This window comes from Histidinibacterium aquaticum (assembly GCF_008710275.1).
Lineage (GTDB): Bacteria > Pseudomonadota > Alphaproteobacteria > Rhodobacterales > Rhodobacteraceae > Oceanicola > Oceanicola aquaticus.
In genome coordinates, this window is the sequence record NZ_VYQE01000003.1 from 56,370 (window position 1) to 112,928 (window position 56,559).

47 protein-coding genes (1 of these 47 cut by a window edge) are annotated in these 56,559 nt (G+C 70.3%); 10 read left to right on the forward strand and 37 right to left on the reverse strand.

Annotation, left to right across the window (positions count from 1 at the left end; genetic code table 11):
• From F3S47_RS09865 to F3S47_RS09885, 5 genes are all read right to left on the reverse strand, one after another.
• On the reverse strand, nt 1-643 hold the 5' portion of the coding sequence (locus F3S47_RS09865; protein ID WP_150445105.1) for a redoxin domain-containing protein. It extends 86 nt beyond the left edge of the window; only the first 643 of its 729 coding nucleotides appear in the window; the start codon lies at nt 641-643; its stop codon lies beyond the left edge, outside the window.
• 293 nt (nt 644-936) lie between these two features.
• Nucleotides 937-1,698: an ATP-binding cassette domain-containing protein gene (locus F3S47_RS09870; protein WP_150445106.1), complete on the reverse strand. Its 762-nt coding sequence runs from the start codon at nt 1,696-1,698 to the stop codon at nt 937-939.
• A complete protein-coding gene (locus F3S47_RS09875) occupies nt 1,695-2,639 on the reverse strand; it encodes an iron chelate uptake ABC transporter family permease subunit (RefSeq protein WP_150445107.1) in 945 nt (314 codons plus the stop codon). Before F3S47_RS09875 ends, F3S47_RS09870 begins: the two co-directional genes overlap by 4 nt.
• Nucleotides 2,632-3,579 carry an iron chelate uptake ABC transporter family permease subunit gene (locus tag F3S47_RS09880; RefSeq protein ID WP_150445108.1) on the reverse strand — a complete coding sequence of 316 codons (948 nt, stop codon included), beginning with the start codon at nt 3,577-3,579 and terminating at the stop codon, nt 2,632-2,634. The genes F3S47_RS09875 and F3S47_RS09880 overlap by 8 nt, the downstream gene beginning before the upstream one ends.
• Before the next feature lie 4 nt (nt 3,580-3,583).
• Entirely contained in the window at nt 3,584-4,492 is a 909-nt protein-coding gene (locus tag F3S47_RS09885) for a siderophore ABC transporter substrate-binding protein (protein ID WP_150445109.1), read from the reverse strand.
• 100 nt (nt 4,493-4,592) lie between these two features.
• Here F3S47_RS09885 and F3S47_RS09890 point away from each other — a divergent pair, with 100 nt between their 5' ends.
• Entirely contained in the window at nt 4,593-4,898 is a 306-nt protein-coding gene (locus F3S47_RS09890; protein ID WP_150445110.1) for a DUF2218 domain-containing protein, read from the forward strand.
• A gap of 3 nt (nt 4,899-4,901) precedes the next feature.
• On the opposite strand, the gene F3S47_RS09895 is transcribed toward F3S47_RS09890, so the two are convergent.
• Nucleotides 4,902-6,839: a polysaccharide biosynthesis tyrosine autokinase gene (locus F3S47_RS09895; RefSeq protein ID WP_191090147.1), complete on the reverse strand. Its 1,938-nt coding sequence runs from the start codon at nt 6,837-6,839 to the stop codon at nt 4,902-4,904.
• A gap of 200 nt (nt 6,840-7,039) precedes the next feature.
• Between F3S47_RS09895 and F3S47_RS09900 the strand changes: the two genes are divergently transcribed.
• On the forward strand, nt 7,040-8,149 hold the full coding sequence (locus F3S47_RS09900) for a glycosyltransferase family 4 protein (protein ID WP_150445112.1): 1,110 nt from the start codon (nt 7,040-7,042) through the stop codon (nt 8,147-8,149).
• On the opposite strand, the gene F3S47_RS09905 is transcribed toward F3S47_RS09900, so the two are convergent.
• The 23 genes from F3S47_RS09905 to F3S47_RS10015 all read right to left on the reverse strand — a co-directional run bounded on the left by F3S47_RS09905 (nt 8,053) and on the right by F3S47_RS10015 (nt 39,985).
• A complete protein-coding gene (locus F3S47_RS09905) occupies nt 8,053-8,913 on the reverse strand; it encodes a sulfotransferase (RefSeq protein WP_150445113.1) in 861 nt (286 codons plus the stop codon). The two genes, F3S47_RS09900 and F3S47_RS09905, sit on opposite strands and share 97 nt — an antisense overlap.
• Entirely contained in the window at nt 8,910-9,917 is a 1,008-nt protein-coding gene (locus tag F3S47_RS09910) for a hypothetical protein (RefSeq protein WP_150445114.1), read from the reverse strand. Before F3S47_RS09910 ends, F3S47_RS09905 begins: the two co-directional genes overlap by 4 nt.
• A gap of 88 nt (nt 9,918-10,005) precedes the next feature.
• Nucleotides 10,006-11,118: a glycosyltransferase gene (locus F3S47_RS09915; protein ID WP_150445115.1), complete on the reverse strand. Its 1,113-nt coding sequence runs from the start codon at nt 11,116-11,118 to the stop codon at nt 10,006-10,008.
• Complete coding sequence (locus tag F3S47_RS09920; protein ID WP_150445116.1) at nt 11,115-12,035, reverse strand: sulfotransferase family protein; 921 nt, start codon at nt 12,033-12,035, stop codon at nt 11,115-11,117. The genes F3S47_RS09915 and F3S47_RS09920 overlap by 4 nt, the downstream gene beginning before the upstream one ends.
• Nucleotides 12,025-13,341 carry a lipopolysaccharide biosynthesis protein gene (locus F3S47_RS09925; RefSeq protein WP_150445117.1) on the reverse strand — a complete coding sequence of 439 codons (1,317 nt, stop codon included), beginning with the start codon at nt 13,339-13,341 and terminating at the stop codon, nt 12,025-12,027. The genes F3S47_RS09920 and F3S47_RS09925 overlap by 11 nt, the downstream gene beginning before the upstream one ends.
• 42 nt (nt 13,342-13,383) lie before the next feature.
• Complete coding sequence (locus F3S47_RS09930; RefSeq protein ID WP_150445118.1) at nt 13,384-15,795, reverse strand: right-handed parallel beta-helix repeat-containing protein; 2,412 nt, start codon at nt 15,793-15,795, stop codon at nt 13,384-13,386.
• Between the two features lie 176 nt (nt 15,796-15,971).
• Complete coding sequence (gene treY / locus F3S47_RS09935; RefSeq protein ID WP_150445119.1) at nt 15,972-18,296, reverse strand: malto-oligosyltrehalose synthase; 2,325 nt, start codon at nt 18,294-18,296, stop codon at nt 15,972-15,974.
• 4 nt (nt 18,297-18,300) lie between these two features.
• The gene (gene treZ / locus F3S47_RS09940) at nt 18,301-20,019 is read right to left on the reverse strand and encodes a malto-oligosyltrehalose trehalohydrolase (RefSeq protein WP_150445120.1); all 1,719 of its coding nucleotides are present in this window, start codon (nt 20,017-20,019) and stop codon (nt 18,301-18,303) included.
• A complete protein-coding gene (gene glgX, locus F3S47_RS09945; RefSeq protein ID WP_150445121.1) occupies nt 20,012-22,126 on the reverse strand; it encodes a glycogen debranching protein GlgX in 2,115 nt (704 codons plus the stop codon). The genes treZ and glgX overlap by 8 nt, the downstream gene beginning before the upstream one ends.
• Nucleotides 22,127-22,133: 7 nt before the next feature.
• Nucleotides 22,134-24,344, reverse strand: coding sequence for a 1,4-alpha-glucan branching protein GlgB (glgB, locus tag F3S47_RS09950; protein ID WP_191090148.1), 2,211 nt, complete (start codon nt 24,342-24,344; stop codon nt 22,134-22,136).
• On the reverse strand, nt 24,341-27,643 hold the full coding sequence (gene treS / locus F3S47_RS09955; RefSeq protein ID WP_150445122.1) for a maltose alpha-D-glucosyltransferase: 3,303 nt from the start codon (nt 27,641-27,643) through the stop codon (nt 24,341-24,343). The genes glgB and treS overlap by 4 nt, the downstream gene beginning before the upstream one ends.
• Nucleotides 27,640-29,607, reverse strand: a complete 1,968-nt coding sequence (locus F3S47_RS09960; RefSeq protein ID WP_150445123.1) for an alpha-1,4-glucan--maltose-1-phosphate maltosyltransferase — start codon at nt 29,605-29,607, stop codon at nt 27,640-27,642. Before F3S47_RS09960 ends, treS begins: the two co-directional genes overlap by 4 nt.
• 170 nt (nt 29,608-29,777) lie before the next feature.
• A complete protein-coding gene (gene pobA / locus F3S47_RS09965) occupies nt 29,778-30,950 on the reverse strand; it encodes a 4-hydroxybenzoate 3-monooxygenase (protein WP_150445124.1) in 1,173 nt (390 codons plus the stop codon).
• Complete coding sequence (locus tag F3S47_RS09970; protein ID WP_150445125.1) at nt 30,947-32,257, reverse strand: lyase family protein; 1,311 nt, start codon at nt 32,255-32,257, stop codon at nt 30,947-30,949. Before F3S47_RS09970 ends, pobA begins: the two co-directional genes overlap by 4 nt.
• 10 nt (nt 32,258-32,267) lie before the next feature.
• Entirely contained in the window at nt 32,268-32,873 is a 606-nt protein-coding gene (pcaG, locus tag F3S47_RS09975) for a protocatechuate 3,4-dioxygenase subunit alpha (RefSeq protein ID WP_150445126.1), read from the reverse strand.
• 1 nt (nt 32,874) lies between these two features.
• Nucleotides 32,875-33,603 (reverse strand): protocatechuate 3,4-dioxygenase subunit beta, encoded by a 729-nt coding sequence (gene pcaH, locus F3S47_RS09980; RefSeq protein WP_150445127.1) that lies wholly within the window; start codon nt 33,601-33,603, stop codon nt 32,875-32,877.
• Nucleotides 33,596-33,979, reverse strand: a complete 384-nt coding sequence (gene pcaC / locus F3S47_RS09985; protein ID WP_150445128.1) for a 4-carboxymuconolactone decarboxylase — start codon at nt 33,977-33,979, stop codon at nt 33,596-33,598. The genes pcaH and pcaC overlap by 8 nt, the downstream gene beginning before the upstream one ends.
• 21 nt (nt 33,980-34,000) lie before the next feature.
• Nucleotides 34,001-34,849 carry a formyltetrahydrofolate deformylase gene (purU, locus tag F3S47_RS09990; protein WP_150445129.1) on the reverse strand — a complete coding sequence of 283 codons (849 nt, stop codon included), beginning with the start codon at nt 34,847-34,849 and terminating at the stop codon, nt 34,001-34,003.
• A gap of 53 nt (nt 34,850-34,902) precedes the next feature.
• Complete coding sequence (locus F3S47_RS09995; protein WP_150445130.1) at nt 34,903-36,207, reverse strand: TRAP transporter large permease; 1,305 nt, start codon at nt 36,205-36,207, stop codon at nt 34,903-34,905.
• On the reverse strand, nt 36,204-36,722 hold the full coding sequence (locus F3S47_RS10000; protein WP_150445131.1) for a TRAP transporter small permease: 519 nt from the start codon (nt 36,720-36,722) through the stop codon (nt 36,204-36,206). Before F3S47_RS10000 ends, F3S47_RS09995 begins: the two co-directional genes overlap by 4 nt.
• 2 nt (nt 36,723-36,724) lie before the next feature.
• Entirely contained in the window at nt 36,725-37,720 is a 996-nt protein-coding gene (locus tag F3S47_RS10005) for a TRAP transporter substrate-binding protein (RefSeq protein ID WP_223877785.1), read from the reverse strand.
• A gap of 87 nt (nt 37,721-37,807) precedes the next feature.
• Entirely contained in the window at nt 37,808-39,220 is a 1,413-nt protein-coding gene (ligM, locus tag F3S47_RS10010; protein ID WP_150445132.1) for a vanillate/3-O-methylgallate O-demethylase, read from the reverse strand.
• Between the two features lie 36 nt (nt 39,221-39,256).
• Nucleotides 39,257-39,985 (reverse strand): GntR family transcriptional regulator, encoded by a 729-nt coding sequence (locus tag F3S47_RS10015; protein ID WP_150445133.1) that lies wholly within the window; start codon nt 39,983-39,985, stop codon nt 39,257-39,259.
• A 133-nt stretch (nt 39,986-40,118) separates the two neighbouring features.
• On the opposite strand from F3S47_RS10015, the gene F3S47_RS10020 reads away from it, so the two are divergent.
• Nucleotides 40,119-40,862 carry a sulfite exporter TauE/SafE family protein gene (locus tag F3S47_RS10020; RefSeq protein ID WP_150445134.1) on the forward strand — a complete coding sequence of 248 codons (744 nt, stop codon included), beginning with the start codon at nt 40,119-40,121 and terminating at the stop codon, nt 40,860-40,862.
• Here F3S47_RS10020 and F3S47_RS10025 read toward each other — a convergent pair.
• The 3 genes from F3S47_RS10025 to F3S47_RS10035 are packed head-to-tail and all read right to left on the reverse strand — an operon-like array spanning nt 40,859 to nt 45,074.
• A complete protein-coding gene (locus F3S47_RS10025; RefSeq protein WP_150445135.1) occupies nt 40,859-42,475 on the reverse strand; it encodes an acyl-CoA dehydrogenase family protein in 1,617 nt (538 codons plus the stop codon). The genes F3S47_RS10020 and F3S47_RS10025 overlap by 4 nt on opposite strands.
• Nucleotides 42,472-43,230 carry an SDR family NAD(P)-dependent oxidoreductase gene (locus tag F3S47_RS10030; RefSeq protein WP_150445136.1) on the reverse strand — a complete coding sequence of 253 codons (759 nt, stop codon included), beginning with the start codon at nt 43,228-43,230 and terminating at the stop codon, nt 42,472-42,474. The genes F3S47_RS10025 and F3S47_RS10030 overlap by 4 nt, the downstream gene beginning before the upstream one ends.
• Nucleotides 43,230-45,074, reverse strand: coding sequence for a feruloyl-CoA synthase (locus F3S47_RS10035; RefSeq protein ID WP_150445137.1), 1,845 nt, complete (start codon nt 45,072-45,074; stop codon nt 43,230-43,232). The genes F3S47_RS10030 and F3S47_RS10035 overlap by 1 nt, the downstream gene beginning before the upstream one ends.
• Before the next feature lie 115 nt (nt 45,075-45,189).
• Here F3S47_RS10035 and F3S47_RS10040 point away from each other — a divergent pair, with 115 nt between their 5' ends.
• From F3S47_RS10040 to F3S47_RS10065, 6 genes are all read left to right on the forward strand, one after another.
• Nucleotides 45,190-45,984 (forward strand): crotonase/enoyl-CoA hydratase family protein, encoded by a 795-nt coding sequence (locus F3S47_RS10040; protein ID WP_150445138.1) that lies wholly within the window; start codon nt 45,190-45,192, stop codon nt 45,982-45,984.
• Complete coding sequence (locus F3S47_RS10045; RefSeq protein ID WP_150445139.1) at nt 45,977-46,456, forward strand: MarR family winged helix-turn-helix transcriptional regulator; 480 nt, start codon at nt 45,977-45,979, stop codon at nt 46,454-46,456. The genes F3S47_RS10040 and F3S47_RS10045 overlap by 8 nt, the downstream gene beginning before the upstream one ends.
• Entirely contained in the window at nt 46,453-47,328 is an 876-nt protein-coding gene (locus F3S47_RS10050) for an amidohydrolase family protein (protein ID WP_150445140.1), read from the forward strand. Before F3S47_RS10045 ends, F3S47_RS10050 begins: the two co-directional genes overlap by 4 nt.
• A gap of 32 nt (nt 47,329-47,360) precedes the next feature.
• Nucleotides 47,361-48,479, forward strand: a complete 1,119-nt coding sequence (gene dctP, locus F3S47_RS10055) for a TRAP transporter substrate-binding protein DctP (RefSeq protein ID WP_150445141.1) — start codon at nt 47,361-47,363, stop codon at nt 48,477-48,479.
• A gap of 74 nt (nt 48,480-48,553) precedes the next feature.
• A complete protein-coding gene (locus F3S47_RS10060; protein ID WP_150445142.1) occupies nt 48,554-49,045 on the forward strand; it encodes a TRAP transporter small permease in 492 nt (163 codons plus the stop codon).
• On the forward strand, nt 49,042-50,346 hold the full coding sequence (locus F3S47_RS10065) for a TRAP transporter large permease (protein WP_150445143.1): 1,305 nt from the start codon (nt 49,042-49,044) through the stop codon (nt 50,344-50,346). The genes F3S47_RS10060 and F3S47_RS10065 overlap by 4 nt, the downstream gene beginning before the upstream one ends.
• Here F3S47_RS10065 and F3S47_RS10070 read toward each other — a convergent pair.
• The 5 genes from F3S47_RS10070 to F3S47_RS10090 all read right to left on the reverse strand — a co-directional run bounded on the left by F3S47_RS10070 (nt 50,343) and on the right by F3S47_RS10090 (nt 54,971).
• On the reverse strand, nt 50,343-51,410 hold the full coding sequence (locus F3S47_RS10070) for a 4-oxalomesaconate tautomerase (protein WP_150445144.1): 1,068 nt from the start codon (nt 51,408-51,410) through the stop codon (nt 50,343-50,345). The two genes, F3S47_RS10065 and F3S47_RS10070, sit on opposite strands and share 4 nt — an antisense overlap.
• Nucleotides 51,403-52,074 carry a 4-carboxy-4-hydroxy-2-oxoadipate aldolase/oxaloacetate decarboxylase gene (locus F3S47_RS10075; protein WP_150445145.1) on the reverse strand — a complete coding sequence of 224 codons (672 nt, stop codon included), beginning with the start codon at nt 52,072-52,074 and terminating at the stop codon, nt 51,403-51,405. Before F3S47_RS10075 ends, F3S47_RS10070 begins: the two co-directional genes overlap by 8 nt.
• An 87-nt stretch (nt 52,075-52,161) precedes the next feature.
• Nucleotides 52,162-53,127: a VOC family protein gene (locus tag F3S47_RS10080; protein ID WP_150445146.1), complete on the reverse strand. Its 966-nt coding sequence runs from the start codon at nt 53,125-53,127 to the stop codon at nt 52,162-52,164.
• Between the two features lie 109 nt (nt 53,128-53,236).
• Complete coding sequence (locus tag F3S47_RS10085; protein WP_150445147.1) at nt 53,237-53,971, reverse strand: PIG-L deacetylase family protein; 735 nt, start codon at nt 53,969-53,971, stop codon at nt 53,237-53,239.
• Nucleotides 53,972-54,053: 82 nt separating this feature from the next.
• Nucleotides 54,054-54,971 carry a helix-turn-helix transcriptional regulator gene (locus F3S47_RS10090; protein WP_150445148.1) on the reverse strand — a complete coding sequence of 306 codons (918 nt, stop codon included), beginning with the start codon at nt 54,969-54,971 and terminating at the stop codon, nt 54,054-54,056.
• Nucleotides 54,972-55,090: 119 nt separating this feature from the next.
• Between F3S47_RS10090 and F3S47_RS10095 the strand changes: the two genes are divergently transcribed.
• Nucleotides 55,091-56,542, forward strand: a complete 1,452-nt coding sequence (locus F3S47_RS10095; RefSeq protein WP_150445149.1) for an aldehyde dehydrogenase family protein — start codon at nt 55,091-55,093, stop codon at nt 56,540-56,542.
• Nucleotides 56,543-56,559 lie beyond the last annotated feature (17 nt).

A 56,559-nucleotide genomic window follows, 5' to 3' on the forward strand; every position in this document is an offset into this window, starting at 1 on the left:
ACAGCGCCTGCATGGAGCCCGGAAGCGCCAGGCACTGGCTCCCCTTCTGCCAGTCACCCCCGACACCGACCGAGAACTCGTCCTGCACCTGCAGGGCATCGATCACCCTCAGGATTTCGTCGGTGCCGCGCCCGACGAACAACGGATACTCCATGATCATCCGCACCTTCAGGGCGGGATCGATGATGAAGGTCTTGCGGATGGAATGCTGGTCGTTCTCGTGGGGATGGATCATCCCGAAGGTCTTTGAGAAGTGGCCGGTCTCGTCCTCCAGCATCGGAAAGCCGACCTGGATGCCGAAAAGGCTCTCGATGTCCTTGAGCCAGTGCTTCTGCACATGGAGAGCGCTGCGCGACATCGAAATCAGCTTTGTATTGCGCTGCTGGAAGTCGGGCTCGGCGAGCGCGAAGCCGGCGATCTCGGTCGTGCAGACCGGAGTGAACGCGGCCGGATGGGAGAACAGGACGACCCAGCTCCCCTCCGCCCACTCGTGGAAGTCGATCTTCCCCTTCGTGGACCTCGTCGTGAAGTCGGGAAAGATGTCACCGATCTGGGGCAGCCATTTCGCTGTCCTACGGTAGCTCATGGGCAGCTTGATCCGCCCACCATGGCGGCTGCTGCCGGAGAAAAACTGTACTGACATTCTGTCATCCCCTGGGCGTGCAGGGCGACACAAGCACCAGATGTCGGCGCGTCTTGGATCAAGTCTTACGGAAAATGTACAAGAACCGCGGTTTCCGGTGGAGCCGACGTCCGGATGGAAGACAGCCGCGAAAGCGAGGTCGACCGGATCCTGCTGGCACCATCGCTCCGATTGGGCCGAGACGTGGTTTGGGCGCTGCAAATGGTAGCGCCCCCTCCTCCGTCTTCCGCCGGGCGCGCGGTCCCCATGGGACGGCGGGCGGGGCGTCTTCGCAGAAGAGCGCCGTCCCGCCGTCAGACCGGGACGACCACGTCGCGCCCGCGCACGCGCTCCACCGCGAGCCCGGTGTCGAAGAGCCCGCTCAGGACCCCGGCCGTCATCACTTCGGCCCGCGGTCCCGCGCGCACCAGCCGCCCGTCCTTCAGCGCCACCACGTGATCTGCGAAACGAGCGGCCATGCCCAGATCATGCAGCACGATCACCACGCCGCGCTGGTCCGGTCCCGGCCGCGTCAGCGCGTGCAGCCGCTCCATGATGTCGCGGGCGTAGCGCGGGTCGAGCGCGGCCAGCGGCTCGTCGAGCAGCATCCAGGGCGTCGACTGCGCCTGCGCCATGGCCACATGCGCCCGCTGTCTCTGCCCGCCCGAGAGACTCTCCAGGGGACGGTCCGCCAGCCCGCCGAGGTCGAAATGCGCCAGCGCCTCGGCCACCGCCCGCCGGTCCTCCGCGCCGGGCCGCCCGCGGTGATGCGGCCAGCGGCCGAAGGCCACGAGATCGCCTACCGTGAGCCGCGTGGTCACCGCCTGGTCCTGCGTCAGCAGCGCCAGCCGCAATGCCCGCTCGCGGGCCGGGATCCGCGCGAGCGACGTCCCCTCCAGCCGGATCTCGCCAGCGCTCGGCGGCAGCAACCCGGCGAGGGCATGCAGCAGGCTCGACTTGCCCGCCCCGTTGGGCCCGATGAGCGCGGTGATCCCGCCCCCCGGCAGTTGCAGGCTCACATCCCGCAGCACCGGCGCGCCATCCCGCTCCAGACTAAGGCCGAGGGTCTCGATCATGGCCGGGGCCTCCGCAGGACGAGGAAGAGAAAGAGCAGCCCGCCCGCGAACTCCACGATCACCGCGAGCGTGGACTGGTAGTCCAGCAGCCGCTCGAAGACGAATTGCCCGGCCACCAGGATCAGCGCGCCGATCGCCGAAGCCGCCGGGATCAGCAGCGCATGGCGAGGCGTGCCGAGCCATCCGTAGGCAAGGCTCGCCGCCAGCAGCCCGAGAAAGGTCACCGGCCCCACCAGCGCCGTGGAGACGGCGATCATGGCCGCCACCAGCGAAAGCGTCACGAGCACCAGCCGGTCGTAGTCGAGCCCCAGCGTCCGCGCCTTGGTCCGCCCCAGCGCCGCCACGTCGAGCGAGGGCGCGAGCCGCATGGCCCCCGCGAGCGCGGCCAGCAGCAGAACCCCGGCGACTGCCAGCTCCTGCCGGGCCACCGCGCCGAAGCTGGCGAAACTCGACTGCTGGACGATGGCGAACTCGGAGGGCTCCAGGATCCGCTGCGCGAAGCCCGCGAGCCCGCGCAGCAGCACCCCCAGCACCACGCCCGTCAGGATCATCCGGATGACGTCGCCCGCCCCCTTGCGCAGCAGGACCCCGAAGAGGGCCACGGCCGAAATGACGAGGCAGGCTGCCTCCAGCAGGAACTTCTCCATCCCCGGAAGCGAAGCGTAGCCCAGCCCGCCCAGGGCCAGCACCAGCATGGTCTGCAGAAAGACGAAGAGCGCGTCGAACCCCACGATCCCCGGCGTGATCAGCCGGTTGCCCGCGACCGTCTGGAAGAGCACCGTCGCCGCCCCGGTCGCCGCCCCAACCACCACGAGCGCCGCGAGCTTTGTGACCCGCAACCCCAGGATGAACTCCACCGGCGCGCGCAGATTCCACGCGAGAAACAGCGCCGCCGCGCCGAGGAGCGCGGTCCCGAGGATCCAGAGCCTCCGCTCAGCCATGCCCCGCCTCCCCTCGTCGCGGCGCGCTGTTCAGCAGCCAGAGGAAGAGCCCCGCTCCGAATACGGCGAAGATCGTGCCCGCCGGGATCTCGTATGGCCAGCGCACCACGCGGCCCAGCACGTCGGCCGCCAGCACCAGCGTGCCGCCGAGCAGGGCGATCACCGGCAGGTTCCGCCGCAGGTTGTCGCCGCGCCAGCGCGAGACGATGTTGGGCACCACCAGGCCCACGAAGGGCAGCGACCCCACCGTCACCACCACGGCCGAGACCGTCACCGAGACGATCACCAGCCCCAGCGCCAGCGTCTGCCGGTAGTCGAGCCCGAGGCTCCGCGCGTAGTCCTCGCCGAGCCCCAGGATCGTGATCCGGTCTGCCGCGAGGTAGAGCGCCGCGCCCAGGGCCGCGATGATCCAGAGCAGTTCGTAGCGCCCGCGCAGCACGCCCGAGAATTCGCCCGACTGCCAGACGCCCAGGTACTGCACGAGGTCCGTGACCCAGGCCGCCCAGAGCACCACCGCGCCCAGTATTCCGCCGTAGATGATGCCCACCAGCGGCAGCAGGATCGGGTCGCGCCGCGGGACGTGCCGCGAGAGCCAGAGGAAGCCCGCCGTCCCCATCAACGCCGTCACCGCCGCGACGGACATCTTGATCAGGATCGCTGCGCCGGGCGCGATCAGCGTGACTCCCAGAAGCCCGAGCATCGCCGCCTCCGGCGTCCCCGTGAGGCCGGGCTCCACCAGCCGGTTCTGCACCGTCAGCTGAACCACCACGCCCGCCAGCGCCAGACCCGCCCCGGCGAGGAGCGCGGCGGCGGTTCGCGGCAGGCGGCTCACGGCCACGAGGAAGCCGGTGCCGAGGTCGCCCGACCAGAGGTCGGCGGCACCGATAAGAAGGCTCGCCCCCACGAGGAGGACGAGCCCGGTCGCGATGAGACCTCTCAAGCCGTCAGCTGCCACTGGCCTCGCCGAAGGCCGCCGCGAGTTCGTCCAGCGTGTGACTCAGCGACTGGATGCCGCCGCCCGCGAGGTAGAGAGGCGCGGGATCGAGGTAGACGATCTGCCCCTCTTCGGCCGCCGTCGTCCCGGCGATGAGCGGGTTGTCGAGCGTGGCTTGAGCCGCCTCGCCCTCCTGGCCGATGGCCGCGCCGCGGTCGATGACGAGGATCCAGTCGGGGTTCACCTCCGCCACGAACTCGAAGGAGACCGCCTCGCCGTGGGTCTCGGCCTCGAGGTTCTCGTGCGCCTGCGGCAGGCCCACCACCTGGTGGAGCCAGCCGAACCGCGAGTCCGCGCCGTAGGCCGAGATCTTGCCGCCGTTGGCGAGCAGGATCAGCGCCTTGCCCTGCCCCTCGACGAGCCCCGAGACTTCGGCGATCTTCTCGTCGAGCGCGGTGTTCAGCGCCTCGGCCTCGCCGGACAGCCCGAAGATCTCGCCGTAGGCCGTGACGCGGGCCTGCGCCTGCTCCACGAGGTCGGCGCCCCAGATCGTCATGTCGATGGTGGGCGCCACCTGCGACAACGGCTCGACCTGGGTCTGCGAGCGCCCGCCCGCGACGATGAGGTCGGGCGCCATGACGGCCAGCGCCTCGAAATCGGGCTCGAAGAGAGTGCCCACGATCTCCGCGCCGGACATGGCCTCTTCCAGGTAGGCCGGCGGCGTGATGTCAGGCACCCCGTCCACCTCCACGCCCAGCGCGTCGAGCGCGTCGATCGCGGCGAGGTCGAAGACCGCCACGGTTTCGGGCGCCTGCGGAACGCTCGCGGGCCCGGCAGCGGTCTCGATCTCGACCTCCTGGGCCATCAGCCCGGTCGGTAGGGCGGCGCAAAGCGCCACTGCGGCAACGGCATGTCTCATCACTGTCTCCTTGCTTGGCCGGCCCGCTCCGGGACCGCTGGACAAACCCGACTCAATTCGTCAGATTCTTTCCTGACTTAGAAGCTCAGGAATAAGACCGATGCAAGGCACTTTCTCCGACCGCGGCACATTCACCACCCAGAATGCCAGCAAGTACCTCCAGCAACTGTGCAAGCACTTCGCGCACAAGGTCGATGTCGATTACGACGCCGACCATGGCCGCGCCGCCTTCCCCACCGGCCCCGCCCGTCTCACGGCGACCGGCGACGCGCTGATCGCCGAGGTTGAGGCCGGAAGCGCCGAGGAGCTGCAGCGCGCGCGGGCCATCGTCGACAACCACCTCGCCCGCTTCGCCTTCCGCGAGGAGTTCGAGCGCATGGACTGGGAAGCGGAGTCCGCCGCCTGAGCCTCAGGCCGAGTAGTACCGCGCCGCCTGCGACCCGTAGGCCTCCGCGCCGTATCGCCGGGCGCCGCGCGGGTTCATCCGGCTGAGCACCAGCCCCGCGACCCGCACCTCGCTCCCGCGAAGCAGGCGCAGGGCATGGTCGAGCTGCGCCGCCTGCGTCCGCTCCCACCGGACCGAGACCAGAACCGCGTCCGCCTGCCGCGCCATGAGCCGCGCGTCGGGCACCGCGAGGACCGGCGGCGTGTCGATCAGCACGAGGTCATATCGCGCCCGAAGTTCGCGGAGCAGCGCCCTGAACCGCTCCGAGTGGAAGGCGTCCCCGGGCGCCGGCAGCGTTCCGCCCGCCGACAACAGGTCCGCCCCAAAGCCGGGTGCGCCCTGGATGACGCCGTCGATCCCCGCCTCGTCCCTCAGGTACTGCGCGAGCCCAGCCTCCGGCAGCCCGTCGAAGTACGACCCGAAGGTCCGCAGCCGCAGGTCGCCCTCGACCACGACGACCCGCTTGCCGAGCCCCGCGAGCTGGTGGGCCAGCGCGAGCGTCATGGTCGTCTTGCCCTCGCCCGGGACCGCCGAAGTCGCCACCAGCACCTGCGCCGCGCCCTCCGGATCGGCCAGCGCGAGCGAGGTCCGCAGAGAGCGCACCGCCTCCCCTGCGGCGGAGGTCGGATGGTCCACGAGGTAGCGCAGCAGCGCCCGCCGCCCGCGCACCCGGACCTGCGGGATCTCGCCCAGCACCGGCAGGCCCGCATGGTCCTCGAGCGCCGCACCGCTCGGGAAACCGTCCCGCCGCAGGTCGCGCCGCACCGCCAGCACGACGCCGAGCGCGAGCCCCAGTAGCCCGGCCAGCGCAAGAATCTTCGGCCGGTCCGGCGCCGACGGCCCCCGCGGCACCGCTGCCGTCGAGAGGATCCGGCTGTCGGGTTGCTGCATCCCCCTCTGCGCCGAGGTCTCGTTCAGCCGCGCCAGGAAGTACTCGTAGAGCGTGCGGATCGCCTCGGACTCCCGGTCCAGCTGGCGCAGCGCGATCAGGTCCTCGCTCTGCCGGTCGATCCGGTCCTTGAGCTCCGCCTCGGAGGCCCGCAGCGCGTCGAGCTGCTGCACCGTCCGGGCTCGCAGGGCCTCCGAACCGACGTCCCGCGCCGCCTCGGTCTCGTCGATCCGGTCCCGCAGCGATTTCAGGCGACGCTCCAGCCCGGCCAGCGCCTCTGCCGAGACGAGGTCCGTGGCCGTCCCCGACCGCGCCCGCTCCGCCTCGGCCTCCTCCAGGCGCGACCGCAGTTCCGCCACGCGCGCCCGAAGCCAGTCCTCCGCCTGGGTCAGCGCCGCCAGCTTCACCTCGAGCTGTCCCTCGACGTAGCGCGCGACCACCGCGTCCGCGATCCGCGCGGACTTCACCGGGTCACGCGTCTCGGCCGACACGCGAAAGACATGCGTCTGCGGCAGGTTGCGGACCGAGAGCGCCCGGCCCAGCCGCTCCACCGCCTCGGCGCGGACCGCCTCCGGGCCCGCGGGAGCCGCACGGTCCCACCGCGCCAGAAGGCGCGGGACAGGGCCCGCTGGTTCGAGCGCCGGGTTGAACTCCGGGTCCTCCGTCAGGGCGAGCCGGTCCACCACCTCGCCCAGCAGACCCCGCGCGCGGAGCACTTCGACCTCGGAGTTGATCTCGGCGGACTCGCCCGTCAGCCCCTGCGCGATACCCGGCAGGTCCACGATCTGAGGCTGCGCGGTCTCCAGCATCACGACCGCCGTCGCCCTGTAGACCGGCACCGCGAGGACGAAGGCCTGCAGCGCGCCGAGGGCCAGCGCGGCCAGAGTGACCGAGACCACCAGCCAGGGCGCCCGCCGCACGGCGCCGAGCGCCTGCTCCACCGTGAGCGTGACCTCCGGCCGGGATGAGAGCACCGGCGTGATTCGGCGGGGGGAGAGCGGACGGTCGGTCATGGCCGCAGGTCCAAAAACCGACGGCTGGACGAAGAGACGCCCCCATCCCGAGCATCTGCGGGCCGAAGGCGGGCCGTGACGGCGACGGGTCCGGATGCGGAGCCCTGTCCGATCCGGGAATCCTGTCCGGCCGGGCCCTCCCGGGTTTGCCCGACGACCGGCCGCCCCGCACTCCGCTGGCATCCCCAACGGAGGCTCCGATGCCGCATACAGTCCTTCACGTCGCCGAAACCGTCCAGGGCGGTATCGCCGGTTACCTCCGCATGTGCCTGGACCTGCCCCGCGACGCTTTCGACCAGAAGGCCCTCGTCCCGTCCTGCCAGCGGGCGCACCTGCCTGAGGATCCCCGCATCCTGACCTACCCGGAAACCGCCCGCGGCCCCCGCGCGGTGCTCGCCCTCGCCCGGCATCTGCGACGCGCGGTCCGCGAGTGCGCGCCCGATCTTCTCTACCTGCATTCGACCCTCTCCCTCCTGGCCCTCGCCCTCGTCCGGCCCGATGTGCCGGTCCTCTACTGTCCGCACGGTTGGGCCGCGCACCGGTTCTCCGGGACGGGCCCGCGCGACCGGGCCATCCGGTCGCTGGAATCGCGCCTCGCCGGCCTCGCCGACCGCACCGTGAACGTCTCCCGGAACGACGCCGCGCTCGCCCGGCATCTCGGCTACGGCGGCCGGCAGGTGGTGGTGGAGAACGCCGTTCCGCCCCCCGTGCCCGACGCGCGCAGCGATCTCTTCGGCGACGGGCTGAACCTGCTCTTCGTCGGCCGCTTCGACCGGCAGAAGGGGCTCGACCTGCTGCTCGAGGCCTTCGCCCGCGCCCGCCGGGACCGGCCCGACCTGCGTCTCCACCTCGCCGGGGCCGTCGTGCGCGGCGGCATCCCCACCGATCTGCCGGAGGGCGCGGAGCCGCTCGGATGGGTCGACCCGGGCCGGATCGACGACCTCTACCGCTCCGTCGATGCCGTGGTCCTGCCCTCGCGCTGGGAAGGCCTGCCGCTGGTGCTGCCCGAGGCCCTGCGCAACGGCACGCCGGTGATCTGCTCGGACCGCGCGGGCCTGCCAGATCTGGTCGAGGAAGGCGTGACCGGCCACGTCCTTCCGCTCTGCGTCGAGAGCTGGGGGCGCCGCCTCGCCACGCTCGACGCCGCCCGACTGCGCGCCATGCGACCGGCCTGCCGGGCGGCCTGGGCCGCGCGGTTCGACGTGGCGCGCTTTCACCGGGAAATCTCCGCGCAGATGGTCGAGGCCGCCCGGCCCTCACCCACCGGCGCCGGGATCAGCCCCGCTCTTTCCGCCAGGAAGTCCGGGTAGGAGAAGCCCAGCAACTCCTCGATGCGGGAGAGGTCCCCGGGCCGTGGCGCCTCGCCCGGACCCTCCCGCTCCAGCAGCCGCCGCAGCCCCAGGCGGCGCGCGCCCCGCGTGACGCAGTGCAGCCCGGCGGCCTTGAGGGTATCACCACCCCGCGTCGCCAGCCGCGAAAGCGCAGGCCAGCGCGGCACCCGCGCCGCGTTTCGCCGGGCCGCGACCAACTCCGCGGAGGGCGCCCGCTCCGGCAGGCCCAGCACAGCGGCGATCCGGCGGCAGAAAAGCTCGGGCGCCTCGACCAGCTCCTCCATCTCCAGCAGGTGGACCCGCTCCGCCCCGAAGAGCGCGAGCGCCCGCTCCACCACCTCGGGGTACCGGCTGAGGGCGATGACCGGGTCCCCGAGCGCGAGATGCGCCGCGAGCGGGGCGTCGTAGTAGCCGTAGCGCACCTCATGCCGGTACTGCGACAGCGTCCGTCGGACCGGGTCGCGCAGGGTCAGCACGACGTGAACCCCGGGCAGCGCCTCCGCCAGGCGCGCCAGCGCGGCGCCCCCAACATAGCTCGGCGCGACCTCCACGCAGGGGCCCGCCCCCCCGGGAAACATCGCCCGGTAGACCCCCAGCCCCCGGCCCGCATGGCGGTCGAAATGGAAGGTCTCCTTGCAGCCGCGCGGCAGCCGCACGTCACCCCGCTCCTCGAGGTAGGCCTGGATCCAGCTGGTCCCGGTCTTGAGCGGACCGGCGAAGACGACGTCCGGCAGCGCGCTCATGGCAGCACCGGGAGGATCTGCATCGCGCTTCCCCCAGCCCGGCTCTCCCCCGCCCGCCCCAGCGCCAGCGCCGCCCAGAGGAAGGTCGCCGCTGCCGCGACATGCCGCAGGCTGGTCCCGAGGTCCGGGCTGAAGAAGGGCACCGTCAGCGCCATGAAGACCCCGAAGCCGGCGAAGAGCGGGTCCCCCCGCCGCACCGCGCCCCGCGCCAGCGCGACGAAGGCCAGCGCGAAGACCTGCGCGTAGAGGTCCTTGACCGTGGCCGTCCAGGTCACCGGCAGGAGCGAGCCCCGGAGCACGGCAAGGTAGTTCTGCACCGCCCGCAGGGCCGGGCCCGTCTCGGGGTCGAGCGACACCCCGGGGTAGATCGTTCGGGTGCCGAAGCGGGTCTGGCTGGCGACGTACATCGCCTCCCGGGCCGCTTCGAGCTGCGCGAGCGGCCAGGGGAACGCGAGCGCCATCGCCGCGAGCCCCGCGCCCACTGCGAGGCTCCCGCGCCACCAGCCCAGAGCCGCGACGGCCAGGGCGGCGGCCAGCGGCAGGGCGTAGTAGGGCCGGATGAACAGGGCGAAGGCCGCGAGGCCCGCGACGAGCACGGCATGCCCCGCTCGCCGCCCGACGCCCCGCGCGGTAGCCACGGCGCAGAGAAGCAGGAAGACCAGGATGGCCTCCTTCGAGATGTAATCGAGGTGGATAATCACCGGCAGGGTCAGCACCAGCGCGAGCGCGTACCCCCCGAGGCTCCGCAGCGCCGCGGCGAGGCAGAGCAGGTAGGCCGCGAGCACCCCGTTGGTGAAGACCCGCCAGGGCATCGCCCGCTCCACCGCGTCGAAGAAGACCCCGACGTAGAGCTTGGCCGAGAGGCCGGAGAGGTCACGCAGCCCCCCGGCCTCCTGCACGAAGTCGATATAGCCCGCGTGGTCCGCCGGAGCGATCAGCCCCCGAAGCGGCCAGAGCGGCAGCGCGAGCAGGACCGCCACGGAGACGCGACCGGGCCGGATCACGCCCGCCCGGCCCGGCGATCTGGTCCCGGCGCATGACGCCGACACCCGTCGGTCGCAACACCCAGGAGCCTGAAGGCCGGACCCGACCTCATGCCGCGAGCCCCGCCAGGTGCGTATCGAGCGCCCGGCCGAACGCTCCCTGCCCGAACCGCTCCACGACGCGCGCTCTCAGCCGCTCCTCTGGCAGCTTGAGGCCCGGCCAATCGCCCCGCGCCGCCGCCTCGACCGTGGCGATGAAGGCGCCAGCGTCTCCGACCGGCACCGGCGGGAGGTCGGGCAGCAGGACGTCGCCGACCGAGCCGAGATCGGTGGCGATGACAGGGCGACCGGTGGCCAGCGCCTCCAGCACGACGAGCGGCTGCGCCTCGCCATAGCCCGAGGCCAGGAGCAGCACGTCCGCCGCCCGGTGGAGCCGCGCCATGTCGGAGCGGACGCCGAGCGCCAGGACCCTGTCTTCCAGGCCCCGCGCCCGGATCAGCGCCTCGAACTCCGGTGTCTCGCGCGAGACACCGCGCCCGGCGGCCAGCAGACGCACCGGGGCCACATCAGCCGCGCACGCCACGGCGTCGAGCACCAGCGGCCAGTTCTTCTGCGGGTCGAACCGGCCGAAGCAGCCAAAGACACGTTCCTCCGGCGTGAGCCCCAGCTCGGTCCGGATCGCCGCGCGGTCGGCGGCGTCCGGCGCGAAGAGCTCTGTCGGGATCCCGTTGGGGATCGCCGCCGAACGCCCTGCCGGGTATCCCAGCCCTTCGTGCAGCGCCTGCGACTCCGCGCCGCTATAGAGCAGGTGCCGCCCGGCCCCCTTCGCAATCCGCCCCAAGGCCCGCTGCGCCGCGCGCTCCAGCCGCTTCGACCCGGGCTTGAGGTCGGTGTTGTGCAGGTAGGCCAGCACCGGCACGCCCCGCGGCGCCAGCCAGGGCGCCATGACGCCCGCGTGGTACATCCAGGCGACCACCACGTCGGGCGAGAGCATCGCCAGCCGCCGCCGGACCCATGGCATGTCCCGCAGCACATCGGCGTAGCCCCTGCAGCGCCGCGCCTCGAGCCTGTCGCCAAGCTGCTCCGCCATCCTGGCATCGTTGTCTTGAAAAAGCGTTACGCAGCGATGGGAATGGATCGTCTGGCCGCTCAGGTAGCGCACCAGCAGCGTCTCCGCCCCGCCCTGAACGAGCCGCGGGATGAGGTGCAGCACCCGGCTCACGCGGCACCCCAGTGCATCGGGCGGAAGCCGAAACCGCCCTCCAGCTCCGCCGCCACGCCCGATAGCTCTGCCTCGAGGATCGCCCGGGCCCTCGGCCCCGGGGGCGGCACCGGAGGCGCGCCCCGCGCAACCATGTCCTGAACGCCTGTCTTGAGCCCTTTCCTGAGCCCCACCGGCAGCAGCGGCTTCAGCACCCGCTTGACCGGGGAGCGTCCGTAGAGCCCCCGCATCGCCGCCCCGCGCCAGCCGTCGACCTCGGCGACCGTCGCGTTCGCGCTTGGCGCACAGGGCAGCGCGTCGGGCTCCGGCACGCCAAGAAACGCGCAGACCTCCCGCAGCGCGGCGAGCGGCTCCCGCGTGAAGCGCTCGAATTCCAGCAGGTGCAGGTGGCCGGGACGAAGCTGCGCCTGCCAGCGGGCCAGATGCCTGGAATAACGGGAGTAGTCGAGGTGCCTGAGCGTCGGCCAGTACCCGTCCCGTCCCCCCGCCATCTCGTCCTCGAGGGCCGCCTCCAGCGTCGGCGCGCTCTCCCGCAGGGTGCCGCGCGAGAAGTGATAGGCCGACCGGACCCGGGCCGCGGGCGCGCGGAGCAGGACGACAGCCTTCACCTCCGGATTGCGGGCGGCGAGCATCCGGGGGCTCTGCGCGTCGCTGAAATAGGCCGTGCTCGCCTCGCCCCAGAGCGTATCGTCCCCGGCGCGGCCGAAGGCACGGGCATAGGTCTCCTCCAGCCGCTCGGGCGGGGGGAAGACATGGGCCGGGTTCTGGGCGGCATAGCCGGCGCCCATCATCAGCGTGGGCTCCTTGGGGCGGGCGAAGGTCACGTCCGGCAGCGCCGCGAGAAGCCGGGCGAGCGAGGTCGTCCCGGACTTCATCGCGCCCGGGATCACGAAGTCGGGGAAGGGCCTAGTGCGCATGGTGTCTCCGGGGACCGAGGATGGAGAGGACCGTGGGGTCGATCTCCAGCTTGCGGCGGGCCCAGACGGCCGCCGCGAGATTCCAGCCTGCGAGCCCCGCCGCCGTGCCGGCCGCCGCCCCGGGAAGACCCCAGGTGGCCCCGGCAAGCGCGACGCAGGCGAGAGCCGCGCCCTGTGTCACGAGGTGGAGTCCGACCGTGGCCTTCTCGTGACCCGTCATCAGCATGACGTACCCCGTCGGTCCGCAGAGCGCGCTGGCCAGCGGCCCCAGGGCCAGCAGCGCGAGGATCGGCCCCCGGTCCGCGTAGGCCGGATCGAAGATCCCCAGGATCGCGCCCCCGGAATGCAGGATGAGGGCGAGGCCGGCGAGGACGAGCAGGCTCGAACCCGTGGCAACAGTGGCGCATATCGTCCTGATTTCGCTTACCTCCCCTCGACCCCAAGCTTCCGAGATCAGGGGAGCGGCGCGCATGTTCGCCGCGACGAGGGGCAACTGCAGGAGCGCCGCGGTGCGCTGTGCAGCGAAGAAGAGCCCGGCCTCGGCGAAGGACAGGACGGCGCCCACGACAACGACGGAGAGATGCGGCAATAGGCTCGCGGAGAGGGAGGCGGCCGCGATCCAGCGCGACTCTGATATTACTTTCAACGAGTTGCAGGAACCCCCTGATGCATCACCTGAACTCCGGATCTTGACCCTTTGAAAACCAAGGGCGGCGAGCAGAAGCGCGGCAGCCAAGGCAACGGCTCCGGCCGCAGACCCCTCTATCCCGAGAGCGAGGCAGGCGAGCACGGCCAGGCAAAGCCCAACGCGCCACAACAGGTCGCGCGGCGCGAGGGCGCGCAGGATCTCTCCCCGTGCGCGTAGAACGTGGCTCAGGACCTCCGCCATCCCCAGGGGGACCGCCAGAACCAGACCGAGCGCAAGGATCGCCGCGAAGGGGCTGCCCGATAACGCGAGGACGCCGGACAGGGGCAAGACCAGCAGCGCGACCGCGAGCGACGCCAGGGCGAAGCCCGCGAAGAGCGCGCGCAGGAAGACCGGCGCCTCCCCCGTGACGAGCAGCGCCGGCAGGCGGCGCAGCGCGAGGACGGGCAGTCCGGCCGACGCCAGGACCGCGAGGACCATCCCGAGGGACTGGGCGGCGGCGTAGCGGCCGTAGGCCTCGGGCCCGAGCCAGCGGGCGAGGCAGACGAGGGAGAGAAAGGTCAGCCCCGCCGACCCCAGCTTGATCGCGAGCGCCGTCGCCCCGTCCCGCGCGAGGCGGGCCGGGTGGACGGGTTTCGGGAATCCAGCGGCGCGGGTCATGTCCCCGGGGTACCGCTCGCTTGGTTACCAACGGGTTAACGGTCAGGCCCAGCCCGGCCGGGCGACCTCCGCCCGCCAGCGCAGAGGCACGTCCTCCGCGGGCGGCGCGGCGGCCCGCAGGGTGACCGACGAGGTGCCGGGCGCATCGGCCCAGACGGCCCCGGCATCGCCTCCGGGCGTCACGAGAACGACCTCCGGCGTTCCCATCAGGCCGTGTGTCACGCTGACCGACTGCTGCCCGGTCCCCAGCACGGCCTCGCCCTGCGCTGTGAGCTTCAGCCCCGGGCAGGCCTCGTAGAGCACGTCTCCGAGCCGCGGGTTCAGGATGTCCGCACCGTTGCCGTGGAAGGCGCAGCCCTCGAGGCTCACATGCATCGCCCCGAAGTCGAGGCCCCCGAACTTCACAGCCCGGGACAGGCGTTCGAAGCTGCAACCGCGGATGCGCAGCCGCTCCGGGAGGTTATCGAAGGAAAAGACGAAGACCCCCTCCTCCGTCCCGTCCTGCGCATCGCGGAAGGTCACGCCCTCGATCAGGATGTCCCGGGGGCCGCCGGCGCCGTTGGGGTTCATGTCCTGGATCTGGACGCCCCGGATGGCGAAGCCCTCCATCACCCCGCCGCGCAGGGTCAGGCCACTGGCGTAGCGGGCCTGGACGCAGGTCGCGCAGGCACCGCGTTCGAAGCGGTTGTCCTCGAGGGTGAGACCGATGCCGCGGCACTCGATGCCGCGGTCCATCCGCGCGTCGGGCGCGTCGTCGCGGGCGGTGACCGTGGCGGTCCAGTCGCTGCCCTCCTGCGTCAGGACCTCCCCCGGCTCGAACCAGCCGGAGCCCTGCCCCAGCAGGATCGTCCCGGGCGCGGGCCGCTCCGGAACGGCCTCGAAGCGGTCGCCCCCGGCGCCCTGGATCGCGCCGGTGCCGAGCGTGCCGCTTTCGGCGCTCACCGCGTAGACGGCGCGCACGCCACCGTCGCGGGTGAAGATGTTGCCCGAGACCCGGGAGTGGCCCACGCCCCGGCCGAGGAACAGGCCGTGATGACCGTCGCGCAGCCCGGAGACGTTGCGCCAGGGGCGGATCACGTTGCCGGTGAGACTGAGTGCCTTGCCGGACTGGACGCGTATTCCGTAGGCGTCGTTGCTGTCGCGGTATCCGCCCGCGTCCACCACGTTGTCGGCCACGGTGATCTCGGCCCCCGCGACGACCATGCCGTCACGCCCGGAGCGGCGGCAGGTGTTGCCGGTGACAGTCCCCCCGGCGAGTCCCTCGACGTAGAGATTGTGGCGGAACGGACCGGTGACGCAGTTCCCCGAGACGACGCCCAGGCTGTCGTCGAGCGCGGGCGTACCGGGGCGGCGGGCGCTCAGGGCCTCGACCTTGATTCCGTGCAGAAGCCGCAGTCCGGGGCCGTGGGCCTCGTCGGCCGTAACCCGGTTGCCGGTGATCCTGTTGTCCGAGCCGAAGGAGCGGATGCCGCACCCCTCCGACGTCTGGTCGTCGTGATGCGGACGGCAGGTGACGCGGCAGCCGGTGATGCGGGCGCCGGAGAGCTCGGTCCCCGACCAGTTCTCCGCCCCCGCGACGAAGCCGGTGTCGGACCAGGCGACCTCGATCCCGTTCACCCAGTCGACGCAGGTCACGCCCTCGACAGTGACGTCCGACGCGCAGACCGCCAGCGCCCGGCCATAGCCATTCGTCGCGCCGTCGATCCCGTCCTCGTCCGTGAGGGTCAGGCCGGAGAGATGCTGGCCCGCGCCCGCGAGCGTGACGAGCGCGGCGGAAGAGAAGCCGTCGGTCTCGCTGAGGCTGCCCGTGGCAATGGGGCCGCCCTTGATCAAACGCCCGGCCCCGGTGATCCGCAGGCCGGGGGCGGTGAACTGCAGGGTCTTCGTGAGCCGGTGCGTGCCGTCGATCCGGACGAGATCAAGCCGGTCGGCGAAGGTATCCGCGAAGGCGGCGAGGGCCACGAGCGCGGAGGTATCCTCCGCCCCCTGCCCGCGGGCGCCGAACATCTCGGGCGTGATCGCCTGCCCCGCAACGGGCCGGAGCCGCGCCCCGCCCGCCGTTGCGAGTTGCGGACCGGTCTCTGTCGGCGAGAGCACCTCCATCCGGGCCCCCTCGGCCGTCGTCAGGACGGCGCCCTCGGGGAAGAGTTCGGCAGGTCTCGGATCGTCGGGGAGCGCGGCGAGATGCGGCATCTGGCTCGTGGGCAGCCGCACCGCCTGGGCAGTGCCCGAGGCCAGGGCGATCACGAGAGAGCCGTCCGCCGCCAGGTCGGTGCCCGCGACGACCTGGTAGGTCCCCACCGGCGCGCGGCAGAGATCGCCGGGCACGAGCCCCTCCGCCGCGGCGATCCCGGCGCGGGTGTCGAAGGAGAGGATCTGCCGCGCGCGCAGACCGTCGAGCGTGGACTTGAGATCGCTTCCCGTCATGGGAAGCTCGGGAACCTGGATCGTCATGAAATCAGCCCTTGCCGGAAAAACGGCGGGCATCATGGCTCAACGCGGTTAACGACAGGTGAACGGAGCGAGCGTCGGGTTAACGGTTTCTTAACCTTTCACGGGGTCATGGCCGGCAGCACACCGGGGCCGATCCGGACGGTCGGTCCTGAGAGTCATCCCCGGCCGCAGTCGCCTCAGGTCCCCGTGGCGTCAGCCAGTCCGATGCGGACGAAGGCCTCGTCTGAGAGCTCCTCCGGCGGCCAGAGGCAGTCCTCCGGGGCGAGCACCTCGTCGAGGGCCTCGACCGCGCCCGAGATGGCCATCGCCGCGGTCATCCGGCGGCCGCCCCCTGCCCGCTCGAAGGCGCAGACACCGGGCGGCGCGGGGAGCCGGCGGTAGCTGCCGGATAGGAAGAGCTCGGGGTTGTCGCGCCTCAGCTGCAGCAGGCGGCGGGTCAGAGAGAGCTTCTGCCGGTCGAGCGACGAGGTCAGGTGCTCGGGGTTCTCGAAGGCCGCCCGGCGCAGGTCGAAATCCACCTCCCGGCGGTTGTCGGGGTCGGTCAGGGCGTAGTTGCCGAGCTCGCAGCCCTGGTAGATGTCGGGGATCCCCGGGATCGTGAGCTTGAGCGCGGCCTGCACCAGCGAGAGCCGCTCGGCGCTGGCGACGATGGGATCGACCTCGCGCGCGTGGCGCGGGAAATGCGCGGCGAGGCGGCGGACGTAGGTCTGGGCCGCCTCTTCCAGTTCGAGGTCGGGGGCGGTCCAGAAGCTCTCGCTCTTGGCCTCGCGCAGGGCTTTCACGACGTGGTCGGCCAGCCGCTGCGCGGTGTCGCCGTCGCCGGGCTCCATGGCGAGGAAGGTCTGGGCGACGTACCAGACGAGGTTGGTGTCCAGCCGCTCGGGCGCGAAGCCGCGGCAGATGCGGAACCAGGCCTCGAAGCTCTCGGCCTCCCGGGTGATGGCGGCGATGCGCATCCGGGCGTCCTCGGAGCGCTTGGTGTCATGCGAGGAGGTGAGCGAAAGGCCGTGGGGCATCCGCTCGGCCCGCCGCTCCATGGCGCGATGGAAGCCCTCGACGCCCAAGGGGTCGTCGTCGGGCTCGCCGCCGACCTCGTTGGCCGAGAGCAGCCGCACCTCGCGGTAGAAGGAGGTATCCTCCTGGCTCTTGGCGACGGCGGCGCCGGTCACCTGCTGCAGGCGCAGGCGGAGGGGCGCGGTCTCGGGGCCCGGCCGGGTCAGGACGTCCGCGAGGAAGGGCACGGCGCCGGGCTGGGTCAGGTGTTGCTCGGCGCGGGCCGCGGTATCGCGGACGAGCTTCGCGTCGGCCTCCGAGATCCTGTCGGCGGTCATGTAGGTGCGGTAGCGCGGGAAGGCCGCGATGAACTCCAGGAGGGCGTCACGCAGGGTCTCGGGGCCGAACTCGGATCCCAGCGGATCCTGCGCGGCGATCTCGGCGAACATGCGGTGCAGCGTCCAGAGCTCGGCGGCGAGGTCCTCGGTCATGACCTGGTGGCGGGCGCGGCGGATGACCTCCTCGACGGAGTCGGTGCGGCCGGTCGCGGCGCGGTAGGTCTCGGAAATGCGCTCCAGCCCGTCCCGGTCGGTCAGCAGGCGCGAGAGGGCGCGGGAGACGACGTAGCCGGTGGTGCCCTGCACTGGCCAGTCGGGCGGCAGCCGCTCGGGGCCGGAGAGGATCTTCTCCACCCAGACCGGTGTCTCGAGGACCCTGGCGCGCAGGCGGTCGAGGTAGTCCTTCGGGTCGGCGAGCCCGTCGATGTGGTCGATGCGGATGCCGTCGACGGTGCCCTCATCCACCAGCTCCAGCAGCAGGCGGTGGGTGTCGTCGAAAACCGCCTCGTCCTCGACCCGCACGCCGATCAGGCCGGTGACGGAGAAGAACCGGCGGTGCGACAGCGCGTCGTGCTCGGTGCGCCAGTGGACAAGCCTCCAGGGCTGCTCGGCGTGAAGCGCGCGGATCGCCTCCGGGTCGCCCCCGCGGGCGGCTTCGAGAGAGCCGGTCTCGGCGAGCGCGACGCGCAGGCCGCCGGTGACGAGGACGGGCCCGTCGGGGTCGTCCTCCACGGAGAAGCCCTCGCCCTTCACCACCTCCTCGAAGGGGGCGGTGAGCCAGGGCAGACGGATGCGCTCGGCGGCGGGGTCGATGTCGAAGTGGCGGACGTAGCGGCTGGCCGTGCCGCGGCGCAGGATGTCGCGCAGCCAGGGCGTCTCGGGCGAGAAGGCCATGTGGTTCGGCACGATGTCGAGGATCAGGCCCAGCCCGTGCTCCTTGAGCGTCCCGGAGAGCCGCGCCAGCCCCTCGCGGCCGCCGAGTGCGGGGTCGATCTCGCCCGGGTCGATCACATCGTAGCCGTGGGTCGAGCCGGTCTGCGCCGTGAAGAGCGGCGAGGCGTAGAGGTGGCTGATCCCGAGGTCCGCGAGATAGGGGACGAGCTCCGCCGCGCGGTCGAAGTCCATGCCCTGTCTGAACTGGAGGCGGTAGCAGGCGGTGGGCAGCTTCATGCCGTTATCCCGTCGTGATCGAGTGGATGGCGCGGGCGGTGGACCCGCCGGTGTCGTGGATCGTCTCGCCGGGCGCCTCCGGCGGGGTCGCCCCGCCGAAGCCCGCGCGCAGGTGGAGCGTGACGCCGTCGAGCGTCCAGTCGACGGCGAGCCGGCCCTCGGCGGCCTCGATAAGGCGGCCCGAGTGGCCGCCGGTGCCGGCCAGGCGCGGAACGATGTGCTCGCGTCGCAGGGCCAGAAGGTGGCGGAGGCGGTCCGTCATCGCCCTGCCCTTGTCGCTGTCGCGGCGCGCGGGGTCGAGCCTGGAGCCCTCGAAGGTCTCCAGCGCGATCGGGTCCGGCACGTCCTCGGCCTCGAAGCCGGAGAACCCCGCGAACTCCTCGCGCCGGCCGGTGCGGACGGTGTCGTCGAGCGCGCCGCCGAAGTGGGCGAAGAAGGTGAAGGGCCGCGTCTCGCCGTATTCCTCGCCCATGAAGAGCAACGGGATATGTGGCGAGAGGATCAGGGTGGCGGTCAGCGCCCGCAGCGTCTCGGCATCGGTGAGCGAGATCAGCCGCTCGCCCAGCGCGCGGTTGCCGGTCTGGTCGTGGTTCTGCAGAAAGTCCACGAAGGCGGCGGGCGGCAGGTGCCCGGAGGGCGCGCCGCGGCCCTGCTCGCCCTGGAAGGAGAAGCCCTCTGCCAGGGCGCGGCCCATGAGACCCAGCGGATCCACGGCAAAGTCGCCGTAATAGCCCTCGGTCTCGCCGGTGGCGAGGACATGGGCGGCGTTGTGCAGGTCGTCGTTCCATTCTGCGGTGTGCAGGGAGACCTCGCCGTCCGGCCCGCGCTCGTGCAGGTGGGTGACGTTGCGGTTGTCCTCGGTCGTCAGGTGCACCGGGCGGTCGCCCAGTGTCTCGCGGACCTCGACGGCCAGCTCGGCCAGCAGCTCGTACTCCGAGGGGTCGGCGATCTGGTCGACGGCATCGAGCCGCAGACCGTCGAAGCCGAACTCGGTCAGCCAGTAGAGCGCGTTCTCGATGAAGAAGCGGCGGACGGCGGGCTTGCGGTAGTCGATCCCCGCGCCCCAGGGTGTGGTCCGGGCCGGGTCGAAGAAGTCGGGCGCATAGGCGTTGAGGTAATTCCCGTCCGGGCCGAAGTGATTGTAGACCACGTCGAGCAGCACCATCAGCCCGCGCTCGTGCGCCGCCTCGACCAGCGCCGCGAGGTCGTCGGGCGTGCCGTAGACGTTGTGGGGGCAGTAGGGCAGCACACCGTCGTAGCCCCAGCCCCGGTCGCCGCCGAACTGGGCGACGGGCATGATCTCGATCGCGGTGATGCCGATCTCCGCCAGCCGGTCGAGCTCTCCGATGGCGGCGCGGAACGTGCCCTCTTCGGTGAAGGTGCCGACGTGCAGCTCGTAGATCACCGCCTCTTCCCACGGGCGGCCCGCCCACGCGGGCGGGATGCGCGGCGCCGTGAGGAGCGAGGGGCCATGCACGTCGCCCTTCTGGCGGCGGGCCGCGGGATCGGGAACGCGGGTGTCGTCGGGCAGGACGAACTCGTAGGCGTCGCCCTCCTGCGCCTCGGCTTCCAGCTCGAACCAGCCACGGCCATCGGGGTGCATCCGGTACTCGCGGCCGGCGAGGTGGAGGTTCAGCTCTTCGCAGCCGGGAGCCCAGAGGGCGAAGCGCCAACGGCCGTCGCCGGCGGGCTGGGCGCCCCAGGTGTAACGGGGGTCACTCATCACGTCCGTTCTCCAGATCGCGTCCGGTTTCAAGCAGCAGCAGCGAGCGGGACGAGAGCGTCAGCGCGCCGCCCTGCACGCTCGTCTCGCCCTCGGGGTCGGCGAGGCCCTCGACCGTATCGACGAGGACCTGCCATGTGCGGCCCGCGTCGCCGGGGAGCGTGCACTCGATGTCCACGTCCGAGGCGTTCATCAGCATCAGCAGGTAGGTCGTGGCCTCGTGCAGCAGCAGGCCCACGGCGCGACTTCCGTCGTTCTCCCAGTCCTCCGAGGTCATCTCCTCGCCGTCGGGCCGGACCCAGCGAGCGAAGCGGTTGGCGCGGGCGTCGGGCCCCGAGTGCAGGTAGCGTTCGGCCAGAAAGAGGCCGCGGCTGGCGCGAACCTGCAGCAGTCGGCGGGTGAAGGCCTCGAACTCCAGGTTGCGTTCCGAGGGAGCCCAGTCGAGCCAGTTGATCGGGCCCGGCTGGCAGTAGGCGTTGTTGTTGCCGTTCTGGGTGCGGCCGCGCTCGTCTCCCATCAGGATCATCGGCGTGCCCTGGCTCAGGAGCTGGGTCGCCATGAGGTTGCGGCGCTGGCGATCGCGCAGCTCGATGATCTCCGGGTCGTCGGTCTCGCCCTCTTCGCCGCAGTTCCAGCTGAGGTTGTGGGAGTGGCCGTCGTGGTTGTTCTCGCCGTTCTCCTCGTTGTGCTTCTCGTTGTAGGAGACGAGGTCCATCAGCGTGAAGCCGTCGTGTGCGGTGACGAAGTTGACGCTCGCCCAGGGACGGCGGCCGGCGTGGGCGAAGGTCTCGGCCGAGCCGAGGATATTGCCCGAGACCTGGCGCAGGAGGCCCGCGTCGCCGCGCCAGTAGGCGCGGGTGTTGTCGCGGTAGCGGTCGTTCCACTCCGCCCAGCCGGGGGGGAAGTTGCCCACCTGGTAGCCGTTGGGACCGGTGTCCCAGGGCTCGGCGATGAGCTTGACCCCGGCAAGCACCGGGTCCTGGCGCACGGCCTCGAGGAAGATCGCGTGCTCGGAATACTGGTCCCGGTCGCGACCGAGCGTGGTGGCGAGGTCGAAGCGGAAGCCGTCGACGTGGCAGTCCTCGACCCAGTAGCGCAGGCTGTCCATGACCATCTGCAGCACGCGGGAATTGCGCAGATTCAGCGAGTTACCGCAGCCTGTGGTGTCGAAGTAGTAGCGCGGGTCGTCGGCCAGCGTGTAGTAGCTGGCGTTGTCGATACCGCGGAAGGACAGCGTCGGGCCCATCTGGTTGCCCTCGGCGGTGTGGTTGTAGACCACGTCCATGATGACCTCGATGCCCGCCTCGTGCAGGCGGCGGACCATGAGCTTGAACTCGTGCAGCCCGCCGTCCTGCGTGAGGTACCGCGGCGCGGGAGCGAAGAAGCCGAGGGTCGAGTAGCCCCACCAGTTCACGAGACCTTTCTCGGTCAGCAGGCCCTCGTCGTAGAAGGCCTGGACCGGCAGCAGCTCGATCGAGGTGACGCCGAGGGTGACGAGGTGATCGATCACATGCGGATCGGCGAGCCCCTCGAAGGTGCCGCGCAGGGGCTGCTCGATCCCCTCGTGGCCCATTGTCATGCCGCCGACATGGGCCTCGTAGACCACCGAGCGGCCCCAGGGCACGTCCGGGCGTCGGTCGCCGCCCCAGGTGTGCGCCGGGTCGACGACGACGCTCTTGGGCATGGCCGAGGCGCTGTCGCGGCGGCTGAAGGAGAGGTCCTCCTGCGGGTTGCCGATCTTGTAGCCGAAGAGCGACTCGTGCCAGCGCAGGTTCCCGCGGTGCTGGAGCGCGTAGGGGTCCAGCAGCAGCTTGTGCGGGTTGAAGCGGTGCCCGGCCTCGGGCGCGTAGGGGCCGTGGACGCGGTAGCCGTAGAGCTGGCCGGGCCGCACGTCCGGCAGGTAGCCGTGCCAGACCTGGTGTGTGAACTCCGGCAGCTCGATCCGCTCGATCTCGCGCTTGCCGCGGTTGTCGAACAGGCAGAGCTCGACCTTCTCGGCATGCGCCGAGAAGAGAGCGAAGTTCGTGCCAGAACCGTCCCAGGTGGCACCAAGAGGCACGTCCGAGCCCGGGTGAATTCGGCGCTCGGCAATCGCTGGGGCGTCCATGGCGGTGTTACTCCGGGGTGAGGAAAATCGTGGCGAGTGGCGGCAGGGTCAGCGACAGCGCGGCCGGCTGACCATGAAGCCCCTCCTCCAATGCACGAAGCGTGCCTCCGTTCCCGGTTCCTGAACCGCCGTACGCCGCGGCATCCGTGTTGAGCCTCTCGCGCCAGGTGCCGCCCTGCGGAACGCCGATGCGGTAGCCCTCGCGCACGACGGGGGCCATGTTCGAGACGACGACCACCGGCGTATCCCCCTCCTCTCCCTTACGGAGGAAGGAGAAGACGTTGTTCTCGGTGTCGCCGCCCTCGATCCAGTCGAAGCCTTCCGGCGCGCAATCGAGGCGGTGCAGTCCCGGCTCGGCCCGGTAGAAGCCGTTGAGATCGCGCACGAGCTTGCGCAGGCCGTCGTGGTGCGGATCGTCCAGCAGGTGCCAGTCGAGCGACTGGTCGTGGTTCCATTCCCGCTCCTGGCCGAACTCGCCGCCCATGAAGAGCAGCTTCTTGCCCGGGTGGCCCCACATGAAGCCGTAGTAGGCGCGCAGGTTCGCGAACTTCTGCCAGCGGTCGCCGGGCATCTTGTTCAGCATCGAGCCCTTGCCGTGCACCACCTCGTCGTGGCTGAGCGGCAGCACGAAGTTCTCGGAGAAGGCGTAGACCAGCCCGAAGGTCATGTGGTGATGGTGGTAGCGCCGGTGGATCGGGTCCTGCGCCATGTAGCTGAGCGTGTCGTGCATCCAGCCCATGTTCCACTTGAAGTCGAAGCCCAGGCCGTCCTCGGAGACCGGCCGGCTCACGCCGGGCCAGGCGGTGCTTTCCTCGGCGATGGTCTGCGCGCCCTGCGCGTAGTCGTGCGAGGCCTGGTTCACCCCCTTGAGGAAGTCGATGGCATCGAGGTTCTCTCGTCCGCCGTAGCGGTTGGGCACCCACTCGCCGTCATTGCGCGAGTAGTCGAGGTAGAGCATCGAGGCCACGGCATCGACCCGCAGGGCGTCGATGTGCAGCTCCTTGAGCCAGTAGATCGCCGAGCTGCGCAGGAAGTTCGCGACCTCCTGCCGCCCGAAATTGTAGATCAGCGTGTTCCAGTCCTTGTGGAAGCCCTGCCGCGGGTCGGCGTGCTCGTAGAGCGCGGTGCCGTCGAACTGGCCGAGGCCGTGGGCGTCGGTCGGGAAGTGCGCCGGCACCCAGTCCACGATGACGCCGATCCCGGCGTTGTGCAGCTTGTCGACCATCCGGGCGAAATCCTCGGGGTCGCCGAAGCGCGAGGTGGGCGCGAAAAGACCCACCGGCTGATAGCCCCAGGAGCCGGAGAAGGGATGCTCGGAGACCGGCAGGAACTCGACGTGGGTGAAGCCCATCTCGCCGACGTAGTCGATCAGTTGGTCCGCGAGATCCGCGTAGTTCAGCATCTCGTTCTCGAGGGTCCGGCGCCAGCTTCCGAGGTGGACCTCGTAGATCGAGATCGGCTCCTTGCGCTGGTCGGTCGCGCGGGCCTCGATCCAGCCGTCGTCGGTCCACTCATGGCGCGGCATGCCGTGCACGATGGAGGCCGTCTCCGGCGGGTTCTGGGCGTAGAAGCCGACCGGGTCGGCCTTGAGCGGCTGCAGGTGCCCGTAGGCGCCGACGATCTCGTACTTGTAGGTCTCGCCCGGGCCGATCCCGGGCAGGAAGATCTCCCAGACACCGGTCGCGCCGCGGCGGCGCATTGGATGGCGGCGACCGTCCCAGGCGTTGAAGTGGCCGACGACCGAGACCCGCCGGGCATTGGGCGCCCAGACGGCGAAGCTCGTGCCCTCGACGCCCTCGTGGGTGACGGGATGCGCGCCGAGGCGGCGGTAGAGCTCCTCGTGCCGCCCCTCGCCCAGCAGGTATTCGTCGAGTTCGCCCATCACCGGGCCGAAGGCATAGGGGTCGCGCAGTTCCCACTCGTGCCCGGCCGCGTTGCGCAGCTTGAGCCGGTAGTCGAAACGCTTGCGCTTGCGGGCCATTGTGCCGTGGAAGAAGCCCTCCGGGTCGATCCGCTCCAGCGGTGCCACGCTCTTGCCCTTGGCGTCGAGCACCTCGACCTCGGTGGCGTCCGGCGCGAAGACGTTGACGGTGACGGGTCCCTTCCCCTCGGGCTGGTGCATGCCGAGATGGCGGAACGGGTCGCCGGTCTGGCCGCGCAGGATCGCCTCGATCTCGGCGGCCGGCGGTGCGGTCTCGGGATAGGTCGTGGCCGTCACTGGGTATCTCCCGTGTCTTCGATGAGTGCCAAGAGGCCGCGCAGCGGGATGTCGATCCAGTCGGGACGCATCGCCATCTCGTAGCCGATCTCGTAGGCGGCCTTCTGGATGAGGAAGAGGTCGAGCAGAGCCTGCTCGAACTCCGCGTCGGAGGGATGGACCTCGGCGCCCGCCATGGTCTCGCGGTAGGCATCGAGGAAGGCGCCCTGGGTGACCTGTCGCCAGCCCTCGACGCCGGCGAAGGTGCGTTCGGCGTCGGCGCCGAGCTCCAGCCGGCGGCGGACGGTGGACCAGAGCGCGTAGTCGAAGCTGCGCAGCATCCCCGCCACGTCGCGGAGCGGCGAGGTCTTGGCCTGGCGTTCGGCGAGGGAGCGGGTGGGCTCTCCCTCGAAGTCGATGATCATCACGTCTGTCTGCACCACGAGGACCTGGCCCAGGTGGTAGTCGCCGTGGATCCGGCTCTGCCCGCCGGAGGGCGACAGCCGCGTCACGCGGTCGATCCGCTCGGTCAGGTCCGCGCGCCGGTCCAGCAGCGCCTCGGCGAGCGCCCTGGGCCCGTCCTCCAGCGCGCTCACGCGGGAGGAGAGACGGTCGAGAACCGAGGAGACCTCGGATTTCACCTCTTCGGCCAGCGTCGCGAGGTCGTCCTCGTTCAGCGGTTCGAGCCCGAAGGCGCCGCCGCTCTCGCCGCTGGCGAGCGCGCGGTGCAACTCGGCGGTCCGGCGGCCGAGAACCGCGCCGAGGTCGAGCGGACCGCCCATGACGACCTCCTCGTCCTCGGTGTAGGTCTCCGGGTCGGTGGTCTCGGCCCGCTCCATGTCGCGGTCGAGCGCCTCGGTGACATAGGTCCAGGCGTCGCCCTGGTTGCGGACGAACTCCGACGCCGCGGCGAGCGTCGTGACCTCTCCCTCGGCATCGACCCAGTCGACCGTGCCCAGCAGCGGCGGCGTCGCCTCGAAGTCGGTCTCTTCCGTCAGGAAGCGCGCGACCTCGATATCGGGCTGAACGCCGGTCTGCAGGCGGCGGTAGAGCTTGAGGATCACCTTGTCGGAGAAGGCGATGGAGGCGTTGGACTGCTCGGCCGAGAGCAGGCGCGGGTCGCCCGCGTCCTCGGCGGCGGCGTCGAGCCGGTCGGTACGGTCGAAGACCACCCTGCCCTCGTCGCCGGCGTCCAGCGTGCGGCCCTCCTTGAGTGCCTCCAGCATCCGGTTGGCCATGTCCTCGTCGACGGCGCCGTCGACGATGGCGCCCACCTGGTTGGCGCGGCGCAGCTTGGCGAGCGTCGCGGGCAGGCGCGGACCGAGGGTGAGGTTGTCCTCGCCCCAGACGGCGGAGAGCGGCAGGAAGTAGCGCTGCTCGGTGCCGCCCACGGTCACATCGACGACAGAGAGCATGTGGCGGCCATCGATCTCGGCCAGCTGGCGCAGGGCCACGCTGTCGATCCGGCCCTCCTTGGCGGCGAACCAGCGCTGCAGCGGCAGGTAGTCGCGCAGGGTCTGGCGCCGGAAGTCGGCGGAGGTGGCATCGGTCAGCGCGCTGGAGATCGTCCCCGTGCGCGTGGTGAGGGTCACGAGATCAGGCAGCATCTGGGTATAGGGGGTATGCCATGAGGGGGCCTCGTCCTCGTCCGCCAGCAGGAACCAGTAGAAGCCGTAGGCGGGCAGCGTCAGCAGGTAGGGCAACTCGCCCACCGGCGGGAAGGGCGACTGGCCGGTGAGCTCCACCGGCACGCGTCCCTCGAAGGCGGAAAGGTCGATCTCGGCCGCCTGCGCCTGGCGCGAGAGGTTGGCCACGCAGAGTACCGCCTCGTCGCCGTGGCGGCGGATGTAGGCGAGCACCTTGCGGTTCTTCGGATAAAGCAGGTCGATCTCGCCGCGGCCGAAGAGGTCGTGCCGCTGGCGCACGGCGATCATGCGCTTCATCCAGTTCAGCAGCGAGCTCGGCGAATGCTGCTGCGCCTCGACGTTGATCGCCTCGTAGCCGTGCACGGGATCCTGCACGGTGGGCAGGTAGAGCTGCTGCGGGTTGGCGCGGGAGAAGCCCGCGTTGCGGTCGGCGGACCACTGCATCGGCGTGCGCACGCCGTCGCGGTCCCCGAGGTAGTAGTTATCGCCCATGCCGATCTCGTCGCCGTAATAGATCACCGGCGTGCCGGGCATGGAAAAGAGAAGCGAGTTCAGCAGTTCGATCTTGCGCCGGTCGTTCTGCAGCAGCGGCGCGAGGCGGCGGCGGATGCCCATGTTGATCCGGGCGCGCTTGTCCGAGGCGTAGGTCTCCCAGAGGTAGTCGCGCTCGCGGTCCGTCACCATCTCGAGCGTGAGCTCGTCGTGGTTGCGCAGGAAGATCGCCCACTGGCTGTTTTCCGGGATCGCGGGCGTCTGCCGGATGATGTCGGTGATCGGGTAGCGGTCCTCCTGCGCCACGGCCATGTACATCCGCGGCATCAGCGGGAAGTGGAAGCCCATGTGGCACTCGTCGCCCTCGCCGAAGTAGGGGCGCGTGTCCTCGGGCCACTGGTTGGCCTCCGCGAGCAGCATCTTGCCCTCGAAGTGCTGGTCGAGGTCGGCGCGGATCGCCTTGAGGACGTCGTGGGTCTCGGGAAGGTTCTCGTTGTTGGTGCCGTCGCGCTCCACCAAGTAGGGGATCGCGTCGAGCCGCAGGCCGTCCACGCCCTTCTCAAGCCAGAAGTGCATGACGTCGAGCACCTGCCGCAGGACCTCGGGGTTGTCGAAGTTGAGGTCCGGCTGGTGATCGAAGAAGCGGTGCCAGTAGAACTGCTCGGCCACCGGATCCCAGGACCAGTTGCTGTCGTGGGTGTCGTTGAAGATGACCCGCGTCTTGTCCATCCACTTGGTCGGGTCGTCGGACCAGACGTAGAAGTCCCGCTCGGGCGAGTCCTTGGGGGCGTTGCGGGCGCGCTGGAACCACTCGTGCTGGTCGCTCGTGTGATTGATGACCAGCTCGGTGATGACCTTGAGCCCGCGGCGGTGGGCCTCGTCCACGAAGCCCTGGAAATCCTCCATCGTGCCGTAGGAGGAGTTGATCTCCTTGTACTCGGCGATGTCGTAGCCGTCGTCGCGCAGGGGCGACGGATAGAACGGCAGCAGCCAGACCGCCGTCGCGCCCAGCTCCTGCACGTGATCGAGCCGCTGCATGAGGCCCGCGAAGTCGCCCACGCCGTCGCCGTTGCTGTCCTGGAAGGCCTTGACGTGGATCTGGTAGATCACCGCGTCCTTGTACCAGTCAGGCGCCTCGGCGACGGGATCGGGGCTGAGGAGGTCCTTGTCCACGATGCTCATTGCGCGCCTCCCGGCGGGTGCAGCTTCCAGATCGCGTAGGGTCGCTCCTGCGGGTCGAGCATCAGGGTATGGTCCTTGCCGTGCCAGGTGAAACGGTTGCCGTGGATCGCGTCCTCGACCTCGATGGAGCCGAGGTCGGGCAGGCCGAACTCCCAGAGCGGGACCTCGAAGCCGAACTCGGCGCCGCCGAAGGGGTCCACGAGAACGTGGAAGAGCAGGTAGTTGCGGCTCTTCTCGTCGAAGCGGCCGTAGTAGAGGACGCGGTCGTCGTGGGCGGGGAAGAACTTGAGGTTGAGGAAGTCCTTCATTGCCGGGTTCTCGGCGCGCAGGCGGTTGATCAGGCGGATGTCGTCCTTGATGTGCCCCGGCGCGTCGAAGTCGCGGTGGCGCAGCTCGTACTTCTCGGAGTCGAGATACTCCTCCTTGCCCGGCAGCGCCTCGGACTCGCAGAGCTCGAAGCCCGAATACATCCCGTAATTGCCCGAGAGCGAGGCCGCCATGAGCAGCCTCGTGCGGAAGCCTGGGCGTCCGGAATACTGCAGGAAGACCGGATTGATGTCGGGCGTGTTCACGAAGAAATTCGGCCGCATGTAGTGGCGGCACTCCTCCGTCGTCAGCTCGGTGAGATACTCCTGCAGCTCGGGGCCGGTATTGCGCCAGGTGTAGTAGGTGTAGCTCTGGTTGAAGCCCACCTTGGCGAGCCGCTTCATCACCTTGGGCCGGGTGAAGGCCTCGGACAGGAAGATCGCCTCGGGGCAGGTCCGGCGGACCTCGGCGATGATCCATTCCCAGAAGGGGAAGGGCTTGGTGTGGGGGTTGTCCACACGGAAGATCGTGACCCCGTGCCCGATCCAGAACAGGAAGAGGTCGCGGATCGCCTCCCAGAAGGGCGCGTTCGGACTGCCGTCCTCCATGTAGTAGCGGAAGTTGACGATATCCTCGTACTTCTTCGGCGGGTTCTCGGCGTACTTGATGGTGCCGTCGGGCCGCCGCTCGAACCAGTCGGGGTGCTCCTTGATCCAGGGGTGATCCGGCGAGGCGTTCAGCGCGATGTCGAGCGCGATCTCGAGGCCCTTCCTGCCCGCCGCCTCGACCAGCGCGTCGAAGTCCTCGAGCGTGCCGAGGTCGGGGTGCACGGCGTCCATGCCGCCCTCGGGGGAGCCGATGGCATAGGGGGAGCCCACGTCTCCCTGCTCGGCCGTCAGGGTGTTGTTCTTGCCCTTGCGGTTGGTCGTGCCGATCGGGTGGATCGGCGTGAAGTAGAGCACGTCGAAGCCCAGGTCGCGCACGTAGTCGAGCCGGTCGATCACGTCCCGGAAGGTGCCGTGAACGCCGGGCGCGCCCGTGGAGCGGGGAAAGAGCTCGTACCAGGCCGAGAAGGCGGCGCGCTCGCGGTCGACCCAGACCGGCTTCTCGGTCGTGCGGGTGAGATTGGCGCGGGGTCCGATCCGGCCCATGAGCTCCAAGGTTTCGCCGGAGAGCAGCGCCTCGGCGTCGCCGGACTTCGCGGCCTTGTCGAGGGCCTTCTTCACCGAGCTCTGGCCGCGCGGGGCCTTGGCCTGGGCGATGATCCCCCTGGCCTCTTCCAGTTCGACCGAGACGTCCTGGCCCGCGTCGATCTTCTTGCGGGTGTCGCGCGCCCAGGTGCCCCAGAGGTCGCGCCAGGCAGAGATCGTGAAATGCGCGGAACCGACCTGCGGAAAGGTGACCTCCGCCGACCAGATGTCGTTGAGTTCCTTGGTCATCGGGACCTCTGTCCCGTCGGGCAGCTCCACCGCGGCGGCGATGACCTCGTGCCCGTCGCCGAAAATCTCCGCGGTGATGGTCATCGGCCATCCCGCGACGGTCTTTGCAGCGAACCGGCCCCCGTCGATCTCCGGATCAACGGTCTGGATTGCGATCCTGCACGCGGCGAGTTCCCCGAGAGATGCCCCGGCTGCTGCGCGGCCCTTGTTTGCCGGCATGCCTGTCTCCGTTCCACTAATTCTCTGGCGGCGCCGGCGCGGGCGCTCACCGTCCCTTGATAACACAATGCCTAGCCCTGTCGGCGGTTCCGGCAAGGCGGCGGGTCCGGGGTGAGGTAGAGGAGTGCCTGATTTGGCGGCGGCTGCCCGATGCGCGGGCGACCCGCCGGTCAGAACGGCAGGCCGACGTAATTTTCGGCGAGGTCGCGGCGCGCCGTCTCGGAACCGGTCAGGCGGTCGAACTCGGCTTTCTGCATACGCCGTCCGAAGTCGTCGATCTCGGGGAAGACGTGGAGCATCGAGGTCATCCACCAGGAGAAACGCTCGGTCTTCCAGACGCGGGCAAGCGCCGTCCCGGAGTAGCTGTCGATGCCCTCGGAGGTGCCCTCGTTGAAGAACCGGGTCAGCGCACGGTGCAGGTAGTGCACGTCAGAGACCGCGAGGTTCAGTCCCTTGGCACCGGTGGGCGGAACGATGTGCGCCGCGTCCCCGGCGAGGAAGAGCGAGCCGTGGCGCATGGGTTCGGTCACGAAGGAGCGGAGCGGCGCGATGGACATCTCCAGCACCTCTCCTTCCGTTTGCAGGCCGGCGGCCACATCGGACGGCAGGCGGGACTTCAGTTCCTCCCAGAACCGCTCGGCCGGCCAGTCCTCGACCTTCTCGGTCATCGGCACCTGCACGTAGTAGCGGCTGACCTCCTCCGACCGCATGGAGCAGAGAGCGAGGCCCTGCTCGTGGGTCGCGTAGATCAGCTCGTGCGCGGCGGGCGGAGTGCGGGAAAGAAGGCCCAGCCAGCCGAAGGGGTAATCGCGGGTGAAGTCGCGCCTGTGGCTCTCCGGGATCGCCTTCCGGGCGGGACCGTGGAAGCCGTCGCAGCCCGCGACGAAGCGGCAGTCGAGCCGGTGTTCCTTTCCGTCCTTCTCGTAGACGACGGTGGGGGCGTCGGTGTCGATGCCCTCGATCCGCTTCACCTCCGCCTCGTCGATCACCGCCCCGCCCCGCGCCTCGCGGGCGGCATAGAGGTCGCGGGTGACCTCGGTCTGACCGTAGACGGTCACGGGTTTGCCGGTGAGGCCGGTGAGGTCGAGCCGCAGGCGCTCGTCGAACCAGCTGATCTCGAAGCCGTCGTGCGGGAGCCCCTCGCGCGCGAGCCTGTCGCCCACGCCCGCCTCGGTAAGAACGCGGACCGTGCCCGCCTCCAGCACCCCGGCGCGGATGCGGCCGAGGACGTAGTCCTTCGAGCGGCGTTCGAGCACGACGCTCTCGATGCCCTCGAGGTCGAGCAATTGCGAGAGCAGCAGTCCGGCGGGGCCTCCGCCGATGATCGCGACTTGCGTCTTCATGGGGTCTCCTGCGGATCGGCGGCGAAGGCGCGCGCCTGGGCGGGGGCCTCGCCGGCGGCGGTAAGCGGGTCCGTGACGCGGTCCCAGTCGATCTCCGGGTGCTCTGCCCGGAGATGCGCGAGGGGGTCCTCGGCGGCCAGCGCACGCTTGACCTCCTTGGTGGCGTCGGGGCGCGGCATGGTGGCCGCGAGGGCAAAGGTCGCGGCCTCGGAATAGGGGCCGAAGCCCACGGCGGCGAGGTTCGCGCGCATCTGGTCGGGGTTGGTCCTGAGGTCGGCCAGCAGGCCCGCGACATGCCCGCTCGCGGCATCCGTCGCGCCGAGTAGCGGCGCGAGGCTGAGCCATTCGAGCCCGAGCGCCGCGCCGTCGCGCTGGAGCGGATGGACGGCGGCGCGTTGCATGTCGGCGGCGAGGCTCACCGCGTGGCGCGCGAGGCTCTGGGCAGCCTCGGCACGGACGGGGTTGGCCTTGTGCGGCATGGTGGACGAACCGCCCCCAGCCACGGTGATCTCGCCCACGTCCGTCCCGGCGTGAAAGGCGATGTCGGCAACGATGTGGCCGAGGCTCGTGGCGGCGCCTGCAAGGGCCGTGGCGAAGGCGGAGAGGTCCTCTCTCCGGCTGTGCCAGGGGAGGCCGTCCGTCGCGAGTCCAAGGCGGGTTGCGAGGGCGTTCCGCAGCGCGGGTCCCTTGTCGCCGAATGCCGCGCCGGTGCCCGCCGCGCCGTGCAGCGAGAGGCGCGCCATCTGGCTCGCCTCCCGGGCCAGCCGGGCGCGGGCGCTGGCGAGCCCCCTGCCCCAGACCGCCGCCACCGCGCCGAAGGTCGTGGGCAGCGCGATCTGCGTCCGGGTGCGCGCGGGCATGACCGTCTCGGCCTCCTGGCCCGCGAGCTCGGCGAGGCGCGCCAGGATCGCGGCCAGTCCGGCGTCGAGCGTCTCCGCCGCCGCGCGGGCCTGAAGAACCGTCGCGGTGTCGAGGATGTCCTGCGACGTCGCGCCCCAGTGGAGGTACTGGCCGAGGTCGGGCCCAAGCCGCTCGCGCAGGACGCGCACCAACTCGGGCACCGGCAGACCGTCGCGGGCGGTGCCCTCGGCGAGGTCGGCGGGGTCGGGCGCGACCTCGGCGAGGGCCTTGGCGATGCCCGGACCGGCTTCGGCCGGGATCAGCCCGACCTCGGCGCAGGCCTCTGCCAGGGCAGCCTCGACCCGCACCATGGCGGCGAGCAGGGCGCTGTCCCCCATCAGCGCATCGGCTCCGGCGCTACCCAGAAGGCCGCGCCAGAGGGCGCTGTCGAGGGGAGAGAGCGCCATGCCGCCTCCCTCAGAGATCGAGGAAGACGGTTTCGCCCTCGCCCTGCAGGCGGATGTCGAAGCGGTAGGCTCCGTCCCCCGTTTTCTTGGCGAGGAGCGTCTCGACGCGCGGACGCTGCTCGATCCGCATCAGGACGGGGTCGGCCGCGTTCGCCTCTTCCTCGTCCTCGAAGTAGATGCGGGTCATCAGGCCGATGTTGATGCCGCGCGCAACGATCCAGAGCGCGATATGCGGCGCCTGCACCCGTCCGTCGGGCAGCTTCACCGTGCCCGGCTTGATCGTGGAGAGCGTCCAGAGGCCGGTCTCGGCATGGGCGCCGAAGCGGCAGAAGCCGGGGACGCCCGGGTCGGCGCCCTCCTGCCCGGCGTAGAGGCCCTCGGCATCGGCCTGCCAGCTCTCGATCATCGCGTCGCGCAGGACCCAGCCGGTGCCGTCGGAGACGGTGCCGGTGATCTCGATCCGTTCGCCCTTGGCGGCCTCGGTGATCGGGCTGGTGCCGACCTCCTTTTCCACCGAGCCGGGATTGCCGGCATAGGTCGGCATCAGGCCGATGTGGACGTAGGGACCGGCGGTCTGCGAGGGGGTTTCGCGAAGGCGGGTCAGCGGCTGTACCATGTCAGAGGCCCTCCGGCTTGTTCTCGAACATCGTCTGGCGGCGGCCGCGCAGCACGATGTCGAACTTGTAGGTCAGGTAGTCGAGCGGGCGCGACATGGTCATGTCGAGCGGCGCGACGAGGGAGTCGAGCTGGCCGCGGTCCTTCACAGTGTGGAAGATCGGACAGTAGCGCATCAGCGGGTCGCCCTCGAAGTACATCTGGCTGATCAGCCGCTGGCCGAAGCTGTGCCCGAAGATCGAGTAGTGGATATGCGCCGGCCGCCAGTCGTTGCCGCGGTTGGGCCAGGGATAGGCGCCGGGCTTGATCGTCATGAACTGGTAGTAGCCGTTCTCGTCGGTGATCGTCCGGCCGCAGCCGCCGAAGTTCGGGTCGAGCGGCGCGAAGTAGGTGTCCTTGTGGTGGCGGTAGCGCCCGCCCGCGTTGGCCTGCCAGACCTCGACAAGCGTATGCGGCACGGGCTTGCCCAGTTCGTCGAGGACATGGCCGTGCACGAGGATCCGCTCGCCGACCGCCGGGGCCTCGCCCTTGGTCCAGTTGAGGATCAGGTTGTTGTCCAGCGGCCCGAGCTGGTCGTGGCCGAAGGTCGGGCCCCACTCCTCGGTCGGGGTCGATTCCATCGACAGCAGCGCCTGGTTCGGCGAGCGCAGGACCGAGGTCTTGTAGCCAGGGTCGTAGGGGTCGGGATGCGCCGTGCGATCCCGTGGGATGAGACGTCCCGCGTCAGTCATCTTCGGTCTCCATTTCCTTCAGTGTCGCCTTGACGAGCTTGAGCGCGTGGTTCGCGCGGGGCACGCCCGCGTAGATCGCCACGTGCTGCAGCGCTTCCGCGATGTCCTGCGGGCTCGCGCCGGTGCGGCGGGTGGCCCGGACGTGCATCGGGATCTCGTCGAAATTTCCGAGCGCCGCGAGCAGCGCGAGCGTGAGCATCGACCGCTCCCGGTCGCTGATGCCGTCCGAGGACCAGACGGTGCCCCAGGCGCCCTCGGTGATGAGCTGCTGGAAGGCGAGGTCGAGCTCTTCCTTCTGCGCCTCCGCGCGGTCGACATGGGCGTCGCCGAGAATGCGGCGCCGCGTCTTCATGCCCTCGTCGTATCTCTCTGTCATGCCCCCTCCCCTCCGGCGCCGTCAGTCCTGGAAGACGACGGTCTTGTGCCGGTTGACGAAGACCCGGTCCTCGAGGAACCAGCCAACCGCCCGGGCGAGGACCCGGCGCTCGATGTCCCGGCCCTTGCGGACGAGGTCCTCGGGGCTGTCGACATGGGTCACCGGCTCCACATCCTGGGCGATGATCGGGCCCTCGTCGAGGTCGGCGGTGACGAAGTGCGCGGTCGCGCCGATCATCTTCACCCCCCGCTCGTAGGCCTGGTGGTAGGGCTTGGCGCCCTTGAAGCCCGGCAGGAAGGAGTGGTGGATGTTGATGCACCGCCCCGAGAGCCAGGCCGACATGTCGTCGGAGAGGACCTGCATGTAGCGGGCCAGCACCACGAGGTCGGCGCCGGTCTCCTCGACGATCTCCTTGATGCGGGCCTCCTGGTCGGGCTTCGTCTCGCGCGTGACCGGCAGGTGGTAGTAGGGAATGCCGCGGTCCACCGTGAGCTGCAGCACCTCCTGCGGGTGGTTGGAGACGATGGCGACGGGCTCCATCCCCAGCTCGCCGATCCGCCAGCGGTAGAGCAGGTCGCCCAGGCAGTGGTCGAACTTCGAGACCATGAGCAGCACCTTCTGCCGCTCGCTCGCCGGGCGCAGCTTCCAGTCCATGCCGCGCCGCTGGGCGACCGCGCCGAAGGCGCCGCGCAGGGTCTCGACGTCGGCCTCGGCGTCGAAGGCCACGCGCATGAAGAAGAGGTTGCTCTCGGCGTCGTCGAACTGCTGCGCCTCGGTGATGTTGCCTCCGGCCCCGGCGAGCGCCGAGGCCACGTCGGCCACGATCCCCATGGCGTCGACGCAGGACAGGCTCAGGACGTAGGAGGTCATTGCGCCGCCTCGGGGGTCTTGGGGGAGCGGATGGGCACGGGGCGTCTCCTTTGTCAGTCGAACATTGTGTTTGGCAGGATCAGTGCGATCTGCGGGAAGGCCACGAGCAGCGCGAGGCAGACGAACATGGCGAACCAGAAGGGCAGCACACCGATGAAGATGTCGCCGAGCGGGACCTTCGGGGCCACGGATTTGACGATGAAGACGTTGATCCCCACCGGCGGCGAGATCAGCCCCATCTCGAGCACCAGGACCACGAGCACGCCGAAGAGGATCGGGTCGATGCCGAGCTGCAGGATCACCGGGTAGTAAATCGGCATGGTCAGCACGAGCATGGCGAAGCCTTCGAGGAAGCAGCCGAGCACGAGGTAGCTGAGCAGGATGAGGGCCAGGACGCCGAGCGCGGGGACCTGGATGTTGGTCAGGAACTCGCCCACCGCCGTCGGCACCTGGCTGAGGGCCAGGAAGGGGTTGATGAGGTGGGCCGCGATCAGGATCAGCATGACGGTCGCCGTCGTGACGACCGAGTCCTTGCAGGCCTCCCAGAAGAGCCGGGGCGTGAGCGTCCGCTCGATGAGCGCCGCCACGATGATGAGGCCCGCGCCGACGGCGGCCGCCTCGACGGGCGAGAAGATGCCGCCGTAGATGCCGCCGATGGTCAGCAGGATCACCGCGATGATCGGGAAGGCGCCCAGCAGCGCCCGGCCCTTTTCCGAGGTCGAGGTGCTCGGGCCCGCGGGGGCGAGCGAGGGCTTGATCATGCACATGATCGTCACGGTCGCCACGAAGAGCGAGAGCAGCAGCAGGCCCGGAAGGACGCCCGCCACGAAGAGCCGTCCGATCGATTCCTGCGCGAGGATGGCGTAGATCACGAAACCCGTGGAGGGCGGGATCAGGATGCCCAGCGTGCCCCCCGCGGCGACCGAGCCGGTGGCGAGCTTGCTGTCGTATCCGAAGCGGTCCATCTCGGCGAGAGAGACCTTGCCCATGGTCAGCGCCGCCGCGACCGAGGAGCCAGAGAGCGCCGCGAAGCCGCCGCAGCCGACGATGGTGGCCGAGGCGAGACCGCCCTTCAGCTGGCCGATGATGGCGTAGGCCGCGTCGTAGAGCCTGCGGCTCATGCCGGTGGCGGCGGCCACGTTGCCCATCAGGATGAAGAGCGGGACGACGACGAGCTCCTGCCGCGAGGCGAGCGTGAAGCTCTCGGAGGCGAGCAGGGATTCCGCCGCGCTCCAGGAATTGAGGATGGCGACTCCGCCGAAGCCCACGACGAACATGGCGATCGCCACGGGGATGCGCAGGACGAGCAGGACGAAGAGGACGAGGATCCCCAGGAAACCGATCAGTTCGCTGCTCATTCGTTGGCACCCTCGGTCCGGAGGGGCTCGGCCCGCTCTCCGGTGACGATGAGTTCGACCACCCGCAGCGCCATGCCGAGCGCCGTGACCACGGAGAAGGCCACGACCGCCCACTGGAACCACCACTTGGGCAGGTCGATGATGTTGGTGCGCAAGTTGAGCATCTGGCTCAGCCCGGCGCTGTCGTAGACCGTCCAGGCGATGCCGGCGAAGACGGCGGCGCCGAAGAGCGCCGAAACGACGTCGGCGGCGTAGTTCAGCCAGTCGGGGAACTTGCGCTCGAAGACGTCGACGGAGACATGCCCGCCGACCCGGTCGCAGAGCGCCATGGCGCCGAAGACCAGGATCGCCATCGACATCGTCGAAAGATCCTGAGCGCCGGTGAGCGGGGCGCCGAAAAAGCGCCCCGTCACGTCGACAAGGATCACCCCCAGCTCGAAGATGAGAGCCACCGCCGCGACCATCGCGGCGATGCGGATCAGCCCGTCCGCGAGTTTCCTGAGGGTGACCAGCATGCTTACATGCCCTCGTCGCCGGTCATCGCGTCATAGACGTCCTGACCGTCGATCTCGGCAACGCGGTTCTCGGTCACCGGCAGGGTGATGTCGCCGAAGGCCGCGATCTCTTCCTCGGTGAGGTCGATGATCGTGTTGTCGCCGGTCTCCTCGATGGCGGTGCGAACCTCGTCGGTCTTCTGCAGCCAGCCCTCTTCGGCGGACTGCGACAGGCTGCGGCCGGAGTTCTCCTCGATGGCCGCCTGCATGTTCTCCGGCAGGCCGTCGAAGCGCTCCTGGTTCATCACGACGTAGAAGGCGATCTGACCCAGCGGCGCGCCGTAGGTGTAGGAGTTCGCCACCTCGTCGAGACGGAAGTCGCCCACGGCGGAGGTGCCGGTGACGATGCCGTCGATCAGGCCGGTCTGCAGGGCGTTGTACATCTCTCCCGCGGGCATCTGGACCGGGATCGCGCCCAGTTCCTCGATGATGTCGCCGGAGACCGAGCCGGACACGCGGATCTTCAGGCCCTCGAGATCGGCGGGGGTGCGGATCTCGTGGTCCTTCATGATGAAGATGTTGGGCTCGGAGGTCCAAAGGGCGAGCGGCTTGGTGCCGGGATACTCGTCCTGCAGCAGGCCCGCATCCCAGGCGTCCCAGATCACCTCGTAGCCGCGGCGCTCGTCGGTGACGACGCCCGGAAGCTCGGCGACCATGGTCTTCGGGAATTGCGAGGAGGTGTAGCCCTGCAGGCCCCAGACGATGTCGGCCACGCCCTGGACGACGCGGACGTACTGCTCGAGCGGGCCGGCGCCCAGCTCGCCGCCGGGGTAGACCTCGACTTCGAGTTCGCCGTCGGTCGCCTCGCCCACGCCCTCGGCGAAGGGCTCGATGGTCGACGCGGTCAGCGTGTGCTGCGGCGGCACCCAGTGGGCGAAGCTCAGCGTTTCGGCGGCGCCGATCTGCGGCGCAACCAGCGCGGCGCCCAGAAGGGTCGCCTTGAGGCTCGTCATCTTCATCTGTGTTCCTCCCTGGAAACAGGTTTCTCCTGGCAGAGGGGCCGGACCACGAGGGCCGGCCCGCTCCTTCTCTTCAGCGGCGGCGCGTTACTCCGCCTTGGTCCGCCAGCTGTCGGCGGCGTAGCTCTCGCGCGCCTCGGTCGAGTACGGCGTCGGCGAGACACGCACCCGGATCTCGGCCTGGTCGTGACGCTCGGCCGAAGTCTTCTGCGTCTCGTCGGGTTCGCCCCACTTCATGGTCAGGACATCGCCCACTTCGACGCTCTGGTCCACCACGCCGAGCGACAGCACGCAGCGCTCGTTGTAGGAATAGCCGTTGAACATGGACATGCCGACCATCTTGTCGCCGTGCATCACCATGTCCGCGGAGGACGAGGCGTAGTTCGGCTGCGGGAAGTCGATCCACTTGTAGGGACGCTCGCGGGTCGGATCGAAGGCCGAGCCGATGACCTTGAGCACGTCCTCGGCGTTCCACTCGAAGGTGACCTTCTTCCGGTTGGAGGGGGCGTCCTTCATCTTCTCGAGGGCCGCCTTGCCGACGAAGTCGTCCTTCTTCCAGCCGATGTAGAAGCCGTAGCCCAGCTCGAAGGGATTGACGTAGTAGTCCTCGATGTTGTCGCTCACGAAGCTGCCGCCGATGGTGCCGTTGGCCTCGTAGCTCTCGGCGCCGAGCCAGTCGCGGTAGTCGGCCAGCATGCCGTCACCGGTGTAGATGCCGGGCAGCGGCGAGGGGATCCAGCCGGATTCCAGCGTGTTCGTGGAATAGGCGCGCGAGCCCACCTGGTGGATCTCGACGCCCACGTCGCGGGCCGCCTGCAGGATCGTGCTCTCGATGTAGTGCTTGTCCGCGTAGGGGCCCCAGATCTCGAGGCCCGGCGCGCCGGCCATGCCGTGGCGCAGCGCCTGCACGCGGCGATTGCCCACGTTGATCCAGTCGACGTGGAAGAACTTGATGTCCGGAACCGGACCGCCGTTGATCTTCTCGAAGATCTTCGGCGCTTCGGGGCCCTGGATCTGGTAGCGGTAGTGGGTGCGCAGGACCCGCTCGCCGTCGGGGCGCGAGGGCGAGCGCGGATCGTGCAGCAGGCGGACCTTCCACTTGCCGATGGCGGCCTGGAACTTGGTCCAGTTGGCGGTGGGCGCGCGGCCCACGAGGATGAACTTGTCCTCGCGCTCGCGGAAGATGATCATGTCGCCGATGACGTGGCCGTTCGGCGTGACCGGAACGAAGTGCTTGGCACGGTTCAGGTCGAAGTTGGAAAAGCCGTTGATGCCGACATGCGCGAGGAAGGCCTCGGCGTCGGGGCCCTCGACGATGAGCTCGTCCATGTGGTGCGACTGGTCGAAGAGCACCGCGCTGTCGCGCCAGGCCTTCTGCTCGTCGCGCCAGTTGGTGAATTCCGGCGCCACGACCGGATAGACATACATGCCGATCCGGCTGTTGCGGAGCATCTCCACCGGGTTGGCATGTTTCGCGATGGCATCGCTGAGGCTGGGCATTTCTCTTCCTCCCAAGGGGTTACAGTGACGGGTGTTTCAGGGCGCGACAAGGGAGAGACCGGGCACGCGCGCGGCGAGATCCGGCTTCTTCATCATCACGTATTGGAAATTCTCGCGGGCGAGCCGGGCGTGCTCGCGGGCCAGGGCCTCGGCCCGGGCGCCCTCGCGCGCGGCGATGGCCTGGGTGAGCGCCCGGTGCTGGACCTGGGCGCGCAGCAGGCTGTCGCGGAAATCGGGGATCACCTCCTGCCCCTGCAGGAAGGCGGTGGGCGAGGCCACCGGCAGGCGGCAGGCCCGCTCCACCTCGCGCGCGACGATGGGCGAGCCGGCGAGATGAGCGAGGATGTCGTGGAATTCGGCGTTGAGCCGGACGTAGGCGCGGAAGTCGAAACGATCGGGGTCGACGGCCACTTCGAGCGCGTCGGTCACCTCTTCCATCCGGGCCGCGAGATCGGGATCCGCGCCCCGTTCGGCGGCGAGCCGGGCCGCCGTGCCCTCCATGACGCCGCGCAGCTCGATGGCGTCGAGGATATCGTCCATCCCGAAGGAGGCGACGCGGCAGCCGCCGGTCTCGATCCGCTCCAGGAGCCCCTCGTCGACAAGCCGGTCCATCGCCTGCCGGAGGGGCGTGCGCGAGAGCCCGAGACGCTCGGCGAGGCCGGTCTCGGCCAACCGGTCGCCGGCGGCGAATTCACCCTTGAGGATCAGCGAGCGCAGCTCGATGAGCGCGCGTGCGAACCGGGCATTCCGATCCTGGCTCGTCATGACTCCTCCCGGTCGTCGGCGAAGGCTCCCTTCCTTCGCTGTATACAGTATCCCGCAGGAGAGCGGGTTCAAGCAGGAAAATCGCGGCGGATCGGGAAAAACTGTATACCGAACCGCGAATCGGAGGAGTGCGATGTTCGAAGAAGGCCTCGTGATGGCGATGATCGCCTTTGCCCTGGGCGGGATCCTCAAGGGCGCGATCGGCGCGGGCACACCCGTCATCGCCATTCCCATCCTCGCGCTCTACCACGACGTGCGCTTCGCGGTGGCGGTCTTCGCCCTGCCCGCCCTGCTGTCGAACATCGTGCAGGGCTGGCAATACCGCGCGCACATCCTGCCCCGGCGCTTCATGGTGCCGCTGGTCCTCGCGACCATGTTGGGGGCCTTCGTCGGTACGGTGATGCTCGCCACCCTCCCCGAGGGACTGCTGACCGGCACGGTCGCCGTCCTCACCATCGTCTACGTCGTCTTCCGCCTGATGCGGCCCGACTGGTCGCTCGGCCTCGAGCGCGGGCAGAAGATCGTCGTCCCCGTGGGTCTCGCGGCGGGGGTCCTGCAGGGGGCGGCGGGGATATCGGCGCCGGTCTCCCTGACCTTCCTCAACGCCCTGCGTATCCCGCGCGAGGTCTTCATCGGCACCGTCTCGGTCTTCTTCATCGCCATGGCCTCCGTGCAGCTCCCGACGCTCATCGGTCTCGGGATCCTGACAGGGCCGCGGCTCGCCGTGGCGCTGGTGGCCTGCATCCCGCTCTTCGCGGGCATGCCGGTGGGCGACTGGATCGGGCGCAAGGTGGGCAAGACGACCTTCGACCGCATCATCATGGGGCTTCTGGTCATCATCGCACTGCGCCTGCTCTGGGGCGTCGTCGCGGGCTAGGCCACCGTGTCCGGCGGCAGGCTCGCCTGCGCCTCGGCCAGCGCCATGCGGGCCGGGGCGTTGTGCAGCAGGAACCGGGCCTGAGTGGCGGCATCCTCGCCGAGGCCGATCATCCGGCAGGCGAGCCAGCTCTCCACCGCGACCCAGGCCGCGCGCAGCATGCCGTCCGCGGAGAGGAGGAGCCGCTCCCCCTCCGCCTTCATCGAGTCCCGGACGAGCTTGGCAAAGCGGTCGAGAACCTCGGTGGCGGCCGAAGCGGCCCTCTCATCTCCGCAGCCGGCGATCTCGGCCCGCGCCCGGGCATCGAGCAGCGCCGCGGTCCGCCCCTCGTCCTTCCGGATGCGCCGCAGGGTCAGGTCCTGCGCCTGCATCCCGGTCGTGCCCTCGTAGATCGTCAGGATCCGCGCATCGCGCAGCAGCCGTTCCGCCGGCCATTCAGAGGTGTAACCCGCCCCGCCGAGCACCTGGATCGCGCCGTCCGCCCCCGCGCTCGCGCCCTCGCCTCCGAAGGTCTTGGCGAGAGGCAGGAGAAAGGCGGCCAGCGCGCGGTCCTCCTCCGAGCCCTCCAGCAGCACGCCCAGCTCCAGCACGAGCGCGGTCAGGACCGAGGCCCCGGCGTCGAGCGCCGTGAGCTGGCGGCGCACGTCGGGATGGCGGACGATCGGCACAGGCGGCGCGGCCGGATCACCGCCCTGCCGCCGCTCCTCGGCGTAGCCCCGGGCGAGCGTGGCGGCCCGGCGCGCGATCCCCGCGCCCTGGACGCCGACCTGCAGCCGCATCCGCTCGATCATGTGGAAGAGCAACGGCACGCCCCACCCCTCCTCGCCGATGAGCGCGGCCGGCGCGCCGGCGAAGGCCAGGGTGCAGGTGGGCGACCCATGCAGACCCAGCTTCTCCTCGATCCGCCCGACCGTGATCGGGGCGCGCGCGCCCGCCTCGTCACGGTCCGGCACGAGGAAGAGCGAGAGCCCGCGGGTCCCCTGCTCCATCGGCCCGGTCCGGGCGAGCAGCAGGTGACCGATGCGGGCCGTCATGTCCTGGTCGCCGAAGGAGATCCAGCACTTGGTCCCCTCGATCCGCCAGCCCTCCCCGTCCCGCGTCGCGCGGGTGCGGATGCGTCCGGCGTCGGAGCCGGCGTCCGGCTCGGACATGCAGATGGTGGCGGCCCAGTCGCCCGAGGCGAGCCTTGGCGCCCAGGTCCCGGCGAGGTCCGGCGCCGTCTGCGAGAGCAGGTGCGCCCCTGCCCGGCTCGCGGCCGCAGCCATGAGGAACGGGGCCGCTGCGGCTTCCAGCGGGAGCGTCATCGCCGCGTGCAGCGCGAGCGGCAGGCCGAGACCGCCCAGCTCGGGCGCGATGTCCGGCGCGATCCAGCCATCCGCGCCCAGGCGGGCGTAGGTCTCGGGGTAGCCCTCCGGCGTGCGCACCCGGCCCGCCTCGAGACGGCAGCCTTCCCGGTCGGCGCGGTCGCCCAGCGGCGTCAGGTCGGCGGCGAGCCGCTCCGCCTCCGCGAGGAACTGCGCCACGTCCGTTGCGTCGAGCCCGGCGGACCCCGCGCGCTCTGCCCAGCCGGGCGTCGCGGCCAGCAGGTCGGAGACGGCGACCGGCCCGGTCATTTCGGCGGCAGGCGGACGGCCCCGTCCAGCCGGATCACCTCGGCGTTGAGGTAGGCGTTCTCGAGGCAGAACCGCACGGTCCGCGCGAATTCCTCGGGCTCTCCCAGCCGCTGCGGGAAGGGGATCGAGGCGGCGATGCCCCTCTGCACCTCCTCCGGCAGTTCCTCCAGAAGCGGCGTCCGGAAGATGCCCGGGGCCACGGTGTTCACCCGGATGCCGAAACGGGCGAGCTCCCGCGCGGCGGGCAGCGCGAGCGAGACGATCCCGCCCTTCGAGGCGGCATAGGCCGCCTGCCCGATCTGCCCGTCCTGCGCGGCGACCGAGGCGGTGTTGACCACCGCCCCGCGCTCGCCGGTGGGCAGCGGGTCGAGCGTCGTCATCCGGTCGGCGGCGAGGCGGAGCATGTTGAAGGTGCCGACGAGGTTCACGCGGATCACCCGCTCGAAGTCCTCCAGCGGCATCGGCCCCTCCCGGCCGGCGATCCGGGCGGCGGTGCCGATGCCCGCGCAGTTCACGAGGCCGCGCAGCGGCCCCAGCGCCTCGATCGCCCCGTCGATCTGCGCGCCGATCTCCGGGTCGGTCACGTCGCCCGCGATGGCCCGCCCGCCGAGTTCCTCCGCCATCCGCTCCGCCGCCTCCGCGCTGCGGTCGAGGACGGTCACCGCGGCGCCCGCCGAGGCGAGCTCCCGCGCCGTGGCGGCGCCCAGCCCGGAGGCGGCACCGGTGACGAGGATGTGCTGTCCGGCAATCTCCATCAGCCCGCCCCCTCGGTCGCGAGCGAGATCAGGCGCGGGTCGTCGGACCAGAGCCGCTCGACGAGGTCCTGCCGGTTGCGCAGGACGGCGCGCTGGTTGATCGAGCCCTTGTCGGTCACCTCGCCCCGGTCGAAGGAGAGCGGCGCCTCGAGAAAGAGCATACGCCGCACACGGGTGGCCGAACCGGTCGCGCGGCGCGCGTGGTCGGCCAGCATCTCGGCCGCCCGTTCGCGGACCTTGGGATGCGCGAGCAGGTCCTCGCCCTCCAGGGTCTCGCCCGCGATCCCGCGCAGGGCGTCCCAGTCGGGCACCACGAGGGCGCCGAGCTCGTAGTGATCTTCACCCGCGATGACAACGTCGCTCGCCAGGCCCTTGAGATCGTTGGTGAGTTGCGCCCTGAGCGGGCCGACCGCGACCCAGGTGCCCGAGGCCAGCTTGAAATTCTCGGCGAGTCGCCCGTCGAAGGCGAAGCCCCGCTCGGGCCGGCCCTCTTCCCAGAACCGGAAGGCATCGCCGAAGCGGTAGAAGCCCTCCTCGTCGAAGGCGTCCTGCGTCAGTTCCTTGTTGCGCCAGTAGCCGGGCGTGACCGAGGGCGACTTCACGCGGCCCTCCATCTTGTCGCCCATGGGCGCGAGCTTGAAAGTCACGCCGTGGGCCGGGATGCCGACGTTGCCCGCCGTCGCCTCGCGGTCGGTGCACATGAGCGCGAAGGGCCCCGTCTCGGTCGAGCCGAAGCCCGTGCAGAGCAGCACGCCCCCCGGCACGGCCTCTTCGGCGACGCGGGTGATCCGGTCCCAGACCGGCTGGGACATGCCCGCGCCCGCGTACATCAGCATCTCGACCCGCTTGAAGAAGGTCTCGCGCAGGGCCGGGTCCGTCTCCATCGCGTCGAGCAGCATCTGATAGCCGAGCGGCACGTTGAAGTACCAGGTCGGGCTGATCTCGCGCAGGTTGCGGATGGTCTTGCCGATGAGCTTGGGCGAGGGCTTGCCCTCGTCCAGCCAGAAGGTGCCGCCGTTGTAGATGACGAGGTTGAAGACCTTGTTGCCCGAGGCGGTGTGGTTCCAGGGCGCCCAGTCGACCACGACGGGCGGAGTCTCGGCCATGAAGGCGTAGCATTGGCGGATCATCTGCTGATTGGCGCAGAGCATCCGCTGGGTCTGGATCACCGCCTTCGGGGAACCGGTGGTGCCGGAGGTGAAGAGGAACTTGGCAACGGTGTCGTGACCCACCGCGGCATGGGCGTCGCGCATGGCCTGCGTGGGCTCGGTCGCGGCGAGGTCTGCGAAGTTGAAGGTCTGCCGCCCCTCGACCGTGCCGGACACGGTGACGACGGGAACGTCGTCGCCGAAGATCTCGCGGATCGCGGGGGCGAAGGGCTCCGCCTCCTCCGCGAAGATCAGGCCGGGCGTCAGCTGCTCGGCGATGTCGCGCAACTTTAGGTAGTCACCGCCCGCGAGCGCATAGGCCGGGGCGAGCGCCGCGGAGGGCACGCCGACGTGCTGGGCCCCGAGCGCCATGAGCGCGTGGCTCACCGAGTTGGCGGAGAGAATCAGGAGCGGCCGTTCGGGCGTGAGACCCATTTCCACGAGCGCGGTGCCGATCCCCTCGATAGACCGCGCCCCCTCGGCGTAGGTGGTCTTCTGCCAGGCGTCGTCCGCGCCGCGCTCGGCCATCCACACTCGGTCCGGCTCCGTCTCGGCCCAGTGCATGAATCGTTCCGTCATGCAGCGGGGAAACGCGCCAAGGGGCTCCTCCTGCCAGACGAGGATCGAGCCGTCGTCGCGGGTTTCGCTCCGCACCGAGGGCTCCCAGAGGGTGACAGTGCTGTCTTGCCCGGTCATGTCTCCTCCTATCCATGTCCGTTGCGAGCGCCACATTGACTCGTGGCGAAAATATTGTCTACTGGGAAACAATGCAGCCCCCGCGAGCGAAGCGGGACGGCCAGGGGAGGATTGCATGGACGGAGCCGCGAGCGAAGATCTCGTCACCTACGAGCTGCGCGGATCGATCGCCGTCATCGGGCTCAACCGGCCCGAGAAGCGCAACGCGGTCAGCGACCGCGTGGTGAACGCGCTCTCGGCGGCGGCGGAACGCGCCGAGGGCGAGGCCCGCGCGGCGGTCATCCACGGCCACGGCAAGCACTTCTGCGCCGGGCTCGACCTTGCCGAACACGTCGAGAAGCCGCTGATCGACGCGGTGAAGGGCTCGCGCCAGTGGCACCGGATCTTCGACCGGTTCGAGCGCGGCTCGATTCCCTTCATCACCGCCCTGCACGGCGCCGTGGTCGGCGGCGGCTTCGAACTCGCCGCGGCGAGCCACATCCGCGTGGCCGAGGAGAGCGCCTTCTTCGGGATGCCCGAGGGCACCCGCGGCATCTTCGTGGGCGGCGGCGGCTCCGTCCGCATCGCGCGGCTCATCGGTGCGGCCCGGATGGGGGACATGATGCTCACCGGCCGGACCGTGGGCGCTCCGGAGATGGAGCGCTGGGGCGGCGTCTCCTACGTCGTGCCCGAGGGACAGGGTCTCGAAAAGGCCATGGAGATCGCGGCGAAGACCGCCGAGAATGCCGAGATGTCGAACTACGCGATCCTCAACGCCCTGCCTCGCATCCAGGACATGTCCTCGGAGGACGGGCTCTTCGTCGAGTCGATCATGTCGGCTCTCACCAGCGCCACGCCCGAGGCCGAGGAGCGTCTCCGCGCCTTCCTCGAGAAGCGCGCCGGCAAGGTGGAGGCGCCCCGGAATGGATGAGGACGTCGCCGTCCGGGACCAGGAGTCCGTCGAGATGGGCCCGCTGCTCGACAGCCTGGGCCTGCTCCTGCGGCTTTCGCAGCTTCAGTCCTTCGGCGCCTTCTTCCGCGACATGGAAGAGGTCGGCCTGCGGCCCGGCGAGATCTCGGTCCTCGTCCTCATCGGACAGAACCCCGGCATCCGCCAGGGCATCGTCGCCCGCACCCTGCGGGTCAAGCGCGCCCACATGGCCAAGATGATGGCCGGGATGGAGCGGGACGGCATCGTCTCGCGCCGCGCCCCCGAAGACGACCGCCGCGCGCTCGAGCTCCGCCTGACCGAGGCCGGCCGCGCCCGGCTCGACGCCGTGATGCCGGTCTTCCTCGAGCACGAGGCCCGCCGGCCCGCCACACTGACCCGCGCGGAGGAGGCCACGCTGAAGCGGCTCCTGCGCAAATACCTCGCGCTACCGGACCCGGAGGTGCGCCCGTGAACGTAGACGACCTGATCGCCATCGACATCCACACCCACGCCGAGGAACCCTGCAGCCATCACCGTGACGACGGCTACAACGAGTTCCAGGCGGCGATGGCCAAGTACTTCAAGAATCCCGCTGGCGCCGAGGGGATGCTGCCCACCGTCCCGCAGACCGCGGAGTACTTCCGCGAGCGCAAGATCGGCGCGGTGATCTTCCCCGTCGACAGCGAGCGCGAGACCGGTTTCCGCCGCTACTCCAACGAGGAGGTGGCGCAGATCGCCGCCGAGAACGACGACATCCTGATCCCCTTCGCCTCGATCGACCCGGCCAAGGGCAAGGCCGGCGCGCGAGAGGCCCGTCGGCTGATCAACGACTTCGGGATCAAGGGCTTCAAGTTCCACCCCACGCTCATGGGCTTCTACCCGAACGACCGCATGGCCTACCCGCTCTACGAGGTGCTGGCCGAGGAGGGCTGCGTCGCGCTCTTCCATACCGGGCAGACCGGCGTCGGTTCGGGCATGCGCGGCGGCATGGGGATGCGGCTGAAGTACTCCAACCCGGTCCACGTCGACGATGTCGCCGTGGATTTCCCGGACATGCCGATCATCCTGGCCCACCCGTCCTTCCCCTGGACGGAAGAAGGGCTGATGGTCGCCCAGCACAAGCCCAACGTTTACATCGACATGTCGGGCTGGCGGCCGAAGTATTTTCCGCAGATTTTCGTGCACTACGCCAATACGATCCTGAAGCATAAGATGCTCTTCGGATCGGACTGGCCCGCGATCACGCCCGACATGTGGCTGGCCGACTTCGAGGAACTCCCGATGAAGGAGGAAGTCCGTCCGCTGATCCTGAAAGAGAATGCGCGGAAGCTCCTGCGCATCTGACCCACCATGATCAAAACCAGGGAGGAGAGATCATGAAACTCGGCACGACACTCGCAATGGCCTCGGCCATCGCCATCGCGGCGGGCACCGCCGACGCGCGCGACCTGCGCGTGGCCTCCGGCGCACCGCCGCCGCACCCGGCCACTTCGCACCTCTACAACGGCCTCGTGGAGAACCTCGAGGCGCAGGACGAGGCGGATCTCACGGCCACCTTCCTCGGCCCGGAGGTCGTGAGCCTCGGCCAGATGAAGGACGCCCTGCAGACCGGCCTTGTGGACGTGGGCAACCTGCTGCCGCTCTACTTCCCGGCCGAGCTGCCCAACCTCGCCCTCGCCGGCGAGCTCTCGCTCTCGGGCACCGACCCGCACGCCATGGGCGCGGCGCTGACCGAGTACATCGTGTCCTGCGAGGCCTGCCAGCAGGAGATGAACGACTTCGGCATGGTCTTCCTGGGCTCCGGCTCGTCGGATCCTTACGTCCTCATCACCAACCAGCCGGTCGAGTCGATGGACGACGTGGCGGGCCTGCGCCTGCGCTCGGGCGGCGCGCCCTTCTCCCGCTGGGCCGAGAACTTCGGCGCGACGCCCGTCGCCATCGGCGTGGGCGAGACCTTCGAGGCCATGAGCCAGGGCACCATCGACGGAACCATCGCCTCGATCGGCGACCTGCTGTCGTTCCGCCTCGTCGAGCTGGCCGAGCAGGTGACCGCGGTGCCGCTCGGGACCTACTTCTCGACCTCGAACTTCACGACGGCCCTCGGGACCTGGCAGGACATGTCCCCCGAGGAGCGTGAGGTGCTGGCGCGCGCCGCGAACTTGGCAAACGCCAACTTCACCCAGCAGTGGGGCTACGACTTCCCCGCCGCCGCCGAAGAGGCCGCGACCGAGGCCGGCATCACCATGGCCGAGGCCCCCGAGGACTTCGTGACCGCCTCCGAGGAGTTCGGCATCGCCGACCGCGAGACCGCCGCGCAGGTCTCCATGGAGCGCTTCGGCATGGAAGACGCCTCCGAGCGGGTCGAGGAGTTCGTCGGCCTGATCGACAAGTGGACGGCGATCTCCGAGGAGCTCGACCACGACGAAGCGGCCATGGCCGAGCGCGTCTGGGAAGAGGTCTGGTCGGACGTCGACTTCTCGACCTACGGCGGCTGATCCCAGCCAAGCGGCCGGCGCGGCAGTCCCGCGCCGGCCCCGTCCCGCCCTCCTGACCTGACCGGATTCCCCCGATGAGAGCGCTCGACCGCGTCGCCACCCGGATCGCCCAGGGCCTGGCCCTGATCGGCAGCCTCGGCGTGCTGCTGATGCTGGTGCACGTCACCGCCGACGTCGCCGCGCGCAACCTCTTCGGTCAGCCGATCCCGGCCACGAACGCCATCGTCTCGCGCTACTACATGGTGCTGATCGCCTTCCTGCCCCTGGGCTGGGTCGAGCGGAACAACGCCATGGTGAAGGTCGAACTGACCGAGTACCTGACGCCGGGACGGATCGGCCAGGCCAACGACATCCTCGTCTCGCTGCTCGCCGCGCTGGTCTATCTCGCCATCGCCTGGGTCACCCTCGGCACCGCGATCGAGAGCTACGAGGTCGGCTCCTTCGTCGACGTGCTGGGCAACCGCGTGGCCGTCTGGCCCACCTACTTCCTGCCGCCGATCGGCTTCACCCTCGCGGCGCTCGTGTGCCTCGTCCGAATTCCCGCCATCCTCACTGGGTCGAAATGAGCGTCGAAACCGGCTTCTGGGGCATTGCCGCCCTCTTCCTGCTGCTCTTCCTGCGCCTGCCCGTGGCGCTCGCGCTGATCTGCGTGTCCTTCGGCGGCACCGCCTGGCTGCTGGGCGTGACGCCCGCGCTCGGCATCCTCGCCAACACGCCCTACGACTTCACCGCGAGCTGGACCATGAGCGCGGTGCCCATGTTCCTGCTCATGGGCTTCGTGGCCTTCCACGCCGACCTCACCTCGGGCCTCTTCGACGCCGCCAAGGCGGTGCTGCGCAAGATCCCCGGCGCGCTCGCGATCTCCTCGGTCTTCGCCTGCTCCGGCTTCGCCGCCGTCTGCGGCTCCTCGCTCGCCACCGCCGCCTCCATGGGCCGGATCGCGATCCCCGAGATGATCCGCGCGGGCTACGCCCCCTCCATCGCCGCGGGCGCCATCGCCGCGGGCGGCACCATCGGCGCTCTGATCCCGCCGTCGATCCTGATGATCATCTACGGCATCTTCGCCGAGACCTCGATCACCCAGGTCTTCCTCGGCGGCGTCTCCGTCGGCCTGCTCTCCGCGGTGGCCTATTCCTGCGTCGTGCTGGTCCTCACCTGGACACGCCCCGACCTCGTGCCGCGCCGCCCCATCGAGGACGAGGACCTCACCGTCCGGCAGGCGCTCCTGCGGGTCTGGCCGGTGCTGCTGCTGATCCTGCTGGTCTTCGGCGGCCTCTTCTCGGGCCTCTTCACCGCAACCGAGGCCGGGGCCGTGGGCGCCGCCGGCGCCATCGCCATCGCCGCCCTCGTGCGCCGGCTGAGCGTGAAGGTCATGCGCGACGCCCTGCTCGAGACGCTGACCACCACCGCCTCGCTGCTCATCATCGGCATCGGCGCGGCCATGTTCACCCGCTTCCTCGGGATTACCGGCCTCTCGAACTTCCTGTCGTCCTTCGTGGCCGACGCCGACATGGGCTACCTGCAGCTCATGCTGATCATCGTGCTGATCTACCTGGTGCTCGGCATGGTGATGGAGCCCTTCGGCGCGCTGCTCATCACGCTCCCGGTCTTCATCCCGGTGCTCGAGGCACAGGGCCTCAGCCTGGTCTGGTTCGGCGTCCTGGTGGTGAAGCTGCTGGAGATCGGGATGATCACGCCGCCCGTCGGGCTCAACGTCTTCGTCATCCGCAACGTCGCCGAAGAGCACGTCACCACCCTGCAGGTCTTCCGCGGCGTGACGCCCTTCTTCCTGTCGGATCTCGCGGTCACCGCCATCGTCGTGGCCGTGCCCGCGCTGGTGCTGTGGTTGCCGGGGGTGCTGGGCTAGCCGCGCTCGGGGCCTGGAAAGACCAGCCCCTCCATCAGCTTGCGCGCCGTTCTCAAGGTGCCCGCGCGGCCCACCCGGCCCTCCGCATCGCGCTCCAGCAGGACCTCCGCCGCGCCGGTGGGATGCTCGACGGCGAAGGTCTCTCCCTCCGGCAACCGCGCGACCGAGGCCGCGGGCGATCCCTCCAGCGTCGCCGCCGTGGCGACGCTCACGGCGGCGAAGACGCCGATGGTCGCGTGGACCCGGTGCGGGATGAAGGAGCGCGTCGAGAGCACGCCGCCCGCGCGCGGCTCCGAGACCAGCACCATCTTCGGCACGGTCTTCTCGGAGACGTCGCCCAGCGACATCATCGGCCCCGCCGCGAGGCGGATCGCCTCGACCCGCTCCTTGAGCGCGGCGTCGCCCTCCAGAGCCTCCCGGCTCTCGGTGCCCTCCACCCCGAGGTCCGCCGCGCGCATCACCACGCAGGGCATCCCGTTGTCGATGAGCGTGCAGTCCACGCCCTCGATCTCGTCCACCGCGTTACCGGTGGGCAGCAGCGCCCCGCACATGGAGCCTGCCACGCTGTCGAACATCAGCGGCACCGGCGCGTGCCGCCCGGGCACGCCGTCGATCCGGGCCTCCCCCTCGTAGCTCACCCGGCCGCCGGGCGTGGCGATCCGGGCCGTGGCGATCTCCCCGGTGTTCACCATGTGGATCCGCACCGGCGTCTCCTCGCCCGCCGCCGCGACAAGCCCCCGCTCTATCGCCGCAGGGCCCACGCCGGCAAGGATATTCCCGCAGTTCTGCGCGTCCGAGACCAGCGCCCGGTCGACGAAGACCTGCAGGAAGAGGTAGTCGACGTCGGCATCCTCCCGGCTCGCGGGCGAGAGCACCGCCACCTTGGAGGTCAGCGGATCCGCCCCGCCGATCCCGTCGATCTGTGCCGGGTCGGGCGAGCCCATGATCCGCAGCAGCAGGTCGTCCCGCGCCTCCCGCGCCTCCGGCAGGTCCGAGGCCAGGAAATAGGCCCCCTTGGAGGTCCCCCCGCGCATCCAGAGGCAGGGGATGCTGCCCTCACTCATAGCGCAGGCCCTTCTCCGCGAGGCGCCCCCGCATGTCGTAAAGGTCGAGCCCCAACTCGCCCGAGGCCAGCCGCTGCCGCTTCTCCTCCTCCTTGGCGAGCCGCGCCTCGGCCTTCTCCAGCACCGAGGCGGCCTCGGCGCGGCGCACGACGCAGACCCCGTCGTCGTCGGCCACGATCACGTCGCCCGCCTCGATCGCCTGCCCGCCGCAGACGATCGGCACGTTCACCGAGCCCAGCGTCTCCTTGACCGTGCCCTGCGCGCTGATCGCCTTCGACCAGACCGGAAAGCCCATCTCCTCGAGGTCCGCCACGTCGCGGACGCCCGCCTCGATCACCAGCCCGCGGCAGCCGCGCGCCATGGCCGAGGTCGCCAGCAGGTCGCCGAAGTAGCCGTCGGTGCAGGGCGAGGTGGGCGCGAGGACGAGGATGTCCCCCTCGGCGAGCTGCTCGATGGCCACGTGCAGCATCCAGTTGTCCCCCGGGGGCGCCGAGATGGTCACCGCCGAGCCCGCGATGCGCGCGCCCTTCCAGACGGGACGCATGTGCGGCGCGAGGCAGCCGCTGCGCCCCGCCGCCTCGTGCACCGTCGCCACGCCGGCGCGGCCCAGCGCCTCGATGACGCCCGCCTCCGCCCTCTCGATCCCGGTCCTGACCACGGCCATTCCGCACCCTCCCTCTTCTGGGTTCAAATATCCCGGGGGTGAATTGCGCGCCCCGGCGCGCAAGAGGGGGCAGCGCCCCCTCTCTCCTCACTCCTCCACGGGCGGCGTCCCGTGGGTATGGAAGGTCTCGATGGTCTTCAGACCCCAGGCCTGGCCCTTCTTGCGCTCCGCTTCGGTCCAGACGACCGGCTCCCAGTCGGGCGCCGTGATCAGGCGCGCACCCGCGTTGGCGAGCTCCACGCGGTTGCCCGCGGGCTCCCAGACGTAGAGGAAGAAGGTCCCCTGGATCGCGTGCTTGTGCGGACCGGTCTCGATGTGAACGCCGTTCTCGAGAAAGATGTCGGCGGCCTTGAGGATGTCCTCGCGCTGGTCCGTGGCGTAGGTCACGTGGTGGAAGCGCCCCTGCCCCTTGCCGTGCTCCTCGGTGCAGGCGAGGTCGTAGCTCTTGTTGTTGACGGTGAACCAGCAGCCGCCGATCCGGCCGCTGTCGAGCTGGATCAGCTCGGTCACCCGGCTGCCGAGGCAGGTCTCCATGAAGCGGCGGAACTCGGCCACGTCCTCGGCCAGCAGGTTGAGGTGATCGATCCGGCGCGGAGAGGCGCCCTGCGCGGTGAACTTCGACGCCATGTTCTTGAGCGCCGGGCGGTCGTCCTCGTCGGGCTCGTAGCGGCGGGACTCCCAGTAGAGCTCGAAGACGTGGCCGAAGGGGTCGGCCACGCGGTAGGCGCGACCGTGGCCGAGGTCCCCCTCGACCCAGCCCAGGCCCTCGAAGTCGGAGGCCTCGATCGCCGCGACGCGCCGTTCCAGCGCCTCGGGCGAAGCGCAGCGGTAGCCGATGTGCCCGACGCCGGTCGTATGGTGCTCGGTGAGCTTCAGTGTATGAAATTCGTAATCATCCCAGGCCCGGAGATAGGCGGAGCCGCCCTCCTGGGCAGAAATCTTCAAGCCGTAGACCCGGGTGAAGAAGTCGAGGCTCTCCTCGAAGCGGTCGGTATAGACCTCCACGTGCCCCAGGTGGGCCACGTCGAAGCTCGGGTTGGTGGGGGTGTTCATCCTTCGTCTCCTTGCCGGCCAAGGGTCTTCGAAGACCCTTGGTCACGCCGCTTCGAAGCGGCGTCGCACGCGGTTGCCAAACCGCGTGCCGCCGCCCGGCGGCCTCGTCTCAAAGCTCGTCCACGGTCCGCGGGAAGACCGACTGGAAGCCCTCCGCGTAGCGGCAGTCGCGCCCGCCGGACTGGCCGCCGGAGTTCCGGCGGAAGTGGTTGCCGCGGTTCTCGGCCACGTTGGTGTAGTAGTCCCAGAGGTGCTGCTGCCCCTCCATGCACTCGATCGCGGCGCGCTTCTTCTCCCAGACTGGCGTGATGTCGAGGAAGGTGTCGGGCTTCCAGCCCATCTGCTCGGTCTGGTGCGGCTCGAAGAGGTAGAGCTGCGGCGCGCCAAGCACCTTCTCGCCCGGGTTGTGGCCCCAGGCCTGGGCGATCATCCGGGTCTCCAGCGCCACCTGCGTCGTGTACATGTGGTCGGTGTTGTAGGGATCGTACTGCGAGTGGCTCAGCATGAAGGCGGGCTGCACCTTCCGGATCACGTCGACGATCCGCATCTTGTTCTCGCGGCTGAAGTCGAGCGGGTAGTCCCCCATGTCGAGGCAGACGAGCTCGTGCACGCCCAGCGCGTCGGCGGCGTTCTGCGCCTCCTGGTGGCGCACCTCCTTCACCTTGTCGAGGGTCATGCCCTCCTGCTTCCAGAGCTTCGCGCTCTCGCCGCGCTCGCCGAAGGACAGGCAGAGGACGGTGACGTCGTAGCCCTTCTCGGCGTGCAGCGCGATCGCCCCTCCGCAGCGCCAGACGAAGTCGGCGGCATGGGCGGAAATGACGAGGGCGGTCTTGGTGTCAGGCATCGTTGTCCTCCCGGTCTGCGGCGCAAGAGATACCGCACGCGGGCCGGTGTGCAATTCCCTCCGCGGTTTTTTCCCGCCCGCCTCAGGGCCAGGCGTGCAGCTCGGGGCCGTCGCGCAGCCCCTCCGGGCGGGCGGCCAGGGCCCGGCGGTAGGCCCCGGGCGCCTGCCCCGCATGCCGCTGGAAGAACCGGGAGAGATGCGAGGCCGAGGGGAAGCCCAGCAGTTCGGCGATCTGCTTCACGGAGTGGGTCGACTGCTCGAGGAAGAGCCGGGCCTCGAGTTCGAGCCGGTCGTCGATCTTCGCCTTGGGCGGCCGCCCCCCGAAGCGGCGGCAGATGTCGCCCAGCCTGTCGCGCGAGACGCCCAGCGCGGCGGCGTATTGCTCGACGGTCCAGCGGTCGCGGAAGTGCTGCGCCACCAGCGCGGTGAAGCGGGTATAGATCCGTTCCGCCGGGCCGCGGGGGCGGCCGTCCGCCGGGGCATGGCCCGCCGCGCGCCAGATCCGCACCAGCAGGATCCGCAGGTGCGCCTCGATCACCGCGCGGGCGGCGGCTTCCGATCCGGCGCCCTCCTCCAGCACCTCCTCCACCGCGGCGCGTGCCCGCCGGGCCAGGTCGGGCTCGGTCCCCAGCGGCAGGACGGTCTCGCGCTCCACCAGCGCTCGCAGGTCCGCCGATTCCGCCTCGTGGCCTATGGCGCTCGTCACCCAGTCCACGCCGAGCAGCAGGTAGCCCCCGACCGCTCCGGGTGCGGCGGCGATCCGGCCCTCCGGGCCCCAGGGCGTCCAGGCCAGCACCGGGCCCCGGAGCGCCAGCGCGCGGTCCTCCCGCTCGAGCCGCGCCTCGCCCGACTGCAGAAGCATCACCGCGTAGGACCGCACCGCCAGGGCCTCGGCCCGCCCGGCGATGCTGGGACGCAGGCTGCCCGACAGCCACTTGCCGCGAATCTGGCCCGGCGTATCGGCGGCGGCGGGCGGAACCGAGAGGAGACGATGGGGCATGAGCGTCGAGATTCCCGCAAAATGATATCTCTTTCCCACAATGCGGCGTTTACTCCGGGGCCGCCAGCGCGAATTCTGTGGGTCGGCCATGTGCGATCGGCCGCATCCGGGAGGAGGGGATGTTTCAGTCGCAGCTCATCATCGGCGGTGAAGCCGGTGCGCCCGAAGGTGCACCCGTCTTCGAGCGGCGCGGACCGGGGTCCGGCGCGGTGGTGACCCGTGCCGCCGCCGCCGGGGCGCCGGAGGCCGAACGGGCCGCGGCCTCCGCCGCCCGCGCCTTCGTCGGCTGGTCCGAGACCGCGCCCGAGCGCCGGGCCGAGATCCTGACGGAGGCGGCGGGCCTCATGCGGGCCCGCGCCGCCGAGGCCGTCGCCATCGCCGCCGACGAGACCGGCGCCGCCGAGAGCTGGACCCGCTTCAACATCGACATCGCCGAGCAGATGCTGCGCCAGGCGGCGACCCTGCCCGCCCATATCCGCACCGAGGACCTCGAGGGCGCGCCGCCGGGAGAGCGCTTCGTCCTGCGCCGCAGGCCGGCCGGCGTGGTGCTCGCCATCGCGCCCTGGAACGCGCCGGTCACGCTCGCCACCCGCGCCGTCGCGGCGCCTCTCGCCTGCGGCAATACGGTGGTGCTGAAGGCCTCGGAGCTCTGCCCGATGACCCACGAATGGGTCGCCCGGGTGCTGATCGACGCGGGCCTCCCCGAGGGGGCGCTCAACTTCGTCACCAATGCCCCCGACCACGCCGAGGAGGTCGTCTCGGCCCTCATCGCCCATCCGGCGGTGCGGCGGGTGAATTTCACCGGCTCGACCCGCGTGGGCCGCGAGATCGCCGTGGCCGCGGCGCGCCACCTCAAGCCCTGCCTGCTGGAGCTATCCGGCAAGGGCACGCTGATCGTCCGGGCCGACGCCGACCTCGCGCTGGCCGCCCGCGCCGCCGCCCACGGGGCCTTCGCCAACCAGGGCCAGGTCTGCATGTCGACCGAGCGCATCCTCGTCGACGACCGCGTGGCCGACGCCTTTCTCGACCTGCTCGCCGCCGAGACCGAGCGGCTGCAAGCCGAGCATCCGGAGAACGGCCGCCTCGGCGCGCTCGTGAGCCCCGGCGCGACCGCCCGGCTCATGGCGCTGGTCGAGGACGCGATCGCCCGGGGCGCGCGCCTCGTGACCGGCGGCGGCGGGCTCGACACGATGCTGCAGCCCACGGTCATCGACCGCGTCGCGCCCGGCATGCGGCTCTACGCCGAGGAGGCCTTCGGCCCCATCGTCGGCGTGACCCGCGTGGGCGACGACGACGAGGCGCAGGCGCTCGCCAACGACACCGAGTTCGGGCTCGTCGCCTCCGTATTCAGTCGCGACACCGCCCGCGCCGAGGCGATGCTCGCGGCCATCGACACCGGGCTCGGGCACGTCAACCGCTCGACCGTCCACGACCATCCGGCCCTGCCCTTCGGCGGGGTCAAGGCCTCGGGCTACGGCCGCTTCGGCGGGCTCGAGGCGATCCGCGAATTCACCGAGATCCAGGCCATGACCACCACCGCGCCGGAGGAGGGCGCGGCACAGCCAACCTGATCGTCAACATGGGAGGA

Bases quoted from the DNA above. Each gene is read 5' to 3' on its own strand.
- F3S47_RS09870 (WP_150445106.1), bottom strand. From the start codon at position 1,698: ATGATCGAGACCCTCGGCCTTAGTCTGGAGCGGGATGGCGCGCCGGTG.
- F3S47_RS09875 (WP_150445107.1), bottom strand. From the start codon at position 2,639: ATGGCTGAGCGGAGGCTCTGGATCCTCGGGACCGCGCTCCTCGGCGCG.
- F3S47_RS09885 (WP_150445109.1), bottom strand. From the start codon at position 4,492: ATGAGACATGCCGTTGCCGCAGTGGCGCTTTGCGCCGCCCTACCGACC.
- F3S47_RS09890 (WP_150445110.1), top strand. From the start codon at position 4,593: ATGCAAGGCACTTTCTCCGACCGCGGCACATTCACCACCCAGAATGCC.
- F3S47_RS09895 (WP_191090147.1), bottom strand. From the start codon at position 6,839: ATGACCGACCGTCCGCTCTCCCCCCGCCGAATCACGCCGGTGCTCTCA.
- F3S47_RS09900 (WP_150445112.1), top strand. From the start codon at position 7,040: ATGCCGCATACAGTCCTTCACGTCGCCGAAACCGTCCAGGGCGGTATC.
- F3S47_RS09905 (WP_150445113.1), bottom strand. From the start codon at position 8,913: ATGAGCGCGCTGCCGGACGTCGTCTTCGCCGGTCCGCTCAAGACCGGG.
- F3S47_RS09920 (WP_150445116.1), bottom strand. From the start codon at position 12,035: ATGCGCACTAGGCCCTTCCCCGACTTCGTGATCCCGGGCGCGATGAAG.
- F3S47_RS09925 (WP_150445117.1), bottom strand. From the start codon at position 13,341: ATGACCCGCGCCGCTGGATTCCCGAAACCCGTCCACCCGGCCCGCCTC.
- F3S47_RS09930 (WP_150445118.1), bottom strand. From the start codon at position 15,795: ATGACGATCCAGGTTCCCGAGCTTCCCATGACGGGAAGCGATCTCAAG.
- treY (WP_150445119.1), bottom strand. From the start codon at position 18,296: ATGAAGCTGCCCACCGCCTGCTACCGCCTCCAGTTCAGACAGGGCATG.
- treZ (WP_150445120.1), bottom strand. From the start codon at position 20,019: ATGAGTGACCCCCGTTACACCTGGGGCGCCCAGCCCGCCGGCGACGGC.
- glgX (WP_150445121.1), bottom strand. From the start codon at position 22,126: ATGGACGCCCCAGCGATTGCCGAGCGCCGAATTCACCCGGGCTCGGAC.
- treS (WP_150445122.1), bottom strand. From the start codon at position 27,643: ATGAGCATCGTGGACAAGGACCTCCTCAGCCCCGATCCCGTCGCCGAG.
- F3S47_RS09960 (WP_150445123.1), bottom strand. From the start codon at position 29,607: ATGCCGGCAAACAAGGGCCGCGCAGCAGCCGGGGCATCTCTCGGGGAA.
- pobA (WP_150445124.1), bottom strand. From the start codon at position 30,950: ATGAAGACGCAAGTCGCGATCATCGGCGGAGGCCCCGCCGGACTGCTG.
- F3S47_RS09970 (WP_150445125.1), bottom strand. From the start codon at position 32,257: ATGGCGCTCTCTCCCCTCGACAGCGCCCTCTGGCGCGGCCTTCTGGGT.
- pcaG (WP_150445126.1), bottom strand. From the start codon at position 32,873: ATGGTACAGCCGCTGACCCGCCTTCGCGAAACCCCCTCGCAGACCGCC.
- pcaH (WP_150445127.1), bottom strand. From the start codon at position 33,603: ATGACTGACGCGGGACGTCTCATCCCACGGGATCGCACGGCGCATCCC.
- pcaC (WP_150445128.1), bottom strand. From the start codon at position 33,979: ATGACAGAGAGATACGACGAGGGCATGAAGACGCGGCGCCGCATTCTC.
- purU (WP_150445129.1), bottom strand. From the start codon at position 34,849: ATGACCTCCTACGTCCTGAGCCTGTCCTGCGTCGACGCCATGGGGATC.
- F3S47_RS09995 (WP_150445130.1), bottom strand. From the start codon at position 36,207: ATGAGCAGCGAACTGATCGGTTTCCTGGGGATCCTCGTCCTCTTCGTC.
- F3S47_RS10000 (WP_150445131.1), bottom strand. From the start codon at position 36,722: ATGCTGGTCACCCTCAGGAAACTCGCGGACGGGCTGATCCGCATCGCC.
- F3S47_RS10005 (WP_223877785.1), bottom strand. From the start codon at position 37,720: ATGAAGATGACGAGCCTCAAGGCGACCCTTCTGGGCGCCGCGCTGGTT.
- ligM (WP_150445132.1), bottom strand. From the start codon at position 39,220: ATGCCCAGCCTCAGCGATGCCATCGCGAAACATGCCAACCCGGTGGAG.
- F3S47_RS10015 (WP_150445133.1), bottom strand. From the start codon at position 39,985: ATGACGAGCCAGGATCGGAATGCCCGGTTCGCACGCGCGCTCATCGAG.
- F3S47_RS10020 (WP_150445134.1), top strand. From the start codon at position 40,119: ATGTTCGAAGAAGGCCTCGTGATGGCGATGATCGCCTTTGCCCTGGGC.
- F3S47_RS10025 (WP_150445135.1), bottom strand. From the start codon at position 42,475: ATGACCGGGCCGGTCGCCGTCTCCGACCTGCTGGCCGCGACGCCCGGC.
- F3S47_RS10030 (WP_150445136.1), bottom strand. From the start codon at position 43,230: ATGGAGATTGCCGGACAGCACATCCTCGTCACCGGTGCCGCCTCCGGG.
- F3S47_RS10035 (WP_150445137.1), bottom strand. From the start codon at position 45,074: ATGACCGGGCAAGACAGCACTGTCACCCTCTGGGAGCCCTCGGTGCGG.
- F3S47_RS10040 (WP_150445138.1), top strand. From the start codon at position 45,190: ATGGACGGAGCCGCGAGCGAAGATCTCGTCACCTACGAGCTGCGCGGA.
- F3S47_RS10045 (WP_150445139.1), top strand. From the start codon at position 45,977: ATGGATGAGGACGTCGCCGTCCGGGACCAGGAGTCCGTCGAGATGGGC.
- dctP (WP_150445141.1), top strand. From the start codon at position 47,361: ATGAAACTCGGCACGACACTCGCAATGGCCTCGGCCATCGCCATCGCG.
- F3S47_RS10060 (WP_150445142.1), top strand. From the start codon at position 48,554: ATGAGAGCGCTCGACCGCGTCGCCACCCGGATCGCCCAGGGCCTGGCC.
- F3S47_RS10065 (WP_150445143.1), top strand. From the start codon at position 49,042: ATGAGCGTCGAAACCGGCTTCTGGGGCATTGCCGCCCTCTTCCTGCTG.
- F3S47_RS10070 (WP_150445144.1), bottom strand. From the start codon at position 51,410: ATGAGTGAGGGCAGCATCCCCTGCCTCTGGATGCGCGGGGGGACCTCC.
- F3S47_RS10075 (WP_150445145.1), bottom strand. From the start codon at position 52,074: ATGGCCGTGGTCAGGACCGGGATCGAGAGGGCGGAGGCGGGCGTCATC.
- F3S47_RS10080 (WP_150445146.1), bottom strand. From the start codon at position 53,127: ATGAACACCCCCACCAACCCGAGCTTCGACGTGGCCCACCTGGGGCAC.
- F3S47_RS10085 (WP_150445147.1), bottom strand. From the start codon at position 53,971: ATGCCTGACACCAAGACCGCCCTCGTCATTTCCGCCCATGCCGCCGAC.
- F3S47_RS10090 (WP_150445148.1), bottom strand. From the start codon at position 54,971: ATGCCCCATCGTCTCCTCTCGGTTCCGCCCGCCGCCGCCGATACGCCG.
- F3S47_RS10095 (WP_150445149.1), top strand. From the start codon at position 55,091: ATGTTTCAGTCGCAGCTCATCATCGGCGGTGAAGCCGGTGCGCCCGAA.